The following is a 54,643-nucleotide window of genomic DNA, read 5'->3' on the forward strand; positions in this document are numbered from 1 at the left end:
CCCGGCCGGTGCGCGGTTGCGTGACGTCGATCCGGGTCCCGTCGAAGGCGACACCACCGTCCCTCGCCGGGGTCCCGACCTGGTCGGCGAGTCGGTCGACGTAGGCGTCGAGGGCGGCGTCGTCGACGTCCACGACCGCGTCGAGGTCGTCGCCCCCGGTGTAGTGGTCCCAGAGCCGGGAGGGGTGCCAGGAGCGGCCGCCGCCCGCGGCCGCCACGGACTCCTCGTAGTCGACGGAGAGTCCGACCTCGGCGGGATCGACCTGCAGCACCTCGCCGTCGACCTCGACCCGGACCGGGTCGGCGGTGCGCTCCGCCAGTCCGGCCTCGAGCGCGGCGACCGCCTCGGCCGGTGGCCGGCCGCCGATCTGCACGCCCTCGACCGTGGTGCCGCGCGGGACGTCGCGCCCGGCGGCGGCGTACGCCGCGGCGTAGCCACCGCTCAGCAGCAGGGCCAGCACCAACAGCATCAGCCAGACGACCTTGCCTCCGGCCGACTCGCGCGCGTCAGTGCTCATCGGCGGACATCCTAGGAGGGACGTCCGCGTCGACCGGGTGACGCCCTCGACCCGGGCGCGGCAGGGTGCCGAGCGCGAACCCGGCCACCACCAGCGTGAGCAGCAGCAGCAGGTAGCCCGGTGCGTCGGCGGCGAGCACGAAGTCGCCCTCGGGACGGGTGAGCGACAGGCGCGCCACCACACCGACGAACCCGACCGCGAAGGGGAGCCGGGTCGACCAGCCGGGGCCGACAGCGACCAGCGTGACGAGGACCGCCACGGCCGCGAGCGGAAGCCCCCACCAGTGGCCGTGCACCGCGACGGCGGCGACGCCCGACGCCGCCCCGGCGACGAGCAGCGCCACCGCCTGCAGCACCCGCATCACGAGCACCGGGTCACAGGCCGGCGAACAGGTCAGTCTCGACGCCGTCGGGACCGCGCCGGGCCTCGCCGCGCGCGATCCGGTAGCACTCCTCGGCCCAGAAGGCGTGTCCGCTCTCGGCGCCCTGGAAGAACGGGCCGTCCTGCTCGACCTGGGTGCGGTGCTCGGCCAGCGCGCTCATCTTCCGCTCCACGTGGGCGGCACCGTCGATGCGGGTGGAGATCAGCGCGTCGGGGGTGAAGAACGGCCCCAGGTCGCCGTCGGGGTCCATCTCCTGGAAGGTCTCGGTGTCGCCGGCCGCGCGGAGAGCGCGGATGCTCTCGCGCATCAGGTCCTCGGAGGTCGCGCACCAGTAGACCTTGGCGACCTCCCACGGCTCGCCGAGCTCGAGCTTGTAGGAGCCGACGCCGGCCAGGTCGGCGGCGTACGTCGCCACCCGGTGGGCCTGGACGTGGTCGGGGTGGCCGTAGCCGCCGAACTCGTCGTAGGTGACCAGCACCTGCGGCCGGACCTCGCGGATGACGGCGACGAGGTGGTCGGCGGCCTCGACGAGGTCGGCGTGCCAGAAGGCGTTCTCGGGCACGACCTCGGCGGCGATCGCGTGGCCGTCCTCGTGCCAGGCCATGCCGGAGTCGTGGAAGGTGCCGAACCCGCCCAGCCAGCGCTGGTCGGTGACCCCGAGGACCTGGAGTGCCGCCGCGAGCTCGGTGCGCCGGTGCTCGCCGAGGCCGCCGTCGTTGTCGTGGGCGAGGTGGTGGAGGTCGGGCACCAGCACCTCGCCCATCTCACCGGCCGTGCAGGTCACCAGCGTGACGCCGACGCCCTCCGCGACGTACTTCGCCATCGTGGCGCCGTTGTTGATGGTCTCGTCGTCAGGGTGGGCGTGGACCAGCAGCAGCCGCCGGTCGGGCGTGTCGGGCATGCGCCCAGCCTATTCAGGAGCGCCGACAGCGACCGACCGTGCTCAGGCCCTGCACCAGTGCAGGGGTTTCGAGGCTCAGGCCCGGGGGCCTTCGCACCTCAACCTCCGCCGCAGGAGGCGCCCGCTGCCCGGGGGCCTTCGCACCTCAACCTCCGCCGCAGGAGGCGCCCGCTGCCCGGCCCCCGTCGCACCTCAACCTCCGCCCCAGGAGGCGCCCGCTGCCCGGCCCCCGTCGCACCTCAACCTCCGCCCCAGGAGGCGCCCGCTGCCCGGGGGCCTCCCACCTCAACCTCCGCCGCAGGAGGCGCCCGCTGCCCCGGAGGTTGAGGTGCGAGGAGCGCCAGCGACGAGCCTCGAAACCCCCGGACCGTGGGCGGGACCTCAGCTGCTCTGGGGTGGGCGGTGGTGGCGACGCGGGGTGGCGGGGAGGTCCAGCGGAGGGGCGGGCGGTCTCGACCCGTCGTCGGTGTCGAGCCAGCCGTCGTACTCGTCGACCAGCAGCTCGAGGGCGATCGCGGGGGCGTCGGAGACGACGGCCCACGGGTGGTCCTCGTCGTCGTCCTCACCGGCGAACCGCTCCCGCTCCGCGCGCGCGGAGTGGCCGTCGCGCTGCAGCCGGGCCACGGCCGCGGCGGCGTGGTCCTCGTCGAAGAAGATCGCCCTCACGGTGCCATCATCCGGTGCCGCAGCTCGGGGAGGAACGGCCGGTCCGCGTCCAGCCAGTCCACGGCGTCGAGCTCGTCGGCAGCGAGCCAGCGCACCCGGTCGTGCTCGACCGGCTCCGGCTCGCCGTCGACCAGGGCGGCCAGCGCGACCGACAGCTCGTGGTGCTCCCCCACCGCCACGCTCCCGCGCAGCCACGGGCCGACCGTGACGCCGCACCCGAGCTCCTCCCGGAGCTCGCGCGCCAGCGCCTCCTCCGGGGTCTCCCCCGGTTCGACCTTGCCGCCGGGGAACTCCCAGCGCCCGGCGGCCGCCGCCGGTGCCGTACGACGTGCCGCCAGGACCCGGCCGTCCCTCAGGACCGCCGCCCCGACGACCGACCGGCGCGTGCTCACGCCGGCCATCCCACCACGACCCAGCCGTGACCTAACGTTCCGCCATGGCGATCCACCTCACCGCCGCCGACGACCGGGAGCCGCTGATCCGCGCCCTGCACGGAGCAGCCGGCGCTCCGGTCGGGGTGGCCGGGGTCGTGGCCGGCATGACCCGTCGGGCGCGGCTCGCGCGGCTGGGCCGGGCCCTCGGCCGCGCGGTGACAGAGGCGTTCGCCTGGGACGACGCCGACCGGCGGGACGGCCGCTGGTGGCCGCAGGGGATCTCGAGCAGCGCCGACGCCTCTCCCGAGGAGCAGGTGGCCGGTCGCCGGCTCCTCGTGACGACGTCGTACGCGCGTCGGGTCGCGGGGGCGACCCAGGGGTGCCGGGTCACCTTCGTCGACCTCGACACGCTCCGCTACGAGCACGTCCTGCTGGTCGAGCCGGGCGTCGACGCCGACGGCGCCCCGACGCTCGCACCGGTCCACCTGCACGCCGGGGGGGTCGTCTGGCACGGCCCCTGGCTGCACCTGGCGGCCACCGCCCGGGGCCTGGTCTCCTGCCGGACCGACGACATCCTGCCCGTCGCCGACCCCGACGTCGCCGACCGGCTGGGCGTCGCGGACGGGCGGGTGACCGCGTACGGCCACCGGTTCGTGCTACCCGTACGTCGCCTGCTCCGGGCCGGCGCCGACCGGGGCGAGGAGCGTTTCCGCTACTCCTTCCTGGCCCTCGACCGCAGCGAGGAGGTCCCGGCGCTGGTGTCCGGCGAGTACGCCCGCGGCACGCGCTCGCGCCGGCTGGTGCGCTACGAGATCGACCCGGGGACGGCGCTGCCCCGCGTGGACGCCGACGGCGTCGCGCGGCCGGTGTCGCTCGGGGAGGGCGTCGGACGGATGCAGGGTGTCGTGGTCCGGAAGGGGCAGCACCTGGTCAGCGTCTCGAACGGCCCGTGGCTCCCCGGCACGATCTGCTCCGGCCGCCCCGGCAGGATGCGGCGACACCTGCTGGCCGTCCCGATGGGTCCGGAGGACCTCACCTACTGGCCCTCGACCGACCGGGTGTGGTCGGTCACCGAGCACCCGCGTCGGCGCTGGCTGGTCTCGATGCCCCGCGGCTGGTTCGTCTGACCGTCGTCACGCCGGGCCGCCAATCCGCCGAATCGGGGAGATCCGGGCCCGGGAGTGGGCCACACTGGACCTTCCGGACCGCTCGAGGAGGCGCACGCATGACGTCCCTGTCTGCTGCTGCCCCGGCGGTCAACGGGCGCCTGCGCGGGGTGCTGTGGCCGGCGTTCGTCGTGGTGGCGTACGTCGCAGCGGTGGTCGTCCACGTGGTCCGCCCCTCGCTGCTCTGGGTGGCGGTCGCGTTCATCGGGACCCTCTCCGGTGCCGCCCTGTGCGCGTGGATCGCCTCGTTCCGCACACCCCCGCCCCGACGACTGCCCGCGATGCTGGTGGCGGCGGGGCTCACGACCAACGCGCTCGGCGAGGTCGTCTGGTACACCGTCGTCGTCAACAGCGCGAGCACCGACGTGTCCTTCGCCGACGTCGGGTGGCTGGTCTCGTACGTGCTGCTGGGTGCCGCGCTGTGGATCTCGCTGGTGCAGTCACGTGAGGGCGAGCGCTTCGACCTGGAGTCGATCGTGGACGCGCTCACCATCGTCGCCGTCAGCGTCCTGGCCCTGTGGAACTTCTCGGTCGCCCAGATCGCCGGCGACCCCTCGCTCACGCCGGTGGTGAAGCTGGTGTGGTCGACCTACCCCATCCTCGACGCGATCCTGATCGCGCTCGTCATCCGGATCCTCACCGACCGCCGGGCCCGCGCCTCGACCGACCCGTGGTTCGGCGTCGGAGTCGCCGCCTGGCTGGTCGCCGACATCGGCTTCCTCACCCTTCCGCTCACCGACTTCCACGAGAACTGGGAGAACGCGGGCTGGATGCTGGGGGCGATCCTGATGGCGCGCTTCCACCGCGGCGGCAGGCGTCCGGTCACCGAGCCGCGCCACGCGGGCGAGGAGCGCTGGATCGGCCGGCTGGCCATCGCGATCGGCCCGCTCGCCGTCGTCGTGCTGCTGCCCGCGATCGACCTGCTGTCGGGACGGCCGATCCGCCCGTGGGGACTCATCGTCGGCGGCGCGGTCCTGCTGGCCCTGGCCGTGGTCCGGACCGCGCTGCTGCTGTCGTCGGAGCAGCGGGCGGTCCGTGAGTCGGTCGCCGCCCGCGACGAGGCGCTGCGCGCCTCCCGTGCGAAGTCGGAGTTCCTCGCCACCATGAGCCACGAGATCCGGACGCCGATGAACGGCGTGCTGGGCCTCTCCGACCTGCTGCTCCGCACCGACCTCGACGACCGCCAGCGCACGTACGCCGAAGGGGTGCGCGGCGCCGGGGAGAGCCTGCTGGTCCTCATCAACGACATCCTCGACTTCTCCAAGGTGGAGGCCGGCCGGTTGGAGCTCGAGGTGGTCGACCTCGAGATCGTGTCCGTCGTCGAGGACGCGGCCCAGATCGTCGCCGGAGCCGCGCACGCCAAGGGCCTCGAGCTGCTGACGGTCTGCGACCCCGACCTGCCACGACGGGTCCGCGGCGACCCCGCCCGGCTCCGGCAGGTCCTGATCAACCTCGCGTCCAACGCCGTGAAGTTCACGCCGTCCGGGGAGGTGCTGATCCGGGCGTCCCTGGAGCCGGGGGCCGGTGAGGCCGTCCAGGTGCGGTTCGAGGTCTCCGACACCGGCATCGGGGTCGACCTCGACCCGGAACGGCTCTTCGACGCCTTCTCGCAGGCCGACTCCTCGACCACCCGGGTCTACGGCGGGACCGGACTGGGGCTGGCCATCTGCAAGCGCCTGGTCACCCTGATGGGCGGTGAGATCGGCGTCGACAGCGCCCCGTCGCAGGGCAGCTCGTTCTGGTTCACCGTCCCGTTCGAGGCGGCCCGGACGCAGCCGACGGTCCGGCAGCAGCCGGGCCCGCAGGACCTGCGGGTGCTGGTCGTCGACGACCACCCCACCGCCCGGCTGGTGCTCGCCGACCTGATCGGTCGGGCGGGAGCCGAGGTCGAGGCCGTCGAGGGGCCCACCCAGGCCCTCGCGGCCGTGGGGAAGGGCCTGCACGCGGGGACGCCGTACGACGCGGTCGTGCTGGACGCGTCCGTCCCGGGTGCCGCGGACCTCGTCGGCCAGCTGGCGGTCGCCGACGGCTCCCGCCCCGGGATGGTGCTGCTGCGCACCGGGAGCGACGACGCGGACGCGGCCCTGCTGCGGAGCGGCGACCTGACCGTGGACAAGCCGGTCCCGTCCGCAGCCCTCCTGGCCGCCCTTCCGCGGGCCGCCACCGTGGCCCGGGCGCGGCAGCCCGCCGTCACCCGGTCGCGGGTGCTGGTGGTCGACGGGCGTCCGGTGAGCCGGATGGTCACCGGCGGCATGGTCGAGCACCTCGGCTACCAGGCCTCGCCGGTGGCGGACGCGGCGGAGGCGTTGCGGGTGCTGGCCCGCGAGGAGGTCGCGGCGGTGCTGCTGGACTGTCCCTCGCCGGAGGCCGACGGCGCGACGGCCGACGCGATCCGCCGTCCCGAGGGCGAGGGTGGCCGGACACCGCTCCTGGCGATCGTCGCGAGCGACAGCCACGCCGACGAGGCGTGGTGCCGGTCGCACGGCGTGGACGCCGTGCTCACCCGGCCGGTGTCGCTGCAGGGCCTCGACCAGGCCCTCGCGACCTGGGCGGGTCGGTCCGACCAGCGGGATTGTTGATTCATCCGGTCGACTTTAGGCAGACTCGGACCGTGGGATCCCCGAGGGCGCACGCCGACGTCGTACCGCTCCCGGAGGCGACGCGCACCTGGTTCGCCATCTCGTGGCAGACCTTCGGCGGACCGGCCGGCCAGATCGCGGTGATGCAGCACCACCTCGTCGACCAGAAGCGCTGGATCGGGCAGCGCCGGTTCCTGCACGCGCTCAACTACTGCATGCTGCTCCCCGGACCGGAGGCGCAGCAGCTGGCGATCTACACCGGCTGGCTCCTCAACGGCCTGCGGGGCGGACTGATCGCCGGCACCCTGTTCGTGCTGCCCGGGATCCTCGCGCTGCTGGGGCTGACGGTCCTCTACCTGGCCGCAGGCACCACGGACGTCGTCAGTGGCCTCTTCGCCGGGCTTGCGCCCGCGGTCATCGCCATCGTGGTCCAGGCGGTGCAGCGCGTGGGACGCCGCGCGCTCGCGCACCCGCTGCTGGTGGCACTCGCGGTGGCGTCGTTCGTCGCGCTCACGGTGTTCGCGGTGCCCTTCCCGGTCGTGGTGCTCGCGGCCGGAGCGGCGGGGTGGTTGGCCGCCCGCTGGCTGCCGGCGCTGAGAGTCCTCGGCCGGGACGACGGGGACGACGGCCCGCCCCCGCTCGTCAGCGACGACGCGCTGCACCACGACCCGCCCACCCCGCGGCGTGCCGTCGTGATCGTCGCCGTGGGCCTCGTGGTGTGGTTCACGCCGGTCGCGCTCGCGGCGCTGCTGCTCGGCGCCGACAGCGTGTACGTCGACCAGGGGTTGTTCTTCTCCGGAGCCGCGCTGGTCACCTTCGGCGGCGCCTACGCCGTGCTGGCGTACGTCGCCCAGCAGGCGGTCGACGTCTACGGCTGGCTCGCGCCGGGCGAGATGGTGAACGGGCTCGCGCTCGCCGAGACCACGCCGGGCCCGCTGATCATGGTCGTGCAGTTCGTCGCCGGACTGGGTGCCTACCGCGACCCCGGCGCACTCGACCCGTGGGCAGGGATGCTGGTCGGCTCGCTGCTGGTCACCTGGGTGACGTTCGTGCCGTGCTTCCTCTTCATCTTCCTGGGCGCCCCCTACGTCGAGCGGCTGCGCCACCACCACCACCTCACGGCGGCGCTCACCGGGATCACCGCCGCCGTGGTCGGCGTGATCGCCAGCCTGGCCGTCTACTTCGCGGTCCACACGCTGTTCGACGCCACCCGGACCTTCACGTGGGGGCCGGTCGCGGTGGAGCTGCCGGTCCTCGGGTCCTGGGACCCGCTCGCCTTCGGGCTCACGACCCTCGCCCTCGGGCTCCTGCTCGGGCGTGGATGGAGCCCGCTGCGCACGCTCGGCGTGTGCGCCGCGCTCGGGCTCGTGGTCGCGCTGGTCGGTTGAGGTCACCGACTCCGCCACGACGTGACACGGCGTCCACGACGTTCGCACCCGCCCGTAGGGTCGCTGCGTGAGCGCACGACGGGTCGGCGGCGCCGCCGCGTGCCTCGCGGTCGTGCTGGTCTCGGTCAACCTGCGTCCCGGCGCCTCGTCGATCGGCCCGGTGCTGGCCGAGGTGCGCGACGGGCTCTCGGCCGGCAGCGGCGTGGTGGGCATCCTGACCGGGCTCCCCGGGCTGTGCTTCGCGGCGTTCGGCGCGCTGGCGGTCGGACTGGCCCGCCGGGTCGGCACCACGACGGGCATCACCCTCGGACTGGTCGCGGTGACCGTCGGGCTGCTGCTCCGCGCGGTCGCCGACTCCGCCGCCCTGTTCCTCCTGCTCAGCACCCTCGCCCTGGCCGGCATGGCGGTCGGCAACGTCCTGGTGCCGGCCTGGATCAAGCGCCACGGCGGCCGGAACGAGGTGGCCCTGGCGACGATCTACGGCTCGGGCCTCATCGTGGGCGGGTCACTGGGCTCGCTGCTGACCGCCCCGCTCGCCGGCGGGTTGGGTGGCTGGCGCGCCGCGCTCGGCGCCTGGGGCGTCGCCGCGGCCGTGGCGCTGCCGGTGTGGGCCTGGCTGACGTGGACGCTCGAGCGGTCCACCCGCCCGGCAGCCCCCGGGCACGCCGCCGGACGCCGGATCACCGGGTCGCCGACGGCCGTGGCGATGACCGTGCTGTTCGGCATCCAGGCGATGCACGCCTACGTCCAGTTCGGCTGGCTGCCCCAGATCTACCGCGACGCGGGGTTGTCCGCGACGTACGCCGGCGCGCTGCAGGCGCTGCTCAGCGGCATCACGATCATCGGCGGCCTGGTCATGCCGACGGTGATCGCCCGCTCCCGCACCCTGGCGCCACACATGCTCACGTTCGGTGCGCTCATCGTGGTCGGCTACCTCGGTCTCCTGCTCGCGCCGACGACCCTTCCCTGGCTGTGGGCAGTGCTGCTCGGGGTCGCCGGCTTCGCCTTCCCGACCGTGATCGCGCTGATCACGGCCCGGACCCGGCACCCCGCGGTGACCGCGCGGCTCTCGGGCTTCGTGCAGCCGGTGGGCTACCTGCTCGCCGGGCTCGGACCCGTCGCCGTCGGTGTCCTCCACGACGCCACCGGCGGCTGGGACCTCGTGCTGTTGCTGCTCGCCGGGACCGCGGTCCCCTTCGTGTGGGCCGGTCTGCACGTCGCCCGCCCCGTCCTCGTCGACGACGACCTCCAAGACCCGGCGGGCGCCGACCGCTGAGGAAACGCAGCCCGGAACTCACCCGTCTGGGGTGAGGGGCCATGGCCGTGCTGTGGCTAGCGTGCCGGCGTCGCGGACCGTCGACCCTCGGGGAGGTGGGGTGATGTCCCCACACCGGCACCTGCTGGCCGCCGCAGCAGCCCTGTGCCTCGTGATGACCCTGTCGCTGCCCGTCACCGCGGCGGCGGACGAGGCCGATCCGGCGTTCGGCCAGGACCAGACGGGCGTGCCGGAGCCGGAGGCGGGGTCGACGACCACCCCCTCCGATCCGGCCACGGAGCCCGAACCCCCGAACGAGGCGGCGCCACTCCCGGAGAGCGATCCGCCCGCCGAGGCGGAGCCGACGCCCAGCGAGCCCCCCGCACCGCCCACGGCGAGCGAGGAGCCCGTGACGACCGACGACCCCGAAGCCGCGGATGACGTGGCCGGCGCGACGCCGGAGGCCGCGGTCGAGGCAGCGGCTGCCGCCGCCCCTCAGGCGGCTCGGCGGGTCCGCGCCCCACAACCCAAGGTCACGATCTGCCACCGCACGAACTCGCGGACCAATCCCTACAACCAGATCGTGGTCAGCGAGGAGTCCGCGATCGAGGGTCACTCCTCCCACACCGGGCCGATCTTCTCCCCGGACGTCGACGACTGGGGCGACATCATCCCGCCGATCCGGCCCGGGCTGCCGCGCGGGCTGAACTGGCCCGAGGGCAGCTCCGTCCTGAACGACGGGTGCGAGGTGCAGCCGGACGTCGGGCCGCTCCCGGATGCCAGCATCAGCGACGTCACCTGCGACGCAGGGTCGGCGAGCGTCACCGTCACCGTCCGCGACGGACAGGCGGCGACCGCCCCGGCGAACTTCACGATCCTGGTGGACGGCACGCCGGTGCAGACGGTCGAAGCGGTCCCGCCCGGAGGCTCAGAGGAGGTGGTGCTGAGCGGCGACCTGGCCACGCTCGAGGACCAGACCTTCACGATCGAGGTGAGGTCGGGTGGCGAGGTGATCGCCACCCGCGTCGTCACCGTGGACTGTGAGCCACCCCCGCCGGCGGTGGAGATCGGGGCCCGGCTCGCGTGCGCGGGGACGACCGCCCAGGGCACCGTCGAGGTCACCAACAACGGCCAGGACCCGGTCGAGCTCACCGCACAGGTCGACGGGGTCCCGGTGGGCGCACCGCTGACGGTCGGTCCGGGTGCCACCGAGACCGGCACGATCGACCTTTCGCCCTACGAGGACCAGACCGTCGTCGTGACCCTCCTGGTCGACGGCGCGGTCGTGGCGGCGTACACGGTGACGCCCGACTGTGTCGCGCCTCAGGTCCTGCCGCGGGTCGCCGTGGACGGCGTGGTCTGCCCGCCCCCCTCGACCACGGTGACGCTGGCCAACGACGGCGACGCCGACTCGCGGATCGTGTTCTCGATCCTGATCGACGGCAAGGTGGTCCAGGTCAGCGCGCCGGTCTACGGCGGGGACAGCACGACCATCGTCGGCGACCTCTCGCGCTACGAGGACCAGACGGTGACCGTGGAGCTGCGCGCCAACGGCGAGGTGCTCGGCAGCCGCACCGTCAGCGTCGACTGCGTGTCTCCTGCCGAAGGCCGGCGACCGGCCGGTGCCGCCGCCGGGGACGAGGTCGCGGTCCCGACGGTGGTCGCCGCCGGGGCGGCTCCCCCATCGGCGACGAGCGCCGACGGCCCGCGGGCAACGCTGCCACTCTGCCTGCTCGCGTTCGGGGCGCTGTTGGTGCTCGTGGCCGGAGGACCCCGCCGCCGGGGCGCAGGGGGCTGAGACGCGGGGACCGGTCCGTCCCTAGGATGCGCAGATGAGCCAGCGGACCGACATCGGCGTGCGCGTGCTGATGCTGGTCGTGGCGACGGCGTTCCTCGTGGTCCGCCTCGTGCAGCAGGACTGGGTCTGGGCGGCGCTCTGGGCCGCCGGCGCCGCGCTCGTCGCTGCGGAGCTGGTCCGGCGGCTGAGGGAGCGCAGCGGCGAGGGTTCCCGGTGACCGAGAGCGCCGACGCTGTCGTCGTGGGCGCGGGCGTGATCGGCTCGTCCATCGCCCTCGAGCTGGCCCGGAGCGGCCGCCGGGTCGTCGTCCTCGACCGGTCGGGTGGCGCCGGGCACGGGTCGACCAGTGCGTCCAGCGGCATCGTCCGGTTCCACTACTCGACGTACGCCGGCGTGGCGATCGCCTGGGAGTCGCTGCACGGCTGGCTCGACTGGGCGGGCCACCTGGGGCACGCGGACCCGGCCGGGACGGCGGGCTTCCAGCGCACCGGGATGTTGGTGCTGGACCGGGCTCCCGGCGCCTCGGCCCGGATCACGGCCCTGCTCGACGAGGTCGGGGTGCCGTGGGAGTCCTGGGACGCTGCCGAGATCGCGGCCCGGGTGCCGGCCCTCGACCCCGGGGCGTACGGTCCACCCGCGCCGGTGGACAGTGCGGCGTTCTTCGCCGACGCGCACGGCTCGCTGACCGGCAGCTTCACCCCGGACGCGGGCTACGTCCCGGACCCGTCGCTCGCCACCCACAACCTCGCGGAGGCCGCCGTCCACCACGGCGCCAGCCTGCTGCTCCACCGGGACGTCCGGACCATGGCCCAGGACGGCTCCCGTCGCTGGCGGGTGACCACCTCCGACGGCCTCGACGTCGACGCCGACGTGGTCGTCAACGCGGCCGGCCCGTGGTCGTCCCGGGTCAACGCACTCGCGGGCGTGGGTTCGGACTTCACCGTCACCACCCGGCCGTTGCGGCAGGAGGTGCACGAGGTCCCCGCGCCCCGGGGCTTCGAGCCCCCCGACGGCGGACCGGGCATCACGATCGCCGACCCCGACCTCGGGATCTACGTCCGCTCGGCCCGGGCCGGCGCCGTCCTCGTCGGCGGCATGGAGCCGGAGTGCGACCCGCCCGAGTGGCTCGACGACCCCGATGCCGCTGACCCGCGGCCCACCGCGTCGCTGTTCGAGACCCAGGTCCTCCGGGCCGCCCGCCGCTTCCCCGACCTGGCGGTCCCTGGTCGGCCGATGGGCATCGCCGGTGTCTACGACGTCACCACGGACTGGTCCCCGGTCTACGACCGCACGGAGCGCCCGGGCTTCTACGTCGCGATGGGCACCAGTGGCAACCAGTTCAAGAACGCGCCGGTGGTCGGCGTCCTGATGCGCACCCTCGTCGACGCGGTCGAGTCCGGCCAGGACCACGACCGGGACCCCGTCCACCTCACGCTCCCGAGGACCGGCTCGGTCGTCGATCTCTCGGCGTGGTCGCGCCGGCGGCCCGTCCCGGACCAGCCGCCGACCAACGTCCTCGGGTGAGGGTCTACCGCCGTCCGGCGAGGAAGTAGGCGACCGGACCCACGGGCTGCACGAAGGCGGCCACGGCCCAGGCTGCCTTCGGGCCGCGCACGTCGACGGCGGGACGGCGGGCCAGGTCGACGAGCGCCGCCAGCGTCAGCACCGTCTCGACCGCGCCGGCGACGTAGACGGCACGCTTCTGGCCGCTGCTGAGATCGGACCACTGCCTGGTTGCCACGTCTCCCAGCCTAGTGAGCGCGCGGCCGCCGTGCATTCGCGTGTCCGGCCCGGCGCGGACCCGCTCCCGGCGTACGGTCGGTCGCGTGCCGTCCCGCACCCGCACCGCCCGGTACGCGCGCCGTCGCCAGCGCCGGATGGCCGGGGTCGCGCATGACCTGACCGCGGGTCAGTGGGCGGCCCTCGTGGAGTCCTGGGGCGGCTGTGCCTACTGCGGCTCCACCGCGCCGGGGCTGCAGAAGGACTGCCTGCTGCCGATCTCGCGGGGCGGGCGCTACACGCTGGCCAACGTGGTGCCGGCGTGCCGGTCGTGCAACGCCAGCAAGTGCAACACCGAGGTCACGACGTGGCTGCGCCGCAAGCGGCTGGACGAACGGGCCTTCCTGGTCCGGCAGGCCGAGGTCGCGCGCGCCCTCGCGTCGGCCTGAGCGCCTCGCGTGCCACCGTGTGGGATCCGAGTCGCCTGGTGCCCCGGATCCCACGCGAATGCCGTCAGGCGTCGGCCACGGAGGCCACCCGGCGATCGGCCACGGGGCGGACCGTCGGGGGTGGTGATCGAGCAGTCGTGTGGTCAGGCGAGGGCGGGGAGGCCCCGGGCCGCGGTCCACACCGCGACCACGACGAGGAGGGCGGTGAAGGCCGCCTGGAGCCGCCCGGCCTCGACCCGGCGCGCGACCCAGGTCCCGACGAGCGCGCCGGCGACGGCGAGCCCGGTCAGCAGGGCCACCAGGTGCCAGTCGGGCTGCTGCGTCGCGCCGAGCCGGACCAGGAGAGCGGCCAGTGAGGTGACGGCGATGGCAACCAGGGAGGTGCCGACCGCCGCCGCCATGGGGAGACCGAGCGCGATGACGAGCGCCGGCACGACCAGGAAGCCGCCGCCGACGCCGAGGAACCCCGTCAGCAGGCCGACCAGGGTCGCCGTGACCAGCACCTTCACCGCGCGCGGGCAGGCGCAGGCGAACGCCGGGGTGAACGTGATGATCGGGTCGTCGATGCCGACGTGGCTGCGGTGTCCGACAGCCGGCCCACTCGCCCCGGCCCGGAGCTGACGCCGGACCATCAGTCCCGCGACGACGAGCAGCAGCGCCGCGAAGGCGAGCAGCAGGACCGCGTCCGGGACCGCCCCCGCGGCGTGGGCTCCGAGGGCGGCGCCGCCCACGGCCAGCCCACCGAAGGCGACGCCTCCGCCGACCAGAACGGTGGAACCGACCCTCTGCGCGGCGACCGCGCCGACCAATGACGTCGCGGCGACCACGGCCAGGGACCCGGTCGTGGCCTGTCCTGCGGTCTGGCCCAGGGCCAGGAGCACGGGGACGGCGAGGATCGAGCCGCCCCCACCGAGCAGGCCGAGGCTCAGGCCGATCAGGAGTCCGGCGAGCGCGGCTCCGGCCAGCAGGCCGAGCGTCATCCCGCCTCGGGCCCGACCAGCGGCAGGCCGGCCCCGCCGGCGGCGGCGAAGTCGTCGTCGACGGCGACGACCCGGCGTCCGGACGCCGCGACGAACGAGGCGGCCACGGAGGCGCGGTACCCGCCGGCGCAGTGGACCCACACCTCGCCGGCCGGGACGTCCGACAGGCGGGCGGGGATCTCGTGGATGGGGATGTTGAGCGCGCCGTCGACGTGGGACTCGGCGTACTCGTCGGTGCGGCGGACGTCCAGCACGACCACGTCGCGGTGGTGGCGGACCTGGGCAAGGTCGACGAAGGAGGCCGTCGGGTACGACGCGACGTCGTGGCCCGTTCCGGCCACCCACTCCTCCGGCTTGCCGGTGGCCGCCGAGGCAGGACGGTCGATGCCGATCCGGACCAGCTCCCGCTGCGCCTGGGCGACCTGATCGGCGCTGTCGCCGAGCAGGGTGATCGGCGTGCCCCAGGTGACCAGCCAGCCCAGGTAGGTGGCGAAGGCGTCGTCGAGACCGAAGTTGAGGGAGCCCGGCACGTGGCCCGCGGCGAAGACGCTGCGGGAGCGCAGGTCGACGACCCACTCCCCCGCCTCGATCCGCCGGCGCAGCTCGGTCGGGTCGGCCTCGGCCGGAGGGGTCAGGTCCGGTGCCGAGGGGCCGTGGGCGTTGGCGGGCCCCATGTGGGCGTAGTAGGCGGGGTAGGCGGTGAGGCCGGCCAGGAGCTCGCGGACGTAGGTCTCCTCGTCCTGCGTGAGCACCGGGTTCTGGCGCTTCTCCCGGCCGATGGTGGAGCTGGTGGCCTCCGACTGGGTGGCCGAGCAGAACGACCCGAACCCGTGGGTGGGCAGCACGGCCGCCTCGTCCGGCAGGAACGCCGCGAGCCGGTGGGCCGAGGCGTGCTGGGCCCGGACCAGCTCGGCGGTGTGGACCGGGCCGAGCAGGTCGGGACGGCCGGTGGCGCCGAACAGGAGCGATCCACCCGAGAACACCGCCACCTGCTCGCCGGTGGCCGCGTCGGCCAGCGCGTAGGACAAGTGCGTGAACGTGTGGCCGGGCGTCGCGAGCGCGGTGACCCGCATCCGGCCCCCGACCTCGACGGTCTCGCCGTCGGCCACCGGGGTGCGCGCGAAGGAGACCTCGTCGGCACCGTTGACCAGGTACGCCGCGCCGGTGCGCTGCGCCAGCGCCCACCCGCCGGTGAGATAGTCGTTGTGGATGTGGGTCTCGAACACGTGCGTGAGTCGGACCCCGTACTCGGCGAGCAGGCAGAGCACGCGGTCGATGTCGCGCTGCGGGTCGACCACGAACGCGACCTCGCCGTCGTGGGCGAGGTAGCTGCGATCACCCAGGCTGGGGGTCTCGAGGGGGACGATCGTCAGGTCGGTCACGGGTTCCTCCGAGGTGTGTCGAGGCGGACGGGGTCAGGCGGTGGGACGGGAGCCGGTCACCAGGGGCCCGCCGGCGCGGTGCCAGCCGTCGGTGCCGCCGGCGACCGAGACGGCGTCGTACCCCGCGGTGCGCAGAACGTCGGCCGCGACCCGGCTGCGGTGCCCGGACGCGCACACGACGTAGACCCGGCCGGAGCCGTCGATCTCGCCCAGGCGGGCAGGCACCTGGCCCATCGGAACCAACAGCGCTCCCGGCACGTGGCCGCGGACGTACTCGCGGTGCTCCCGGACGTCGACCATGGTGGCGTCACCCGTCAGGGCGCGCGCCAGGTCGAAGACGGTGACCTCGGGGGTGGTGGTGCTCACTCGTCCGGTCCCTTCGCGAAATACGGGTGGGGGTATCAAGCCCTGAAGGGACACTAACACCCCCTGGGGTATCCAACCAAGCCGCGGCCACCCTGGTGATGGACGCGTCAGGCCAGGGAGAGGAAGAGCTTCTCCATCTTCTTGAGGTCCACCTCGTCCACGCCGTCCTCGGCCGTGAGGCACTGCTGCAGGCCGGACGCGACGATGGCGAACCCGGCCCGGTCGAGGGCCTTGGAGACCGCGGCCAGCTGGGTGACCACGTCCTCGCAGTCGCGCCCCTCCTCGATCAGGCGCAGCACGCCGGAGAGCTGGCCCTGGGCGCGCTTGATGCGGTTGATGACCGGCTTCATGCCGGTGGGGTCGAGCTCCATCGGGCCTCCCTCGTCGGCGGTGGCGGGTGCCACCGACGCCCATGATACCCCTCTGGGTATTCTGGGCGAGGCCGCGGGTCAGGTCAGGTGGCCGATCCTGGTGGCCCGGATGGGGGCCACCAGCAGCTCCATCACCGGTGCATAGACGCCCGAGGCGGCCGCCCGCTCCACCGCGGTGGCCTGCGCCTCGGACGTCTCCCACTCGGCGATCTCGACGAGGCCGTCGGGGTCGTCGAGCTGCTCGTAGACCGTGCTGCCCAGGAATCCCGGGAGGCCCGCCGCGTAGGACCCCGAGATGCCCTCGAGCACGCTCTTGAGCTCTGCTCGTACACCGGGCTTCGTCCGGAACTCGACGACGACCGTGATGCCCATGGATCCCCCTCGGGCCGAACGCTGCGGCACTCGATGCTACTGCTGGCCGCGCGAGTCGGCACTCAGCGGAGGATCCGGGCCCGCTCCGGGTCGAGGAACGGTCGCAGCGAGGCCGTGGCCGGCACCCGGGTGCCGGCGACGTCGACCTCGAACGAGCCCGCGGCCAGGTCGGCCGCGGTGAAGCCCGCGTCCCGTGAGACGGAGGCGATGCCGCACGCAGCGCCGAGCGTGTGCCCGAAGCCGCCGCTGCGGACGTGCCCGGCGGGCTCGCCGTCCCAGTAGACCGGCTCGTCGCCGACGAGGTCGTGGTCGGGCGAGTCGAGGAGCACGTTGACCAGCCGGCGCGCCGGCGGACCCGACTCCTTCTGCTTCAGCAGTGCCTCGCGGCCGACGAAACCGCCGGGCTTGTCCCAGGCCACCGCGAAGCCGAGGCCCGCCTCGAGCGGCGTGTCGGTCGAGTCGATGTCGTGCCCCATGTCGCGGAACGCCTTCTCCAGCCGCATGGTCTCCAGCGCCCCGAGACCGGTCGGACGGAAGCCGCCGTCGACGATCCCGTCGGCCGCGGCGCGCAGCTGCTCGTAGAGGGTCGCACCGAACTCGGTCGGCACCAGCAGGTCCCAGCCGAGCTCGCCGACGTACGTCATCCGGAGCGCCCAAAGCGGGGTGTAGCCGAGCTCCACGTGTTGCGCGGTCAGGTAGGGGAACGCGGCGTCCGACCAGTCGTCGGGGCTGAGTGACTGCAGCACCTCGCGTGAGCGCGGCCCCTGCACCGAGAGCAGCGCGTAGGCGCCGGTGACGTCGGTGACCGTGACCAGCTCGCCGTCGCGGGTCTGGCGACGCAGCCACGCCGGCACGCGGCGGTGGATGTTGTCGCCGCTGACCACGACGTAGCAGTCCTCGGCCTGCCGGGTCACCGTGACGTCGGCGATGATCCCGCCGCGCTCGTCGAGCCACTGGGTGTAGACGACCCGGCCGACCGCGGTGTCGACGTCGTTCGCGCAGACCCGGTTGAGGAGCGCCGCCGCGTGCGGGCCCTGCACCTGGTGGTGCGACATCAGCGACAAGTCGAAGGCGGCGAGGTGCTCGCGGGCGCGGAGGTGCTCCTCCCGGGTGCGCTCGAAGGCCTCGCCGCGCGCGAAGCCCCACTCGACGGTCGGGACGGCTCCGGGCCCCGCGAAGAACTCGGGGAACTCCCACCCGCTGGTGGCGACGAGGTGGGCGCCGTCGGCGACGTGCTGGGGGTGGTACGGCGAGCGCCGGACGTTGCGGCCGCGGGTGTTCTGGGCGTTGGGCCAGGACAGGTCGTTGAGCAGGAAGCCGAGTCGTTCGACCGTGCGCTGCTGGCGGAACAGCCGGGTCGCCTGGAACACGTGCGCTCGGTCGACGCCGACCTCGGTGAGGTCGAGCGGCGGATGCCCCTCGATCAACCACTGCGCCATCACGTGGCCCAGGCCGCCGCCGGACAGGATGCCGACCGAGTTGAGGCCGCAGGCGAGGTAGAGGTGGTCGACCTCCGGTGACTCGCCGAGCATCGGCGAGAGGTCGTCGGTGAAGCTCTCCGGGCCGCAGAACAGGGTGCGGATGCCGGCGTCCTCGAGGGCAGGGAACCGTCGCATCGCGACCTCGAGGAACGGGGCGAGCCGGTCCCAGTCCGGCGGCAGCACCGCGAAGGCACTGTCGCGCGGAGTGCCGTCGAGAGCCCAGGCCTTCGCCACCGGCTCGAACATGCCGACCAGCAGGCCGCCGCCCTCCTCGCGGTAGTAGCCGTAGGCCTCGCCGTCCTCGATGACCGGCACCGACTCCGGGGTGACGCCCTCGATCGGCTCGGTGAGCAAGTAGTAGTGCTCCGCGGCCTGCAGCGGCACGGTCACGCCCGCCTTCGCCGCCAGCTCCCGGCCCCAGAGACCCGCGGCCAGCACGACCTTCTCGCACGCGACGTCCCCCCGTGCGGTGCGGACGCCGACGACCCGCCGTCCGTCGAGCACGAAGCCGGTCACCTCGGTCTCCTCGAAGATCCGTACGCCGCGCTGCCGGGCGCCGCGGGCCAGAGACATGGTCACGTCGACCGGGTTGGCGCGGCCCTCGTCGGGGGTCCAGAACCCGTGGACGACGTCGTCGGTGCGCATCAGGGGCACCAGGTCCGCGACCTCGTTCGCCGACAGGACCTCCTTGGCCATCCCCACCGAGCGCATGTACGCCGTCTCCCGGCGCAGGCTCTCGTCGGCGCGTGCCGTGGTCGCGAGCTGGAGGTAGCCGCACTGGCGGAACCCGGTGGACAGCCCGGTCTCCTCCTCGAGCCGCGCATAGAGGTCCGCCGAGTAGCGCGCCATCCAGAGCGCGTCCTCGCTGGTGCCGCCCGACACCACCTCGCCCGCCGCGTGCCAGGTCGTCCCCGACGTGAGCTGCTTGCGCTCCAGCAGCACCACGTCGGTCGCCCCGAGGAGGGCCAGGTGGTAGGCGATCGACGTCCCGACCACCCCGCCCCCGACCACGACGTACTGCGCTCGGTCCGGCAGGTCCCCGGAGGAGTGTGAAGCCTCACCGACCCGAGCCGTGGCGGCGTTGATGGCGGCGGCGTCCAGTGACATGACAGCAGGGTGCCACTGGTTGAATGTCTGTTCAATCAGTCGCGCGGTAGAAGAACCCGCTGCCGCGCTCGCAACATGGCGTCATCCGCGTGGGATCCGAGTCACCTGGTGACCCAGATGCCACACGAAGGCAGGGAGACCGGCGCGACGAGAATCCACCTATTCATAGCCGGACCGGCCGGCGTCGCCCTGCTACTGGGGCACCGGCGGAATGTTCTCCCCCCGGTGACGGTCGACGAGCACCAGGGCGGAGTGAATTACGCGCCGACGTTCCACTTCCCCGCTTAACTGGCCGGGTGGAGAGGGCAACGGCAAGGGGCCCGGGGTCCGGAGGTGCACTTCCGAGCTGCCACATCGAGCCCATCACTCTGAAATTCTTGCGGACTGTGTGCGGACTGGGAGGAGCTACACCCCGTCTGACCTGCGCAAACGCGCCGATTCACACGTTGAAGCGGAACTCCACGACGTCGCCGTCCTGCATGACGTAGTCCTTGCCCTCCATGCGGACCTTGCCGGCCTCCTTGGCCTTCAGCATCGAGCCGGCGTCCATCAGGTCGTCGTAGGAGACGATCTCGGCCTTGATGAAGCCCTTCTCGAAGTCGGTGTGGATGACACCGGCGGCCTGCGGGGCGGTGGCACCCTTGCGGACCGTCCACGCGCGGGCCTCCTTCGGACCCGCGGTGAGGTAGGTCTGCAGGCCGAGGGTGTCGAAGCCGACCCGGGCGAGCTGCTCGAGGCCCGGCTCGGGGATCCCCATCTCCGCCAGCATCTCGCGCGCCTCGTCCTCGTCGTCGAGCTCGACCAGCTCGGCCTCGAACTTGGCGTCCAGGAAGATCGCCTCCGCCGGGGCCACGAGCTCGCGCATCCGCTGCTTCAGGTCCTCGTCGCCGAGCTCGTCGGAGTCGCAGTTGAACACGTAGAGGTACGGCTTCGCGGTCAGCAGCGACAGCTCGCGCAGCAGCGACCGGTCGAGGTCGGTGGCGATGATCGGCGTCCCGGCCTCCAGGGCGGCCTGCGCCTCCTTCGCCGCGGCGACGACGGGGCCGAGCTCCTTCTTGCCCTTGGCCTCCTTCTCCAGCCGCGGGATCGCCTTCTCGACCGTCTGCAGGTCGGCGAGGATCATCTCGGTCTGGATCGTCGAGATGTCGCTGGCCGGGTCGACCGCGCCGTCGACGTGCGTCACGTCCTCGTCGCGGAACACCCGCGTCACCTGGCAGATCGCCGCCGACTCCCGGATGTGGGAGAGGAACTTGTTGCCCAGCCCCTCCCCCTCGCTCGCCCCACGGACGATGCCCGCGATGTCGACGAACTCCACCGTGGCCGGGACGACCCGGGCGCTGTCGAACAGCTCGCCGAGGCGCGGCAACCGGTCGTCCGGGACGCCGACCACGCCGACGTTCGGCTCGATCGTCGCGAACGGGTAGTTGGCGGCGAGCACGTCGTTCTTGGTGAGCGCGTTGAACAGGGTGGACTTGCCGGCGTTGGGCAGTCCGACGATGCCGATGGTGAGAGCCACGGGCGAGCAGTCTAGGTCTCCGGCGAGCCGTCCCCGAATCGCGCGCTAGCCTCGCCGCGTGCGCCTGGCCACGTGGAACGTCAACTCCCTCCGCTCCCGGATCGACCGGGTGGAGGCCTTCCTCCAGCGGCACGACGTCGACGTGCTCGCCGTCCAGGAGACCAAGGCCCGCGAGGAGCAGCTCCCGCTGATGGGGCTGCACGCCCTCGGCTACGAGGTCGCGGTCGCCGGGACCAACCAGTGGAACGGCGTGGGGCTGGTGAGCCGGGTCGGCCTCGAGGACGTCCGGGTCGGCTTCGACGCGATGCCCGGGTGGGGCGAGCCGGAGGCACCGGAGGCGCGGGCGCTCGGCGCCACCTGTGGCGGGGTCCGCGTGTGGTCGCTCTACGTCCCGAACGGCCGCAAGCCCGACGACCCCCACTACCACTACAAGCTGGACTGGATGGCGCGGCTGCGCGACGCGGCCGCACCCTGGCTCGACACCCCGACCGCCCTGGTCGGCGACTGGAACGTGTGCCCGACCGACGAGGACGTGTTCGACCCCGCGCAGTTCGCGAAGTCGACCCACGTCACCCCCGCCGAGCGGGCGGCCTTCCAGGGGTTCCTCGACGACGGGTACGCCGACGTGGTGCGGCCCTACACGCCGGGGCCGGGGGTCTACACCTACTGGGACTACTACCGGCAGCGGTTCGAGCGGAACCGCGGGCTGCGCATCGACTTCGTGCTCGCCTCCCCCGAGGTCGCCGGGCGGGTCACCGGCGCCTTCATCGACCGTGACGAGCGCGCGGGCACCGGGGCGTCCGACCACGCACCCGTCGTCGTGGACCTCGCCGAGGCATGAGCCGGTCCGACGAGGGCACCGCCCCCCGCCCTACGCTGACCGGCGTGCCCGACCGCAAGCCCAGCCCCGCCAGCCGGTTCCGCGGTCTCGACCCGTGGGGCCCGCTGCTGGCCGCCGTCGCGAGCGTCGTCTTCCTGCTGCACGGCTTCGGGGGCGTCCTGACCCGCGACCTGGCGCTCTACGCGTACGGCGGCCAGCAGTTCGCGGAGGGGGTGCCACCGTTCGTCGCCGTGCTCAACCGGGCCGGCCCGCTCGCACACATGGTTCCGGGCGTGGGGACGTGGGTCGGGCGACTGCTCGGCGCCGACTCCGGCTACGACGACCTGATCGCCATGCGGATCCTGATGATGGTGCTGTCGGTGATCGCCGTCTGGGTCGTCTACCTGATGGCCCGCGACGCGTTCGGCTCCCGGGTCGCGGGCGTCGCCGCGGCCACCAGCCTGCTCGCCTTCCAGGGCTTCGTCACCTACGCCACCGGCGGACCGCGGGAGAAGACGACGGTGATGCTGCTGATGGCGCTGGCGCTGTGGGCCGTCGTCCACCGCCGGTGGGGCTGGGCCGGGGTCGCGACCGCGCTGGCGACCCTCACCTGGCAACCCGTGTTCTTCGGCGCCCTCGGCGCCGTGGTCGCCGGAGCGCTGCTCGTGCGTGGCGGGAGGGGCACCCTGGTCGCCCTCACCCGCTACGCGGTCGGCGGCATCGTCACGACCCTGGCCTTCGTCGTCTACTACGTCCTCGTCGACGCGCTGAAGGAGTTCTGGGACGCCTTCTACCTGATCAACGCGACCTACACCCGACAGACGGGGCTGCTGCGCTACCTGGCCGACGAACCTGCCGAGATCTTCGAGGGCTTCGGGTGGTCGCTGTGGCTGATCCTGTGCGGCCTGGGCGCCATGGTGGTGCTCGGGGCCGTGCGGCTGCGGCGCCTCGACCGGGACGACCCGTACGCGGTGGCGGTGGTCGCCCTCGGCGGCGGCACGCTGGTGAGCCTGCTGTGGTCGTTCAACGTCTTCAACGGCTGGGCGGACGCCGTGTTCGCCCTGCCGCTGGCGGCGGCGGGGCTCGGCGGGCTGGTGCACGCGGTGGCGTCCCGCGTCCCCGCCCGGGGGGGCGTCGCGGTCGCCACGGCGTACGCCGTGCTGGTGACGGTCGCCGGCGGGGTCAACGCCTGGACGACCCGCGACGACCGGCTCGAGCCGATGGCCGAGGTCAACGAGCAGGTGCTGGAGGTGGTCGGACCGGACGCCACGGTGATGTCGATCGGCTCGCCGCAGCCCCTCGTGTTCGGGCGGCTGGAGAACCCGATCTACCACCAGATGTTCATCGGCGGCCTCTACGAGTACGTCGACGACACCTGGCCCGGCGGCCTCGACGGGCTGGCCGCCGACATCGAGGAGGACCGCCCGACCATCATCACCATGGACCACCCCACCTGGTACCACTTCGTGCGGCCGGTCCTCGACGAGCACTACGAGGACCTCGGCACCACCTACCTCGAGACCTGGTACGTGGACAGCTCGATCGACGAGGAGCAGCTCGCCGAGCTGCGCGAGATCGTCGGACGGGAGCTGCCCGACTGATGATGCGCTGGTCTCGGGTCGACGCGTGGGGTCCGCTGGCCGCCCTGGTCGGGGTTGGCGTCTTCCTGCTGCAGGGCTTCGAGGGCTCGCTGACCCGCGACGTGTCGGTCTACGCGTACGCCGGCCAGCAGGTGGCCGACGGGGTGCCGCCGTACGTCCAGATCCTCAACCGGGCCGGCCCGCTGGCCCACCTCGTCCCCGGCGCCGGGGCGGCGCTCGGCGAGCTCGTCGGCGCCGACGAGCTGCTGGCCATGCGCGTGACGATGATGGTCCTCTCGGCGCTGGCGCTGTGGGCGGCGTACGTGCTCGGCCGTGACCTGTACGGCTCCCGGCTCGCCGGGGTGATGACCTCGGCCGCGCTGCTGTCGTTCCAGGGGTTCGTCACCTACGCCACGGGCGGGCCCCGCGAGAAGACCACGATGGTGCTGTTCATGCTGCTCGCGCTGTGGGCGGTCTCGCGACGGCACTGGCCCGCCGCGGGGGTGGCGACCGCGCTGGCGACCCTCTCCTGGCAGGGGTCGTTCGTGCCGCTCACGGTGGTCGTCGCGGTGGCGGTGGTGGCGCTCCCGGGTGGGTGGCGTCCCCGGGTCACGGCCCTGCTCCGGTTCGCCGTGGCGGGACTGGCGGTGGCGCTGGTGACCGTCGTCTACTTCCTCGCCGTCGGCGCGTTCGCCGAGTTCTACGAGGGCTTCTACGCCGTCAACGCCGGGTACACGACGCAGCGCGGCCTGCTCACGCTGCTGCAGACCCCCCGACGGCTGGTCACCGGCTTCGGCTGGTCGCTGACCCTGCTCGTCGTCGGCGTGCTGGCCTCTCTCGCGGTGTCGGCGGCCCGGTTCCGCCGCCTCGACCGGGACTCCCCCGGTGCCGTCGCGGTGGCCGCCCTCGGGCCCGGCACGGTGAGCTGCCTGCTGTGGTCGCTGATGGCCTTCGAGGGCTGGCCCGACGCCTTCCTGTTCCTCCCCTTCGCCGCCTGCGGGCTCGCCGGGCTGGGCCACCTCCTGGTCGCGTCCTGGCGCCCGGCCCGGGCGCCGCGGGTCGCGGGCCTCGTGGTGGGCGCGTTGGTCGTGGCCACGGCGACGACCGCGCTGCTCAGCCGCTCCCACGACCTGGTGGAGCAGCGCCGCCACAACGACGCCGTGCTCGCCGTGCTCGACGACCCCGAGGTGCTGGCGATCAGCAACCCCGCTCCGCTGGTGTTCGCCGAGGCGCGCAACCCGATCCGCTACCAGCTGTTCTCCGGTGGCCAGGCCGACTACCTGAGGGCGACGTACCCGCGCGGCATGCGCGGCCTGGCCCGGGCGGTCAAGCGGGCCCACCCGACCGTGATCACCGTCTACGGCCAGCCGTGGGCCTGGATCCAGCCGGTCCTGCAGCGCGACTACCTCCTCCTCGGCGGCGGGCCGAAGCCGTACGCCTGGTACGTCTCCGTGAGCCAGACGACCAGCGAGGAGCGGGCCGAGATGCAGCGGCTCCTGCGGGACACCCTGCCCGACGCCGGGGCGTCCGGCGTGCGACGATCCGTGGCATGACCGACCTGCTCGACCGGGCGAGCTTCCGCTACTCGATCGTGATCCCCGTCTACAACAGCGCCGAGATCGTCGGCGAGACGGTCGACCGGGTGGTGCGGACGTTCACCGAGGCAGGGCTGGAGTTCCAGCTCGTGCTGGTCAACGACGGCAGCTCCGACCGGAGCTGGGAGGTCATCTCGCAGCGCGCCGGCACGACACCCGGCGTCGTCGCCCTGGACCTGATGAAGAACTACGGCCAGCACCACGCCAACCTCGCCGGCCTGCGCGAGGCGGACGGCGACTGGGTCATCACCATGGACGACGACCTGCAGAACCCGCCCGACCAGGCGCTGCTGCTGATCGACAAGGCGATGGAGGGCCACGAGGTGGTCTTCGGCCGGTTCGAGCAGAAGCAGGCATCAGGTCACCGGCGGATCGGGAGCAAGCTGATCGGCCTGATCAACCGACGGGTGTTCGGACAGCCGCAGGACCTCGTCGTGTCCAACTTCCGGATCCTGCGCCGCGACGTGGTCGACCGGATCCTGGCGTCGCGGACGACGTACCCCTACATCACCGGCCAGGCGCTGATGTTCTCCGGCCAGCGCGCCAACGTGACGGTCCGCCACGACCCGCGTCCGGCCGGCCGCAGCACCTACAGCCTGGTCAAGATCCTGCGACTGGTGTTCACGATCCTGTTCAGCTACAGCTCGTGGCCGTTGCGGGCGGCGGCCCTGCTCGGGTTCGCGATCTCGGGGCTGAGCTTCGTGCTGGGCGGCTTCCTGGTCGTGCGCGGGCTGGTGACCGAGTCGGTCGTCGAGGGCTGGACGTCGATCATGGTGCTGCTGTCGATGTTCGCCGGCTTCATCATCGCGCTGCTGTCGATGATCGGTGAGTACGTCGTGCGGACGCTCAACACGGTCAGCACGGCCGAGTCCTTCCACGTCGTACGCCGGGTGGGAAACTGATGCCCCGCCACTTCCTCGTGGTCGGGGCCCAGCGCAGCGGCACGACCTGGCTCCACGACCAGCTGGCCGGCCATCCCCGGATCGCGATGGCCCGGCCGGCGACGCCGGAGCCGAAGGTGTTCCTGTCCCCCGGCCCGGTCGACGCCGACGCCTACCGGGCACGCTTCTTCGGCCACGCGCGCGAGGGCGACCTGCTCGGCGAGAAGAGCACCAGCTATTTGGAGAGCGAGTCCGCCCCCGACCGGGTCGCCGAGACCCTCGGCGAGCCGCAGATCGTGGTGCAGCTGCGCGACCCGGTGGCCCGCGCCGTGTCGAACTGGAGCTTCAGCCGGGACCACGGTGTCGAGACCCGCTCGCTGTCCGAGGCGCTGCGGGCCAACCTCGAGGGTCCGGCCCCGTGGGACCCCGCTTCCTCGTCGGTCTCGCCCTTCGCCTACCTCGAGCGGGGCCGGTACGCCGACGACCTCGCCCGGTGGTGCGACCGGTTCCCGGTCCACGTGCAGTTCCTCGAGGAGATGCTGGCCGAGCCCGACCGGATCGGGACGCTGTTCGGGTGGCTGGGCGTCGACGACGGCGTACGCCCCGGTGGCGACGAGGCGCCCGTCAACGCCAGCTCGACGGTCGGGGACGAGCTCGACGACGACCTGCTCTCCCAGCTGCGCGACTACTTCGCCGACTCCGACGCGGCCCTCGCCCGGATGCTGGACCGCGCCCTCCCCTGGACCGACAGGCTGACCCCATGACCCCACCGCTCGACATCCCGTTCAACCGGCCGGAGGTGACCGGCCGCGAGCTGGACCACATGGCCGAGGCGCTGGCGAGCGGCCACACCTCGTCGGGCGGCCCCTTCTCGAAGCGCGCCGGTGCCTTCCTGCAGCAGGCGACCGGCGCCGAGGAGGTGCTGCTGACCACCTCGTGCACCGACGCGCTCGAGCTGAGCTGCCTGCTGCTCGACCTCGGCCCCGGCGACACCGTGGTGGTGCCGTCGTTCACGTTCACCAGCAGCGCGCTGGCGTTCGCCCGGCAGGGTGCGCGGATCCTGTTCTGCGACATCGAGCCCGAGACGCTCGGGCTCGACCCCCGGCACCTCGCCGAGCTGCTCGACGACTCGGTCAGGGCCGTGGTGGTCGTCCACTACGCCGGCATCGCCTGCGACCTCGACGGCATCCGGAAGGTGCTGGCCCACCGGCCCGACGTCGCACTGGTCGAGGACGCCGCGCACGGGCTGCTCGGCCGCTGGCGGGGCGAGCCGCTCGGTGGCCTGGGCCGGATGAGCACGCTGAGCTTCCACGAGACCAAGAACTTCGTCTGCGGCGAGGGCGGCGCGATCCTGCTCAACGACGCCGCCGACGTCGACCGCGCCCGGGTGCTCTACGACAAGGGCACCGACCGGCAGGCCTTCTTCCTGGGCCAGGTCGACAAGTACTCCTGGCGCGACACCGGCTCCTCCTTCGGGCTCTCCGACGTGCTCGCGGCCTACCTGGTGGCGCAGCTCGAGCAGGCCGAGTCGATCCAGTCCCGTCGACGCCGGGTCTTCGAGGGCTACCTCGAGGCCCTGCAGGGTCCCGCCGAGCAGCTGGGGCTGCGGCTGCCGGTGCTGCCGGAGGACTGCGACCCCGCCTGGCACCTCTTCCACGTGCTGCTCCCCGACGCGGAGATGCGGGCGCCGGTGATGGCGACGATGCGCGAGCAGGGGATCGGGACGACGTTCCACTACGTGCCGCTCCACAGCTCGGAGGGCGGACGTCGCTTCGCGGCGCGGACGACCGAGTGCCCGGTCTCCACCGACGTCAGCTCGCGGCTGGTCCGGCTGCCGTTCTTCAACACCCTCACCGAGGCCGAGGTGGCCCGGGTCGTCGGGTCCCTGGTCGGTGCGGTGGAGTCGGTGTCGTGACCGTCCCGGAGCAGCGCGAGGGGTCGGCGTCGATCGAAAGCCCCGACTACTGGTGGTACACGGCCCGGTCCGCGCTGCTGGAGGCGGCGCTGGCCGACCACGTCGGCAGCCCCTCCCGCGTCCTCGACGTCGGCAGCGCCGACGGTCCGAGCGTCACCTGGATGCGGGGGGACCACCACCACGTCTCGGTCGATCTCGACCCACGTGGGCTCCGCCCCGGCCAGGGGGTGCGGGCGTCGGCCCTCACGCTGCCCTTCCGCGACGCCAGCTTCGACGTGGTGGCGGCGTTCGACGTGGTCGAGCACTGCGACCCCGAGGCGCAGGCGCTGGCCGAGCTGCGACGGGTGCTGCGGCCGGGCGGCCGACTGCTGCTCTCGGTGCCCGCCTACGAGTGGGCCTGGACCGACCACGACGTCCGCGCCGGCCACCACCGGCGCTACACCCGCCCGCGGCTGCTGGCCGCGGTCCGCGCCGCCGGGTTCGACGTCCACCGCTGCAGCTACGGCTTCGCCGGGGTGTTCCCGGCGTTCGCCGCCGAGCGGCTGCTGCGGCGGGTCAGGCCGTCGGCGCCGACCGACGAGGGGCTCCCCCAGCCGTCACCTCTCGTGGAGCGGGCACTGCTCGGCGCCTCCCGTGTCGAGGCCCGCTGGCTGCGGCGACGTGACCTGCCGTTCGGGTCATCGATCTTCCTGGCCGGGCAGAAGCCGGTCTGAGCGCGTGTCGAGGACCAGGAAGCCGACCCAGGCCGCCGCCTCGACCGCCAGGAACGCCCAGCAGGTGCGGTCGAGCGCGTCGCCGCCGCGGAGCAGGTAGCCCGCCACCCCGGCCGGGGCTGCCAGCAGCCACACCACCGCGGCCGCGTGCGGGCGGCCCCGCGCGAGCGCTCCGACGAGGAGCACCAGGTTGGCGAGCGCGAAGACCGACCCCACCGCGACCACGGCGGTGTCGGACGCGGCCAGCCGGACCCCCTCGCCGAAGACCAGCTCCATGACCGGCGGTCCCAGCCACGCGCCCCCCAGCCCCGCCAGCAGGACGAGCGCGGCCGTCAGCGCGACGACGGTGCGGCGGACGCGGACGAGCGCCGCCCGACGACCCGACACCACCAGCCGGGTCAGCCGCCCCGTGAGCGCGGAGACCAGGCCGATGGCGAGCGTGTACGGCGCGCGGAACAGCGCGAGCCCCGCGAACAGCGCGGTCACCTCGGCCGGCGCACCGCCGACGGCGGCGAGGAGGACCGGGCCGCCCGTCAGCGCCGCCTGGGCCAGCAGCTGGCCGGCCGACGCGCCCGTGACGAAGCCCAGGGCAGCCGTCCCGGCGGTCCGACCCGTGCGGCGCGGGACCAGGGCCGAGGGCCAGAGGGCCGCGGCGGCGTACCCGGCGACCAGCACGGCGCCGTACGCCTCGGGTGCGTCGACACCGGCGACGGCGAGGCCCCCGGCGAGGACGCAGCGCAGCCCGTTCTCGGCGACCAGGCCGATGCCGACCGCCGTGAACCGGTGTCGCGCGCTCAGCGTCCCGCGGACCACGCCGATGACTGCCGAGCCGAGCCCGACGGCGACCACGAGCAGGGGGAAGGCCCAGCCCTCGACGCCGAACAGCCGTTCCCGGGCCAGCCACGCCACGAGGCCGGCGAGGAGGGAGGCCCCGGCGACGGCGACCAGCACCCGTGGCAGCTGGTGCCGGACGCCGGCTTCGCCCTGGTCGATCGCTGCCTGCCGCGCGATCCAGTGCTGCAGGGGGAAGGTCAGCGCGGCCCCGGCGAAGCTCCACCAGGCCCAGAGGACCGCCACCGGCGCGGACACCTCGGCGCCGAGGGCACGGGTGACGGCGGCGAAGAAGACGTAGGCCAGCACGCCGCTGCCCAGCGACCCGGCCGCCAGGACCGTCGCGTCACGCCCGCCTCGCGCGGCCTCCGGCTCGTCCATCGTGGGCCGATTGTGCCGGACCGCCGTCGCCGGACCGCAACGCCGGGGCCGGTCGGCAGGCCCTTGTCGGTGGTGTCGGGCATGCTCACCGGCATGGAGACCTCGCTGGTGATGGTGATGCTGGTGGTGCTCGCCGTGGGCCTGGCCCTCGGGGCGGCGCTGGGCTGGCTGGCCGCCCGCTCGCGCCCGGGCGCCGTGGCCGGGATGGTCGACCAGTCCGAGGTGATGCAGGGCCTCGACCGGCTGAGCGACCAGGTGCTCGACCTCGACCGGCAGCGGGCGTCCTGGCAGGGCGAGTTCCACCACCACGTGTCCGAGCTGCGCCGCGAGACCCGCTCGCTCTCGACGGCGTTGCGACGCCCCCAGGTGCGGGGTCGCTGGGGCGAGCTCCACCTGCGCCGGGCGGTCGAGCTCGCGGGGCTGGTCGACCGGTGTGACTTCACCGAGCAGGTGTCGGTCGACGACGGCGCACGCCGCCCCGACCTGGTCGTCCACCTGGTCGGCGGCCGGAGCGTGGTCGTCGACGCCAAGGTGCCGCTCGACGCCTACCTCGACGCGACGTCCACCGACGACCCGGCCGTGCGCGCCGACGCGATGGCGCGTCACGTCCGGCAGCTGCGCCACCACGTCGACCAGCTGGGGTCGAAGGGCTACTGGCGCTCGTTCGCCGAGACCCCGGAGTTCGTGGTGCTGTTCGTGCCGGCCGAGTCGTTCCTCGCCGCGGCGCTCGAGGCCGACGCCGGCCTGATCGACTTCGCGGCGGGCCGGCAGGTCGTGCTGGCGTCGCCCACCACCCTGATCGCGTTGCTCCGCACCGTCGCCCACGGCTGGCGCCACGAGGCCCTGGCCGACCGGGCCGGCGAGATCCAGCGGCTGGGCCGCGACCTCCACGAGCGGCTCGGCACCCTCGGCGGCCACCTCGACCGGGTCGGCCGCTCCCTCAACACGGCCGTGACCTCCTACAACCAGGCGGTCGGGAGCCTGGAGTCCCGGGTGCTGGTGACCGCACGGCGGTTCACCGACCTCGAGGTGACCGACGACGAGCTGGCCACGCCCCGCCAGGTGGAGGCCGGAGCGCGGTCCGTCGCCGGAGTGGAGCTGCGGGCGGTCGACCGGCGCGCCGCCTCCGGCGAGGCATGACGGGCTCCTACGCTGCTGGCGTGTCCCAGCACACGGTCCCGGGCCGGCGCACCCTCTGGGAGGAGGGTCGTGAGCCCGGACGACAGGTCGTCGTCCTGGGGGTGGCGACCGCCCTGAGCGCGCTCGCGCTCGACCTCTGGCTCGGGGGCGACGTGGGCTTCTTCTTCGACCTGAGCTTCGTCGCCCTGTGCCTCGCCCTCGCCCTGGCGGTGCGACCCTCGGACTTCTTCACCGTGGGGGTGCTGCCGCCCCTGCTCATGGTCGGGGTGATGGCGCTGCTCGAGGTGGCGCGCCCCGGCGTCCTCGGCCACCCGAGCGACGGGCTGGTGCAGTCGGTGGTGACCGGACTGGCCGACCACAGCGGCGCCCTGGTCAGCGGCTACCTGCTGACGCTGGTCACGCTCGCGGTGCGGCAGCGCTTCGTCCGGGCCTCCGCCCGTCGATCCGCCGCCACGCCTCAGGCCGCGAACCGCGCCGGGTCGCCGGCGCCCACCCGGACCACCTCCGGGTAGCCCTCCGACCAGTCGACCACCGTGGTCGGCTGCGGGATCACCTCTCCGGACTCGACGACGATGTCGACCTCGTGGTCGAGCTCCTCCTTGATGTCCCAGCCGTGGACGCGAGGCTCGTCCTCGCCGGGCAGGATCAGGGTGCTGGTCAGCAGTGGCTCGCCGAGCTCCTCCAGCAGCGCGCACACCACGACGTGCTCGGGGATCCGCACCCCCACCGTCCGCTTCCGGGGGTGCATCAGCCGGCGCGGCACCTCCGGGGTGGCCGGGAGCACGAAGGTGTACGGCCCCGGCGTGGCCGCCTTGATCGCCCGGAAGGCGGCGTTGTCGACGTGCACGAAGTGGCCGAGCTGGGAGAAGTCCTTGCACATCAGCGTGAAGTGGTGCCGCTCGTCGAGCTGCCGGATCCGGAGGATCCGGTCGCGGCCGTCGCGGTTCCCGAGCTGGCAGCCGAGCGCGTAGCCGGAGTCGGTCGGGTAGGCGATCAGGGCGTCGTCGCGCAGGGCGTCGACGACCTGCCCCACCAGGCGCGGCTGCGGGTTCTCCGGGTGCAGGTCGACGTAGCGGGCCACGGGACGGGCCTCAGGCCTGACCCGGGGTCGCCGAGGCCTGCTGGCGGGCCTTGAGGTCCCGGCGCAGCTCCTTGGGCAGGGCGAAGATCAGCGACTCCTCGGCGGAGTGGACCGCCTGCGCGTCGGGGTAGCCCCGCTCGGAGAGGAACTCCAGCACTCCCTGCACCAGCTCCTCCGGGACGCTGGCGCCGGAGGTCACGCTCACCCGGTCGACGCCGTCCAGCCACGACTCGTCGATCTCGCCGGCGTCGTCGACCCGGTGGGCCGCGGTCGCCCCGGCCTCGAGCGCGACCTCGACCAGCCGGACGGAGTTGGAGGAGTTGCCGGAGCCGACGACGATCACCAGGTCGGCGTCCTGGGCGATCTCCTTGATCGCGAGCTGCCGGTTCTGGGTGGCGTAGCAGATGTCGTCGCTGGGCGGGTCGAGCAGTGCCGGGAAGCGCTCCCGGATGGCGGCGACGGTCTCCAGGGTCTCGTCGACGCTCAGCGTGGTCTGGGAGAGCCAGGCGACCTTCTCGGGGTCCCGGACCACGAGGTCGGCGACGTCCGCCGGGCTCTGCACCAGCTGGATGTGGTCGGGCGCCTCGCCGGCCGTCCCCTCGACCTCCTCGTGACCTTCGTGGCCGATGAGCAGGATGTCGTAGTCCTCGCCCGCGAACCGCTTGGCCTCGTGGTGGACCTTGGTGACCAGCGGGCACGTGGCGTCGATGGTCTTGAGGTCGCGTGCCGCGGCCTGCCGGTGGACCTCCGGGGAGACACCGTGGGCGGAGAACACGACGGTGGCGCCGGTCGGGACCTCGTGGAGCTCCTCGACGAACACGGCGCCCCGCGACTCGAGGTCGGAGACGACGTGCTTGTTGTGGACGATCTGCTTGCGGACGTAGACCGGGGCGCCGTACAGGTCCAGGGCCTGCTCCACGGTGACGACCGCGCGGTCGACGCCGGCGCAGTAGCCGCGCGGTGCGGCGAGCCGGACGGCGCGATCGGCCTCGTCGGGGCTCAGGACGGGCGGAGTGCCCAGGTCGGTCGTCATGGGCCCGAGTCTACGGAGCCGACGCTGCCACGCCGAAGTCGTCGGACATGTCCTGGCGCACGTCTAGGGTGATCGCCGTGCCCTCGCTGCGAGAGACCACCCCCGACGCGCCCGCGCCGGTGCGCGCGGTGTCCAACGCGCTCTCACAGTGGATCGGTCAGCTCGGGGCGGTGTGGGTCGAGGGCCAGGTGACGCAGTTCACCCGACGGCCCGGGCTCGGCACGGTGTTCGTCACCCTGCGCGACCCGGTCGCCGAGGTGTCGCTGCAGGTCACCTGTGCCCGCACGCTGTTCGACTCCCTCAACCCGCCGCTGGTCGAGGGCGCCGGCGTCGTCGTCCACGCCCGGCCCTCGTTCTACGCGGGCAACGGCAGCCTCTCGCTGGCGGCGTCCGACGTCCGGATGGTCGGCCTGGGGGAGCTGCTGGCGCGGCTCGAGCGCCGCCGGCAGCTGCTCGCCGCAGAGGGCCTGTTCGACCCGGCCCGCAAGCGGCGGCTGCCGTTCCTGCCCGGGTGCGTCGGCCTGGTCACCGCCCCGGGGTCGGCGGCCGAGCGCGACGTCCTCGACAACGCACGACGGCGGTGGCCGGCCGTGCGGTTCGAGACGGCGTACGCCGCGATGCAGGGGCAGCGGTCCGCGCTCGAGGTCGCCGAGGCCGTGGAGCGGCTCGACCGGAACTCCGGAGTCGAGGTGATCGTGGTCGCGCGGGGCGGGGGCTCGGTCGAGGACCTGCTGCCGTTCTCCGACGAGGGGCTGCTCCGGGCCGTGCACGCGGTCCGCACGCCCGTCGTGTCCGCGATCGGCCACGAGCCCGACACCCCGCTGCTCGACCTGGTCGCCGACGTCCGCGCATCCACGCCGACCGACGCCGCCAAGCTGGTCGTCCCCGACGTCGCCGAGGAGCTGCGCGCCGTCGTCACGGCGCGTGACCGGCTGCGCGGGGCGGTCACCGGGCTGGTGGCCCGCGAGCAGGCGGCCCTCGATGCCCTCCGGTCCCGGCCGGCCCTCGCCGACCCCCGGGGCCTGGTCGACGAGCGACGGGCGGAGGTCGACGACCTCCGCGAGCGGGCCCGCCGTTCGCTGCGCCACGGTCTCGAGCGGGCCGCCGACAACCTCGACCACCAGCGGGCCCGGGTCCGCTCGCTCTCACCCCTGGAGACGCTGCGTCGCGGCTACGCCGTCCTCCAGGACGACGCGGGCCACGTCCTGACGTCGGTGGCCGGCGTCGAGCCCGGGCAGGACGTCAGCGTGCGCGTGGTCGACGGGCGGGTGCTCGCCACCACCACCGGAACCCGACCCGAGGAGGCGTCGTGAGCGACCAGGAGCCGACCGAGAGGCCGGGAGACGGCGCCGAGCCGGACTCCGTCCCCTACGAGCAGGCACGCGAGGAGCTGGTCGAGGTGGTCCGCCGCCTGGAGGCCGGAGGCACCACCCTGGAGGAGTCGTTGGCCCTGTGGGAGCGGGGCGAACATCTCGCCAGGGTCTGCCAGCAGTGGCTCGAGGGCGCTCGCAAGCGGCTCGATGACGCGATGGCCCGCGACGACGACTAGGACACCGGGTCGGTGGTCAGTCGTTCGGCCAGTCCGAGCAGGTCGTCGTCGGACGCCGAGCCGTACACCAGCAGCGTCTGGTCCCCCACCTCGGTGGCGTACGCCAGGTCGCCCTCGGCGTCCTCGAACGCCTCCCAGCGTCCGCCGAGGTCGCCCGGGACCTCGACCGCGGGGAGCGACGTCGTCTCGGCGTCGACGTAGGTCTCCAGCAGGTCCGACAGGGGCTCGTCGGACTGCCGTACGCCGGCGAAGCCGTCGCGGGGCAGGAAGCCGAGTCCCCAGTCCACGGGTGCGGTGGCGTCGATGCTCGTCGCGCGCCAGCCGGACGGCAGGGTCGGCGGGTAGGCCACGTCCCAGTCCTCGGACTGGGCTGCCTCCACTGCGGCGAGGTAGTCGACCCGCTCCGGCTCGACCTCGAGCTCGTCGCGGGTGAGCGCCCGGAACCCGACGAAGGCACCGATCGCCAGCAGCAGCACCAGCAGCGCACCGACCATCCCGGCGGGCGACCGCTGGTACCGGCCGGGCTGCTCGCTCACCCGTCCAGTCTCACAGGTGACGTAGATTCCGCGCGTGCCGCCCCTCGCCGACGGCGTCGCGTTCGCGGCGCTGGTCGCCCTCCTGGTGACCGCCGTCCGGCACCCGTCCGGACGCGTGGAGCTCGCGGTCGGCGCAGTGTCGGTGACCGCGGTCGCCGCGTGCGGTCTGCTCGACGCCGAGCTGGTGGCCGAGACCCTGCGCCACCTCGGACCGGTGGTGCTCTTCCTCGCGAGCATCCTGGTCGTCGCCGACCTCTGCGCGGCCGCGGGGCTGTTCACATGGGCCGCGGACCGGATCGTGCGTCTCGGTCGCGGGCGGGCGGTCCCGGTGTTCACGGGGACCCTCCTGGTGGCCGCGGCGATCACCGCCACCCTCAGCCTGGACGCCACCGTGGTGCTGCTGACCCCGGTGGTCACGACGGCGGCGCTCGCCCTGCGCATCCCCCACCGACCGGGCGCCAGTGCGTGCCTGCGGATGGCGAACTCCGCCTCGCTGCTGCTGCCGGTGTCCAACCTCACCAACCTGCTGGCGATGCCCCACCTGTCGCTGGGCTTCGCCGGCTTCGCGGCGGTGATGGCACCGGTGTGGGCCGTCGTCCTGGTGGTCGAGTACGCCGGGCTCCGCTGGCTGCACCGCCGCGACCTCGCCGACCCGGGCCAGCACCGTCGCTCGACGTCCCCCGTCCCGATGCCCGTGGTGCCCGTCGTGGTGGTCGGGGCGATGCTCGCGGGGTTCGCGGTCACCTCTCCCCTGGGCGTCGAGCCCGGCGTGGTGTCGAGCGTCGCCGCAGTCGCGCTCCTCGCCTGGGCGTGGCGGCGGGGCCTGGCCGGACCCCGCCGCGCCCTCGCGGCCGCCCACCCGTCCTTCGCGGGGTTCGTGCTCTCCCTCGGGCTGGTGGTCGCCACGCTCGGGGACGGGCCGCTCGGCGCCGACCTGCGCTCCCTGCTGCCGGACGGCACCGGCTTCGCGTCGTTGCTGCTGCTCGCCGTGCTCGCGACCGGTCTCGCGGCGCTGGTCACCAACCTCTCGGCGACGCTGCTGCTGGTGCCGATGGCGGCGCCCCTCGGCACCGCTGCGGTGCTGGCGGCCCTGATCGGGCTCACGGTCGGGTCGGGCCTGACCTGGACGGGGTCCCTGGCCAACCTGCTGTGGCGACGCTCCCTGGTCCGGCAGGGGCTGCCACCGTCGACCCGGGAGTTCCACCGGGTCTCGCTGCTGCTGACCCCTGTCTCCCTGGTCGCCGCCGTTGCGACCCTGTCCCTGGTCGTGTGACTTCCGCACCTGCTGCCCGATAGTTGAACCTGGTCCGCACCTGCGGAACACTCTTCGCGTGACCACGTACCGGATCGCGGAAGCCGCCGAGCTGCTCGGCGTCAGCGACGACACCATGCGCCGCTGGATCGACGCCGGTCGGATCGCGGCCGACACCGATCGGTCGGGCGGGGGCCGGACCGTCGTCGCGGGGGACGACCTGGCCCGCCTCGCCGAGGAGCTGGCCGACCACCCCGACCGCGACCGGAACCGCGCGAGCGCGGTCAGCGCCCGGAACCGGCTCACCGGCATCGTCACCAAGGTCGTCAAGGACACCGTGATGGCCCAGGTCGACCTGATCTGCGGCCCCTACCGGATGGTGTCGCTGATGAGCGCCGAGGCTGCCGACGAGCTCGGGCTCGAGCCCGGCGTCCGGGCCATCGTCTCGGTGAAGTCCACCAACGTCGTCGTCGAGAGGCCCTGATGCGCACGCTCACCAGGTCGCTGGCCACGCTGCTGCTCCTCCTCCCGCTCGCCGGGTGCGGCGGCGGTGACGACGAGGGCGACTCGGGCGACGCGGGCGGCGCGGGCGGCGGCGAGCTCACGGTGCTCGCCGCAGCGTCCCTCACCGACGTCTACGAGGGCCTCGCCGAGCAGTTCGAGGAGGAGAACGACGCCACCGTGACCTTCTCCTTCGGGTCCAGCACCGACCTCGCGGAGCAGGCCGCCGACGGCGCGCCGGGTGACCTGCTGGCGACCGCCGACGAGACCTCGATGCAGGTCGCCGAGGACGCCGAGGTGACCGGCGAGGTCACCACGTTCGCCACGAACGTGATGGTGATCGTGACCCCACCCGACAACCCGGCCGGGATCGAGTCGCTCAACGACCTGCAGGGAGCGACCTGGGTGCGGTGCGCCGACGAGGTCCCGTGCGGGCGGGTGGCGCTCGGCGTGCTGGAGGGCGACGGCGTCACGGCCGAGCCCGCGAGTCTCGAGGAGGACGTGCGGGCGACCCTCGACAAGGTGATCTCGGGCGAGGCCGACGCCGGCCTGGTCTACGCGAGTGACGCGGTGGCTGCGGGCGACGACGTGGCGACGGTGGAGATCCCCGGAGCCGAGGAGCAGCTGACCTCGTACTACATCACCACACTGGCCCAGAGCGAGGACCCCGACCTGGCCCAGGCGTGGGTCGACCTCGTGACCTCCGAGGCCGGCCGGCAGGCCCTCACCGACGCCGGCTTCTCCCTGCCGTGACCGTCGGGCACGCCCTTCCGCCCCCGACGCGGGCGGGCCGCGCGGCGGACCCCCTCGGTCGACCGCCGGCCCTGCTGCTGGTCCCGGCGGCCGCCGCCACGCTGCTGCTCATCGTGCCGCTCGTGGCGATGGTCGCGGCCACCCCGTGGCAGCAGCTCCCGTCCCAGCTGGCGTCGGAGTCGCTCCAGGACGCGCTGTGGTTGTCGCTGCTCACCTCGACCGCCGCGATGCTCGTGTGCCTCGTGCTGGGGCTGCCGCTCGCCTGGCTGCTGGCGAGGGTCGACTTCCGCGGCCGCGGACTGGTCCGGGCCCTGGTGACCGTGCCGCTGGTCCTCCCACCCGTCGTCGCCGGCGTGGCCCTGCGCACGGCGTTCGGCCGCTCCGGCGTGATCGGCGAGCCGCTGCTCGAGCTGACGGGGTTCGCGTTCCCGTTCACGACGTGGGGCGTGGTCCTCGCCCACACCTTCGTCTCGATGCCGTTCGTGGTGATCGCCATCGAGGGCGCGCTGCGCTCGGCGGACCCCGAGTACGACGCCGCCGCCGCCACCCTGGGGGCGTCGCGGTGGACGACGTTCCGTCGGGTGACGGTGCCGCTCGCCCTGCCCGGCATCGTCGCGGGGATGGTCCTGGGCTGGGCCCGCTCGCTCGGCGAGTTCGGTGCGACGATCACCTTCAACGGCAACTACCCCGGCACCACCCAGACCATGCCCACCCTGATCTACGTGACCCGCCAGTCCGACCAGGACGCCGCACTCACCCTCAGCCTGGTGATGCTGCTGGTCTCGATCCTCGTGCTGCTCGCGCTGCGCGACCGCTGGCTGGGGACGCCCCCGTGACGGCGCCGGGCGGCCTCGACGTCGACCTCTCGGTCGCGGACCGGGTGCGGGCCGCGTTCGGGGTGGACGCGGGTTCGGTCTGCGCGGTGATCGGCCCGAACGGCGCGGGCAAGACCTCTCTGGTCCGGGCGATCGCGGGCCTCGCCCCGGCCGCGGGCCACGCCCGGCTGGGTGGCGTCGACCTCCTGGGGCTTCCCGCCCGCGACCGCGGGATCGGCATGGTCTTCCAGGGCCAGCGGCTGTTCCCGCACCTGTCGGCCCGCGCCAACGTCGCCTTCGGCCCCCGCTCGCGCGGAACGGCGCGGGCCGAGGCCGACGCCGCTGCGCAGCAGTGGCTCGACCGGTTCGGCATCGGGGACCTCGCCGGGCGCAAGCCCCCACGGCTCTCGGGAGGGCAGGCGCAACGGGTGGCGATCGCACGGGCGCTCGCGACCGACCCCGCGCTGCTGCTGCTCGACGAGCCGCTCACCGGCCTCGACGTGAAGGTCGCGACCGCGCTGCGGATCGAGCTGGGCCGCCACCTCGCGTCGTACGGCGGAGTCACCCTGCTGGTCACCCACGACGCCATCGACGCCCTCACCATCGCCGACCGCGTGCTGGTGCTCGACGCGGGCCAGGTGGCCCAGGTCGGCACCCCGGCCGAGGTCGCCCAGCGTCCCGCGACCGAGCACGTCGCCCGGCTGGTGGGCCTCAACGTCGTCCGCCGCGGCACCGAGCTGATGGCCTTCACCCCCGACGCGGTCGCCGTCGGGCTGCGCGAGCCGGACGGGTCCCCGCGGCTGCGCTGGCGGGGCCGGGTGGCCGACGCCGCGCCCCACGGCGACGCGGTGCGGCTGCTGGTGCACGCCGACCCCGACCTGATCGCGGACGTGACGCCCGCGGCGGCCGCCGACCTCGGGCTGGCGCCCGGCACCGACGTCTGGCTGTGGGTGAAGGCCACGGCCGTCCGTACCTACCCGGCCGACACCTCCGGGGTCGGTACAGTCAGCGCATGACGCAGCCCGACACCCCGCCCGAGACGTCGGGCGAGCCTCCCGTGACCCCCGGCAAGGTCGACCGCAACCTCGCGATGGAGCTGGTCCGGGTCACCGAGGCGGCGGCGATGGCCGCAGGCCGTTGGGTCGGGCGGGGCGACAAGAACGGCGCCGACGAGGTGGCCGTCAACGCCATGCGGGTGATGATCTCCACGGTCAGCATGGACGGCACCGTCGTCATCGGCGAGGGCGAGAAGGACCAGGCGCCCATGCTCTACAACGGCGAGAAGGTCGGCGACGGCACCGGCACCGAGTGCGACGTCGCGGTCGACCCGATCGACGGCACCACCCTCACGGCCAAGGGGATGAGCAACGCCATCTCGGTGCTCGCCGTGGCGCCGCGCGGCGCGATGTACGACCCGTCGGCGGTCTTCTACATGAAGAAGCTGGTCACCGGCCCCGAGGCGGCCGACGTCGTCGACATCCGGCTGCCCGTCGCCGAGAACATCCACCAGGTGGCGAAGGCCAAGGGGTCCAACCCCGAGGACGTCACCGTCGTGCTGCTCGACCGGCCACGCCACGAGAAGCTGGTCGACGAGATCCGCAAGACCGGGGCCCGGATCAAGTTCATCACCGACGGCGACGTCGCCGGTGCGATCATGGCCGCGCGGCCCAACACCGGCATCGACCTGCTGCTCGGCGTCGGCGGCACCCCGGAGGGGATCATCGCGGCGTGCGCCATGAAGTGCACCGGCGGCGTGATCCAGGGCCAGCTCTGGCCCACCGACGACGACGAGCGCCAGAAGGCGCTCGACGCGGGGCACGACCTCGACACCGACCACGTGCTCACGACCGACGACCTGGTCCAGAGCGACGAGGCCTTCTTCGTCGCCTCGGGCATCACCGACGGAGAGCTGATGCACGGCGTGCGCTACCGCGCCGGCGGGTGCACCACCAGCTCGCTGGTGATGCGGGCGCGCAGCGGCACCATCCGCTCCATCGTCTCCGAGCACCAGCTGAAGAAGCTACGCACTTTCGCCTCGATCGACTTCGACCACTGATCCGAGCCCTGGCCGCGAGCGTGCGAGCGGACAAGCATTGCGAGGAGATTGAGGGTCGCAGGCATCAGGCCGAGCCGGCGAGGCGTGAGCGAGACGTCTCGAAATCACGGACCCGGTGGCGGGCCAGCGCCGCGGCCACCTGCTCGATGACCCGCGGGTCGATCGCCATGCCCACGTGGGAGGCACGGACCTCGACCGGCTCGGCGAGCGGGTCGACGCACGCCCGCCAGTCGACGATGCCGTCGCGCCTGGAGTAGACCGCCGTGAACCCGACGCCGTCGGGCACCGGGAGCCGGCTCTCCTCGAAGCTCTCGCGTGCGCAGTCGCCCGCCACGCACTCCGCGGCCATCAGTCCCCGCACTCCCGCCCGGCTCAGCCGGACCAGCACGTCGACGCTGCAGGTGAGCGACACGTGGTGGGCGGCCGGGGCCAGCATCGGGCTGCCCAGGGTGACGATGCCGGAGACCAGGTCGGGACGCCGTACGGCGAGCCCGCGCGCCAGCATGCCGCCCAGGCTGTGCCCGACCACCTGGACGCGCGACCCGCGGCGCTGCGCGATCGCCTCCAGCCGCGCCTCGAGCTCCGCGGCCGCGGTCCGGGTGCAGCCGACGTTGGCGCGGATCAGCGAGCGGTAGGTGCGGTGGCCGCGGCGGCGCAGCGACCGGGCCAGGAGCGAGAGGCTGGCGTCGCCGGCCAGGAAGCCGGGCACCAGCACGACCGGCTCGCCGCGCTGCGGCGACCCGGCCCGGTCGGGGAGGTCCCGCCGACGCCGCCGCTCGCCGGCGAGCCACACCAGGTGCCGCCCGGTCTCGCTGACGACGCTCCCCTCCCGGAGCACGGCCGCCACCCCCGGACGGTCGAAGCCGTCCGGGTGCAGGAAGCCGCCGAGCGTGCGAGCCATCTGTCGAGGGTAGGGGCCGGGCGGCGAGGTCGGAGGCATTTCACAGACCCCGGGTCACTTCCGTACGGGCGGTACGGTCAGGACATGGCCCCGCACACCGACCATGAGCACGACGTGGTGGCCTCCGAGGAGCTCTTCGCCCCGGTCGGCCGCGGTGTCGAGCTGTGCTACCAGACCTACGGCGACCCCGACGACGAGCCGGTGCTGCTCGTGATGGGCCTCGGCGGTCCCATGACGTGGTGGGACCCCGAGCTGTGCCGGATGATCGCCGCACGGGGGCGCTACGTCATCCGCTTCGACAACCGGGACACCGGCCGCTCGACCAAGCTGACCGGCCACCGGGCCACCCGTGGTGCCCTGGTCCGGGCCTTCGCCGGGCAGTCGGTCACGCCGCCGTACACCTTGACGGACATGGCCGACGACGCGTGCGGCCTGCTCGACCACCTGGGGCTGGAGTCCGCCCACGTCGTGGGGGTGTCGATGGGCGGGATGATCGCCCAGGTGATGGCGATCGCCCACCCCGACCGGGTCCGCAGCCTCACCAGCATCATGTCCACGACCGGGAAGCGGTCGGTGGGCTGGCAGCACCCGCGGCTGCTGCCGATGCTGGTCGCCCCTCGGGGCCGGGGCCGCGAGGCGTACGCCGCCACCTCGGCCAAGATGTCGGTGCTCATCGGGTCGCCGGCCTTCCCGGTGCCGCGCGAGGAGGCGCTCACGCGGGCGCGCGAGACCTTCGACCGTGGCTTCTCGGCGAGCGGGGTGCTGCGCCAGATGCTGGCGATCGTCGCCGAGCCCAACCGGGCGCCGCGACTGCGCGGGCTGCGGATCCCGGCCACCGTGGTCCACGGCACCTCCGACCGGATGGTGCACGTGTCCGGCGGCCGGGCGACGGCCCGCGCCATCCCCGGCGCCGACCTGCTGCTGGTCGACGGCATGGGGCACGACCTGCCGCGCGAGCTCTACCCGACCTTCACCGACGCCGTCGAGCGCTCGATCACCCGCACCCACGACCACCGTTGAGTTGGGCTCGCCTCGGCGTTGAGTTGGGCCTGGCTCGGGCAGAGGCCCGAGCCAGGCCCAACTCGAGCCCGAGCGAAGCCCAACTCGACGGTCAGTCGGACAGCCGTTCGCCGGTCTCGGTGTCGAAGACGTGGACGTCCTGCGGGTCGGTCGTGACGTAGAGCGTCTCGCCCTTCTGCGGGTGGTTGCGGCCGCTGACCCTGATGATCACGTTGCCCGGCGTCCCCTCGACGTCGCAGGTGCCGTAGACGTAGCTGTCGGCCCCGAGCTCCTCGACCACGGTGACCCGGACCGGGAGGCCGCCCTCACCGTCGGAGACCACGCGCCACGCCTCGGGTCGTACGCCGACCGTGATCTGCTCGTGCTGGGCACCGATCTGCTGCGAGGCCGCTGGGTCGACCGGCACCAGGTAGTCGCCGATCTGGGCCTGGCCGTCCTTGGCCCGGCCGCTGATCAGGTTCATCTGCGGACTGCCGATGAAGCCGGCGACGAACAGGTTCTGCGGCTTGTCGTAGAGCCGCAGCGGCGTGTCGACCTGCTGCAGCAGGCCGTCCTTCATGACGGCGACCCGGTCGCCCATCGTCATCGCCTCGACCTGGTCGTGGGTGACGTAGACCGTGGTCACGCCCAGGTCGGACTGGAGCTTCGCGATGTCGGTGCGGGTCTGGACCCGCATCTTGGCGTCCAGGTTGGACAGCGGCTCGTCCATGCAGAACACCTGCGGGTTGCGCACGATCGCGCGGCCCATCGCGACCCGCTGCCGCTGGCCACCGGAGAGCGCCTTGGGCTTGCGCTCGAGGTAGTCCTCGAGGCCCAGGAGCCGCGCGGCCTCGGCGACCCGCTCCTTGCGCTGCGCCTCGGGCACCTTGGCCATCTTGAGCGCGAACGCCATGTTGTCGGCCACGGACATGTGCGGGTAGAGCGCGTAGTTCTGGAACACCATCGCGATGTCGCGGTCCTTGGGCGGCATGTGGGTGATGTCCCGGTCGCCGATCAGGATCCTGCCCTCGTTCACCTCCTCCAGCCCGGCGAGCATCCGAAGCGTGGTGGACTTCCCGCAGCCCGAGGGTCCGACGAGCACCATGAACTCGCCGTCGTTGATCTCGAGGTCGATGCCGGGCACTGCGGGGGCATCCGTCCCGGGATACCAGCGCTGGGCCTTCTCGAAGGTCACTGTTGCCATGTGTGGTTCTTCCCTTCACCGGCAGGTACGTGCCGGACGATCCGTCGTGAAGTGACGGCGGTCACGTTAGCGGTACCGAGCCCGCCGAACGCCGGGTGCCTGACTCGCGGACGGGGAAGGTTGCCAAGACCTTCCCCACGTGAGTTGACTGTGACCCACCACACACGACGAGAGGAGCGAGCGGATGCGGCGGCCCTCGGTTCGGAAGACGCGCGCAAGCACGGCTCGGAGACGCGTCGGGGCGGCGGGACTGGGCGTGACCTGCATGCTCGGGCTCGTGGCCTGCTCGGGTGACGACGGCGGTCCACCGGAGCTCACCTGGTACATCAACCCCGACGCCGGCGGCCAGGCCGCCGTCGCGGAAGCCTGCTCGACCGACGACTACACGATCACGACCCAGGTGCTGCCCCAGGACGCCAACCAGCAGCGGATCCAGCTGGCCCGGCGCCTCGCGGCCGGGGACCCCGAGATCGACATCATGAGCATCGACCCGCCCTTCACGGCGGAGTTCGCGGACGCCGGCTACCTCGCCGAGATCCCGCAGGACATGCAGGACGCGTTCCGCGAGCAGGCGTTCGAGAGTGCGGCCGAGGCCGCCACCTGGAACGACCAGATCGTGGTGGCGCCGTTCTGGTCGAACACCCAGGTCCTCTGGTACCGCAAGTCGTTCGTCGAGAAGGCCGGTGTCGACATGAGCCAGCCGGTCACCTGGGAGCAGATCATCCAGGCGGCCGACCAGAACGGCGGCACGGTCGCCGTGCAGGCCAACAAGTACGAGGGCTACACGGTGTGGATCAACGCGCTGATCGCCGGCGCAGGGGGTGAGATCGCCTCGAACACGGAGGCGGGTGCGGACGCGCAGATCGACATTGCCTCCGGGCCCGGCCAGGACGCCGCCGTCGTGATCGAGGAGCTGTCCTCCTCTGCAGCCGCACCCCCCGACCTGTCGGTCTCCAACGAGGGCACGGCGGCAGCCACGTTCGCCAGTGACGCCGGGGCGTTCATGGTCAACTGGACCTTCATCCTCAACGGGGCCGGCTACGACGAGGAGCTCGTCGACGACCTCGGCTGGGCCCGCTACCCGCAGACGGTCGAGGGCGAGGAGTCGCGACCGCCGTACGGCGGCATCGGCATCGGGGTGAACGAGTTCTCCGACAACAAGGACCTCGCCGTGAGTGCGCTCCCGTGCCTGACCAGCCCGGAGAACCAGGCACTCAACGCCGAGCTCACCGGCAACATGCCGTCCAGCGAGGCCGGCTACGACCAGCCGAAGGTGCAGGAGCTGTTCCCGGCCGACCTGCTCGCACTCTTCCAGGAGAGCCTCGAGGACGCGGCGCCGCGCACCCTGACGCCGTACTGGAGCGACATCTCCGGAGGCATCCAGAGCACGTGGCACCCCCCGTCCGGCGTCGATGACCAGACACCGGAGCAGTCGAAGCAGTTCATCGAGGACGTGCTCCAGGGAAGGAGACTGCTGTGACCGCGACGCAAGCACCCCCGAAGGACTCGACCACGCGGCGGGCCAAGGCGATCGACAGCGACCGCGCCAAGGCCGAGAACCGGCTGGGCCTTCGGCTGGTCGCCCCCGCAGTGATCCTGATGCTGCTGATCACCGCCTACCCCATGCTCCAGGCGCTCTACCTGTCGCTGTTCCGCTACCGGCTCACGGTGCCGGACGACCGCGAGTTCATCTGGTTCTCCAACTACGGCACCGTGCTCACCGACCCGCTGTTCTGGCAGGACACGTGGAACACCGTGCTGATCATGGTGGTGACGGTGGCCGTCGAGCTGGTGATCGGCTTCGCGTTCGCCATGGTGATGCACCGGATCGTCTTCGCGCGCGGTGCGATCCGCACCTCGATCCTGATCCCGTACGGCATCATCACCGTCGTCTCGGCGTTCGCCTGGCAGTTCGCGTTCAGCCTCAACAACGGCTTCGTCAACGGCTGGCTGCCGTTCGTCGAGGAGAACTTCAACTGGTTCGGCGACCACTGGCCGGCGATGTTCGCGATCATGATCTCCGAGATCTGGAAGACCACGCCCTTCATGGCGCTGCTCCTGCTCGCGGGCCTCTCCCAGGTCTCCGAGGACATGCTCGAGGCCGCACAGGTCGACGGGGCCACCTGGTGGCAGCGCCTGTGGAAGGTGATCCTCCCCAACATGAAGGCCGCGATCATGGTCGCGGTGCTGTTCCGGGCCCTGGACGCGTACCGGATCTTCGACAACATCTTCGTGATGACCAGGGGAGCCCAGGAGACCGAGTCGGTGTCGTTCCTCACTTACCGCCAGAGCATCGAGCAGGTGCAGCTCGGACTGGGTTCGGCCCTCTCCGTACTGCTCTTCCTGAGCGTGCTGCTGCTGGCCTGGCTGATCGTGAAACTGTTCGGCGTCGACCTGGCGGCCGCGAGGGGTGAGGGCTGATGAACAACAAGACGAACGTCGGCACCTGGATCGGCTTCGTGCTGATCCTGGTCTGGTGCCTGCTGCCGGTCGTGTGGATCATCTCGCTGTCCTTCAAGTCCCCAGAGGAGACGGCGGCAGGAAGTCCCACGTTCCTGCCGAGCGACGCGACCCTGCAGAACTACCGGGACATCCTCGGCATCGGCTCGGTCACGCCGGGCCAGGAGGGGGTCAGTGCCGACTTCCTCGACGCGCTGCGCAACTCGTTCGGCATCTCGCTCATCGCCACCTTCCTGGCCGTGGTGTTCGCGACCCTCGCCGCGTACGCCATCGCGCGCCTGGAGTTCCGGGGGAAGCGCGTGGTCCTGACCATGGCCCTCGCGATCGCGATGTTCCCGGTGGTGTCGCTGGTCGGCCCGCTGTTCGACATGTGGCGGACCATCGGTCTGTTCAACACCTGGCCGGGCCTGATCATCCCGTACATGACGTTCACGCTGCCGCTGGCGATCTGGACCCTGTCGGCGTTCTTCCGCGAGATCCCGTGGGAGATGGAGCAGGCGGCCCAGGTCGACGGAGCGACGTCGTGGCAGGCGTTCCGGAAGGTGATCGTGCCGTTGGCGGCGCCCGGGGTGTTCACCGCGGCGATCCTGACGTTCTTCTTCGCCTGGAACGAGTTCGTGCTCGCGATCTCGCTGACGTCGACCACCAGCTCGCGCACCGTACCGGCCCAGCTGTCCTACTTCGTCGGGCCCGACCCGTTCAACCCGCCCTACGGGCTGCTCGCCACCGCCTCGGTGGTGGTGACCATCCCGATCATCATCATCGTCCTGCTGTTCCAGCGCAGAATCGTCGCCGGCCTGACGTCCGGCGCAGTGAAGGGGTAACTCATGGCTGCCATCGACATGAAGAACATCGTCAAGCAGTACGGCGACGGGTTCCCCGCCGTCAACGACGTCAGCATCGACGTGCAGGACGGCGAGTTCATGATCCTCGTCGGTCCCTCCGGCTGCGGGAAGTCCACGTTGCTCCGCATGGTCGTCGGGCTCGAGGACATCACCTCCGGCGACATGATGATCGGTGACAAGAAGGTCAACGACCTCGCGCCACGCGACCGCAACCTGGCGATGGTGTTCCAGAACTACGCGCTCTACCCGCACCTGACCGTCTACGAGAACATCGCGTTCCCGCTGCGGCTGGCGGGGGCACCCGACAGCGAGGTCGACGAGAAGGTGCGCAAGGCCTCGGCGACCCTGGAGCTCGACGAGCACCTCGAGCGCAAGCCCGGCAACCTGTCGGGCGGGCAGCGGCAGCGGGTCGCGATGGGCCGGGCCATCGTCCGGGACGCCGACGCGTTCCTCTTCGACGAGCCGCTGTCGAACCTCGACGCCAAGCTGCGCGGCCAGATGCGGACCGAGATCTCCCGGCTCCAGAAGCGGCTCGGCATCACCACCATCTACGTCACCCACGACCAGACCGAGGCGATGACCCTCGGTGACCGGGTAGCAGTGCTGAAGCGGGGCGTGCTGCAGCAGCTCGCGACGCCACGGGAGCTCTACGAGCAGCCGGGCAACCTGTTCGTCGCCGGCTTCATCGGCTCGCCGCCGATGAACTTCCTGCCGGCGACGGTCGAGGGGACCTCGGTGAAGCTGCCCTTCGGCACGGTGGACATCCCGGCCGCGAAGGCCGAGAAGGCGGCCGGCAAGGGACTCCTGATCGCCGGGATCCGGCCCGAGCACTTCGAGGACGCCTCCGTGGTCAGCTCCGGCCGCGAGGGCCACACCTTCCGCGCCAAGGTCGACGTCGTGGAGTGGCTCGGCAACGAGGCCTACGCCTACATCCCGTTCGAGGCGCCGCCTGAGGTCCAGGCCCAGCTCACCCAGCTCGAGAAGGACCTCGACGGGGAGGCGATGCGCACCCAGCTCGTCGTCAGCCTCGACGGGTCCAGCCGGATCGACGAGGGCGACGAGGCGGAGATCTGGGTCAACACCGACAAGATCCACCTGTTCGACCCCGCCAGCGGCGAGAACCTCACCCTCGACGCCGGCCGCGCCGGCACGCTGCCGGCCGCCAACGCCATGCAGGCGGCCGAGGAGGTCGGCCGCGAGCAGGACCAGGCCAGCAGCAGCGAGGGGACGACGCCGTAGTCCGTCACCTCTGATGACAGCGTGGCCCGGGGACCCGTCCCCGGGCCACGGTCGACCCTCCCGGGCGGACCCCCCACCCCTCGGGACGGTCCTCGCGCTCACATTCGCACGTCGCGCCGGTACGGCACCCGGTCCCGGGAGGCCGACCCGGACGGCCGATACGGGACAGGGGTCCACGCCGCTGCTGCGGTCCGCGTCAGGGGCGGACTGGTCGCCACGTGTGATTCCGCTTGCGGACTTGTGTCGTCCTGGCTGTGTCACGCCCCGAGGACTGAGCCCTCTCCACTCCAGGCGCCTGAACTCGATCGACCTTGCCTGAGTCCACGACGAGGGGCGGCGCCGGCGCTTCTTCGGTGGTCAGTGGCGGGTGGGTCGGTAGGTGAGTTCCTGGGTGTGGCTGTCGAGGGTCAGGGTCTCGAGCAGCTCGAGGTCGTAGTCTTCGCCGCCCGCGAAGATGGGGTCGACTCCCGAGGTGCCGGTGATGGCGGGGAAGATCGTCACCTGGAGGCGGTCGACCAGGCCGGCGGCCATCAGCGCCCGATTGAGCGACAGGCTGCCGTGCGAGCGCAGCGGCACGTCGGACCCTTCCTTGAGCCGGGCGACGATGTCGGCGGGGTCGCCGCCCTTCACGGTCGCGTCGGGCCAGTCCAGCGGCTCGTGCAGCGTGTTCGACACGACGGTGGCGGGGATGTCGCGCATGCGGGTGACCCACGGGTCGAGCGACTCGATCTGGTCGCCGGCGGCGAGCATCTGGGCGTGTGCCCGGTAGGTGGTCGCCCCGAAGACCATCCGCAGGTCCTGGTCGTACAACGCGAGGCGATGCTCGAGGAGCTCGGGGCCTTGCTTGCCCCAGTAGCCGCCCCAGTCGCCGGTGTTGGCGCCGTAGCCGTCGAGGCTGGAGAAGACGTCCCAGGTGTAGGTGGCGGTCACGATGGTCTCCCTGGAACGGTCACTTGGTGGGGTCGGATGCGTACTGGGGGCGTCCACCTGGCCGGTAGGTCTGCAGGATGATGCCCTTCGGGAAGGCCCGTGTCTCGACTAGGTCGAGCGCCAGATCCGGTCCGCTGTCGGGGAAGAGTCGGTCACCCTGCCCGACGATCACTGGCGCGACGAGAAGGGTGAGCTCGTCGACGAGGCCGTTGGCGAGCAGCCAGTGGCTCAGCTTGCCGCTGCCGTGCACTTGCAGCTCGTCTCCTGGCTGGGTTTTGAGTTCGCGGACCGCGCTGGTGAGGTCGCCGGAGATGACGGTCGTGTGCGCCCACGTCGGGTCGGTGAGGGTGGAGGACGCCACGTACTTCGGTCGGGTGTTGAGGGCGGTCGAGATCGGGTTGTCGCCCCGGTCGGATCCCCAGGTGCCGGTGCCCCAGGACCAGGCGAACATGTCGTAGGTGCGGCGGCCGAACAGGAACGCGTCGGCTCGCTGGTAGTAGTCGCCGAGGTAGGTCAGTGACTCGTCTTCGAAGAGGGGCCTGGCCCAACCGCCGCGTTCCATGCCCGGGTCGAAGTCGGGGTGGCGTCCACCGTTGGACTGGTAGACGCCGTCGACGGAGACCTGGATGTTGACTTTCAGTTCCATGCTGGTGGCTCCCTTCTCTACGCGGCGGTCTTTCGCTCACTCGGTGGCGGCTGCGGAAGAATCGTCGTGGCGGGGGCGGAGGACCCCGCCACCCTCATCGGAGCCGTTGTCAGGGGCCCGGAATCGGGCCGGATACCGAGCCGGGGAGGGACACGAAGGCGGCGGCAACGATTCGCGTCATGAGTGCACTTTTCCGCCTCGTCGATCGTTGCTGCAATGCATTCGATGCATTTCGAATCCCCCTCGTGGCAGTGTGGGCCGCGGAGGAGCATGTCGGCGGCGGTGTCGAAGCGGCCGCCGTCGCCTGCTCGCGACGAAGGGAATTCGCCGATGGCCATCCGCATCGAGACCGATGCTGGGGCTTTGGCTCGGTCGCGCTTCGCAACCTCACCGGCTTTCGACATCGTCGCGACGCTCCGCGGCCGGCAGAGTTCGGGGTTGCGGCACGCCCGGCACTGGTACGGCCGTGCGCACGCGCGGCTCGACGCGGCGACGATGGAGCTGTTGCACGCCCTGGTGCCCGCTGATCACCCGTACGTCCCGGACTTCCTCACCCCCCAACCAGGTCAACCGCGTGAGACCCGCGACGGGGTGGTTGCTGCCGTCGCCGCAACGCCGGTCGACGAGGTGGCGAGCCAGTTGGACCATCTGTTCGACGGCCGCCCCGTGCACCAAGGCTTCGCCGACGCCATGGGCGGCGAGGCGACGTACCGTCGGTGGCGGCGACGGCCACCTCCCCACGTGCAGGAACTGCTCGATGCCGGCGAGGGGGTAGTGGCCGTCGAGGCTGCTGCGGCGATGGGCAGGTTCTTCGACGCGGCGCTCGCCGAGGACTGGCCCGCGATCGCCGCGGTCCTCGAGACCGACATCGCGTACCGGTCGGAGGTCACAACCAGCCAGGGGATCGCCGCCATGCTCGACACGTTCGGTTCAGATCTGCGGTGGGACGGTGAACGCGTCTCGTACCCCTCGCGCTTCGAGGTCACCGTCGACTGGGCCGGCGACGGGCTCGTGTTCGTCCCCTGCGCCGCGCACGTCGAGCCGATCCTGTTCCGAATCGACCGGCCTCACAGCCCGCTGGTGATGTACGCCGCCCGTGGCACTGCCGCCCTGTGGAACCCCACACCACTCCACGCCCACGGAGCACAACTCCGCGAGCTCCTCGGCGCTACGCGGCTCAACATCCTGAGACACGTCGGGATCCCCCACACGACTGCGGCCCTCGCCGCGGAGGACGGCCACGCCCCGGCCACGATTTCCTACCACCTCGGAGTGCTCCGGCGAGCGGGCCTCGTCACCAGTCAGCGCAGCGGACACGGCGTCCTCTACAGGCGCACCGCCCTCGGCGACGCCCTGCTCGACGGAGAGCTGCCCGGGTCAACCACCGCTCCCGGCCCGCCAAGACAGAACCCCTGACAGGAGACAGCCACGTTTGCCCGAGAAGCAGCAACGCGGCCCGGTCACCATCCTGCATCGGGTCGCTCCGCGAGCCGATCCGCCACCGGCGGGCAACGGAGGTCTGTCCGTCCGCGCGGTCGTCAGGCCGCGCTCGCCATTCTGACCCCGAAGGCCCGCACGGCCTGACGGGGCCGAGGACTCCCACCGATCCGGCATCCGACCCAGCCATCCGATGACGTTCGGCCCTGGAGAGGAGCCGGTGGTCGGGCTCAGCATTGATCTAGGGCACACGGCGCTCCCGAGGTCCGCGGTCTGTGGACCGGGGCGCCATCGAGGCGTGATCCCTGAGGGTTCGGAGGGCAGCGATGTCCTGCACGCATGGCGCAGTTCGCGCCAGGCTTCGAGACCGGTTCGCGGGCGCACCGCCGGAGACCCTGCGGCACGGGCTGCTCGCTGCCGGCGCGGCATCCTTCCGTCCTCTACGTCGTCGCCACCGACTTCGTGGCGGCCTTCCAGTGGAACGGATATCGCCGGAGCGAGCAGATGGTGAGCGAGCTGTTCGCGGTCGGCTCGCCTGGCCACGAGGTGCTCGTCTCCTTCAGCTGGCTCTACATCGCGCTCACCACGGCCTTCGGCATCGGAGTGTGGTCTTCCGCGCGCGGACGTCGGCCGGTGCTCTGGATCGTCGTGCTCGCCACTGCGCTGTGGCGCGAACCGCACGCACGCAGTGACCGATCGGCTCGCTGATCGTGCCCAGCCGGCCTGCACCCCAGCGCAGCGCACCCCCCACTCGCGAACCACCCTTCCGAAGAAGGGGCTCTCACTCGGTGAGCCCCGCGTCTGCGTCGTACTGATGCAGTCCGATCAGGACGCCGACGGGGTCCACCACATAGCAGCCGCGTCCCACTCCGGCGATCTCGAACGGCTCGACGACGACCTGGCCACCGGCCGCGGCCACGGAGGCGGCTGCTTCCCCCAGGTCTGGTACCCGGATCACGACGATCGACCGAGGCTGCCCGTCCAGCGAGGTGAGGAGTCCGGTGTCGACGCCGGTCGTGCCTCCATCGGCGACCAGGTAGTCGCTGGTGGCGAATGGCTCGGGTTCCCAGCCGAAGACCGTGGCCATGAACGCACGGGTCGCCCCGAGGTCGGGGCTGTGGATCTCGGTGTAGGTGACAGGTCGGTTCATGGCACAGCTCCTCTGGTCTTCTCGACGTGGCCGGGGAGGGGTGAGGTCCGCCAGGTGTCCACGAGGCCGGACAACCACGACTCCAGGACGATGAGCGTGGCGGGGTCCAGCTCGTAGGGACTCTGGCGGCTGCCGCTCGTACGGCGCACGACCCCGGCGTCCCGCAGCACCCGCAGGTGCTGCGAGGTCGCAGGGCGGCTGAACTGCGACAGCGCCGCCAGCTGACCGGCCGAGGCTCGTCCGTGTGCCAGACGCTGCACGATCCCACGTCGCGTGGGATCTGCCAGCGCAGCCAGCGTCTGGTCGATCGTCATGTCGGTGGCTCCTTCGAACTGGTAAGTCTGATCTTACCAGTGGGGGGTGGCGTGACCGTCACTCGGTGCGTCCCGTCACGTCCCAGCGCGCTGCCGGGTGTCACAGCCACGGACCGGCCGGTGTCTCCATGCGGTGACGACACCGGACAGGTCGACACGGCCACGTGACACAGGAGGACAGATGGAGCACACCACCCGCATTCCCCCCGCGGAGATCACCGGTTTCAAGGGCGCGTTGATCAAGCGGATGATCCAGAGGAAGCTGGGCCAGGTGCCCACGGCGGTGGGCGTCTACTGGCACAACCCCCGTGTCCTGTTCGCCAGCTCGGGGCTCGGCGGCAAGGTGCAGAAGTGGGATGCCTGCGACGAGGGCCTGAAGTCGCTGGCGCACATGGCGGTCGCGTCGTTGGTCGGCTGCACGTGGTGCCTGGACTTCAACTACTTCGAGGCACGCAACAAGGGGCTGGACCTGGAGAAGGCGCGCGAGGTCCCGCGCTGGCGTGAGTCGTCAGCCTTCACGCCGCTGGAGCGGGACGTCCTGGAGTACGCCGAGGCGGCGAGCCAGACGCCGCCGACGGTGACCGACGACCTGGTGGACCGCCTGCACGCCGCGCTGGGGCCAGCCGCACTCATCGAGCTCACCTCGGTCATCGCGTTCGCGAACATGACCACCCGTGGCAACGTCGCCCTCGGCATCGAGTCCGACGGCTTCGCTGCCGCGTGCGGGCTCAAGCCCCTGGCCGGGCGGCCCGGGGTAGCGTCCGCGTCGTGAGCGAGGACCCCTTCGGCGTCCACCGCAGCCTGCTGTTCACCGTCGCCTACGAGATGCTCGGCTCGGTCGCCGACGCCGAGGACGTGGTGCAGGAGACCTGGCTGCGGTGGGCCGCCCTGGCCGACACCGACCGCAGCGAGGTCCGGGACCCACGGGCCTACCTGGTGCGGATCGTGACCAGGCTCTGCCTCAACCGGTTCCGCACACTTGCGCGACAGCGCGAGGACTACGTCGGCGAGTGGCTGCCCGAGCCCCTGCTCACCAGCCCGGACGTCGCGGAGGACGTCGAGCTCGCGGAGAGCGTGTCGATCGCGATGCTGGCGGTGCTCGAGACGCTGCTGCCGATCGAGCGCGCGGTCTTCGTGCTGCGAGAGGTCTTCGACGTGCCCTACGGCGAGATCGCCGAGGCGCTGGACAAGTCGCCGGCGGCGGTGCGACAGATCGCGACCCGAGCCCGCAAGCACGTGGCGGCACGGCGGCCCCGGATGTCGGTCAGCCGTGCCGAGCAGGAGCGGGTGGTCGAGCGGTTCCTCGCCGCGCTGACCACCGGCGACGTCCCCGGGCTGCTCGAGGTGCTCGCCCCCGACGTGCTCGTCGTCGGCGACGGCGGCGGCCTGGCCCCGACGATCCCGAAGCCGGTCCGCGGGGCGGCGAAGCTGGCCCCGGTGATGGCCCGCTTCGCCGACATGGCGCCGGGCGCCCGGGCCTTCGTCGTCGACCTCAACGGCGGCATCGCGGCCCGCATCGACCCGGGGGGCGACAACGACACCGCCGTTTCGTTCGTCATCGAGGACGGCCGGATCACGCAGATGTACGCCATCCGCAACCCCCGCAAGCTCGCGCGGCTGGACGAGGTGGCCGAGCTCCGGCGATGAGGTCGGGTGCCTGGCTGAGGGCGGGGATGATCCGGGTGCTGCCGACGGATGACTGCCCGCACCTGCTGCCCGGGGTCGAGCTGGACTCCCCCACTTCGTGTCCTCGATGCCGTCTCGGCTCACGCTTGCTGCGGGGCGCGAGCTGCTCCACGGCCGGGTCCGGTCGCCACGGTCGCCGACGGTGCGGTGCGGGGCCAGGTCCAGGCGAACCGCAGGATGAGGGCGAGAAGGATCACTTCCAGGACGACGCCCAGGCCGTAGAAGTACGTCCAGGACTCGCCCACCACGTTGAACGCCGCGTAGGGGATCTGTACCGAAGCCACGACGAGGTTCGTGATGCGGTTCGCCCGGGCGGGCAGCGTCGTCGACAGCACGACCATGAAGATCGGGATCGCCATGAGCGCGAGGAAGGTGGTCAACAGCGTCTGGCTGACGTCGAACTCCCAGACCTTGCCGGCGAGGATGCCGTCGACGACGCCGGGCTTGAAGAAGGCGATGATGTCCACGTAGGCGTACAGGAACATGACGCCTGTCCACGCCGCGGCGAGCTTGGCCTCCACCGGGATGGGCCGGTCTTGGAGTGTGGCGGTGGGTCGACGTGTGGTCATCCTGGGCTCCGTTGTCGTGGTGAGGATCGCTAGGTCCACGATCGCTGGGCCCGGCGGCGCGC

General features: G+C 72.6%; 59 protein-coding genes (1 of these 59 cut by a window edge). 35 read left to right on the top strand and 24 right to left on the bottom strand.

Translation table 11 applies throughout. The features are described from left to right. The 5 genes from ACQ1X7_RS06165 to ACQ1X7_RS06185 form a co-directional block, all read right to left on the bottom strand. Positions 1-517, bottom strand: partial view of a VanW family protein gene (locus tag ACQ1X7_RS06165; RefSeq protein WP_432477290.1) — the start only. Its footprint begins 1,211 nt before the window's first position; only the first 517 of its 1,728 coding nucleotides appear in the window; it begins with the start codon at positions 515-517; its stop codon lies beyond the left edge, outside the window. Beyond that, complete coding sequence (locus ACQ1X7_RS06170; protein ID WP_432477291.1) at positions 507-878, bottom strand: hypothetical protein; 372 nt, start codon at positions 876-878, stop codon at positions 507-509. Before ACQ1X7_RS06170 ends, ACQ1X7_RS06165 begins: the two co-directional genes overlap by 11 nt. 13 nt (positions 879-891) lie before the next feature. Beyond that, a complete protein-coding gene (mshB, locus tag ACQ1X7_RS06175; protein ID WP_432477292.1) occupies positions 892-1,800 on the bottom strand; it encodes an N-acetyl-1-D-myo-inositol-2-amino-2-deoxy-alpha-D-glucopyranoside deacetylase in 909 nt (302 codons plus the stop codon). Between the two features lie 381 nt (positions 1,801-2,181). Continuing rightward, complete coding sequence (locus ACQ1X7_RS06180) at positions 2,182-2,466, bottom strand: hypothetical protein (RefSeq protein ID WP_432477293.1); 285 nt, start codon at positions 2,464-2,466, stop codon at positions 2,182-2,184. Further along, positions 2,463-2,867: a (deoxy)nucleoside triphosphate pyrophosphohydrolase gene (locus ACQ1X7_RS06185; protein WP_432477294.1), complete on the bottom strand. Its 405-nt coding sequence runs from the start codon at positions 2,865-2,867 to the stop codon at positions 2,463-2,465. The genes ACQ1X7_RS06180 and ACQ1X7_RS06185 overlap by 4 nt, the downstream gene beginning before the upstream one ends. A gap of 35 nt (positions 2,868-2,902) precedes the next feature. Here ACQ1X7_RS06185 and ACQ1X7_RS06190 point away from each other — a divergent pair, with 35 nt between their 5' ends. The 7 genes from ACQ1X7_RS06190 (at position 2,903) to ACQ1X7_RS06220 (ending at position 12,550) form a co-directional block, all read left to right on the top strand. Further along, positions 2,903-3,967, top strand: coding sequence for a hypothetical protein (locus tag ACQ1X7_RS06190; protein WP_432477295.1), 1,065 nt, complete (start codon positions 2,903-2,905; stop codon positions 3,965-3,967). A 98-nt stretch (positions 3,968-4,065) separates the two neighbouring features. Beyond that, complete coding sequence (locus tag ACQ1X7_RS06195; protein ID WP_432477296.1) at positions 4,066-6,585, top strand: ATP-binding protein; 2,520 nt, start codon at positions 4,066-4,068, stop codon at positions 6,583-6,585. Positions 6,586-6,617: 32 nt separating this feature from the next. After that, entirely contained in the window at positions 6,618-7,973 is a 1,356-nt protein-coding gene (gene chrA, locus ACQ1X7_RS06200; RefSeq protein WP_432477297.1) for a chromate efflux transporter, read from the top strand. 67 nt (positions 7,974-8,040) lie between these two features. Further along, on the top strand, positions 8,041-9,249 hold the full coding sequence (locus ACQ1X7_RS06205) for an MFS transporter (RefSeq protein ID WP_432477298.1): 1,209 nt from the start codon (positions 8,041-8,043) through the stop codon (positions 9,247-9,249). A 103-nt stretch (positions 9,250-9,352) separates the two neighbouring features. Next, the gene (locus tag ACQ1X7_RS06210; protein ID WP_432477299.1) at positions 9,353-11,026 is read left to right on the top strand and encodes a hypothetical protein; all 1,674 of its coding nucleotides are present in this window, start codon (positions 9,353-9,355) and stop codon (positions 11,024-11,026) included. Positions 11,027-11,060: 34 nt separating this feature from the next. Continuing rightward, on the top strand, positions 11,061-11,243 hold the full coding sequence (locus ACQ1X7_RS06215; protein ID WP_432477300.1) for a hypothetical protein: 183 nt from the start codon (positions 11,061-11,063) through the stop codon (positions 11,241-11,243). After that, entirely contained in the window at positions 11,240-12,550 is a 1,311-nt protein-coding gene (locus ACQ1X7_RS06220; RefSeq protein WP_432477301.1) for an NAD(P)/FAD-dependent oxidoreductase, read from the top strand. The genes ACQ1X7_RS06215 and ACQ1X7_RS06220 overlap by 4 nt, the downstream gene beginning before the upstream one ends. Before the next feature lie 4 nt (positions 12,551-12,554). Here the strand turns inward: ACQ1X7_RS06220 and ACQ1X7_RS06225 are convergent, their stop codons facing one another. Further along, positions 12,555-12,767 (bottom strand): PLD nuclease N-terminal domain-containing protein, encoded by a 213-nt coding sequence (locus tag ACQ1X7_RS06225; RefSeq protein WP_432477302.1) that lies wholly within the window; start codon positions 12,765-12,767, stop codon positions 12,555-12,557. An 85-nt stretch (positions 12,768-12,852) separates the two neighbouring features. On the opposite strand from ACQ1X7_RS06225, the gene ACQ1X7_RS06230 reads away from it, so the two are divergent. Continuing rightward, complete coding sequence (locus ACQ1X7_RS06230; RefSeq protein WP_432477303.1) at positions 12,853-13,194, top strand: HNH endonuclease; 342 nt, start codon at positions 12,853-12,855, stop codon at positions 13,192-13,194. A gap of 143 nt (positions 13,195-13,337) precedes the next feature. Here ACQ1X7_RS06230 and ACQ1X7_RS06235 read toward each other — a convergent pair whose 3' ends face one another. The 6 genes from ACQ1X7_RS06235 to ACQ1X7_RS06260 form a co-directional block, all read right to left on the bottom strand. Next, positions 13,338-14,174: a TSUP family transporter gene (locus ACQ1X7_RS06235; protein ID WP_432477304.1), complete on the bottom strand. Its 837-nt coding sequence runs from the start codon at positions 14,172-14,174 to the stop codon at positions 13,338-13,340. Further along, positions 14,171-15,556 (bottom strand): MBL fold metallo-hydrolase, encoded by a 1,386-nt coding sequence (locus ACQ1X7_RS06240; protein WP_432477305.1) that lies wholly within the window; start codon positions 15,554-15,556, stop codon positions 14,171-14,173. The genes ACQ1X7_RS06235 and ACQ1X7_RS06240 overlap by 4 nt, the downstream gene beginning before the upstream one ends. Before the next feature lie 33 nt (positions 15,557-15,589). Next, complete coding sequence (locus tag ACQ1X7_RS06245) at positions 15,590-15,922, bottom strand: rhodanese-like domain-containing protein (protein ID WP_432477306.1); 333 nt, start codon at positions 15,920-15,922, stop codon at positions 15,590-15,592. A 107-nt stretch (positions 15,923-16,029) separates the two neighbouring features. Then, the gene (locus ACQ1X7_RS06250) at positions 16,030-16,293 is read right to left on the bottom strand and encodes a metal-sensitive transcriptional regulator (RefSeq protein ID WP_432477747.1); all 264 of its coding nucleotides are present in this window, start codon (positions 16,291-16,293) and stop codon (positions 16,030-16,032) included. Positions 16,294-16,371: 78 nt separating this feature from the next. Beyond that, positions 16,372-16,665 (bottom strand): putative quinol monooxygenase, encoded by a 294-nt coding sequence (locus tag ACQ1X7_RS06255; RefSeq protein ID WP_432477307.1) that lies wholly within the window; start codon positions 16,663-16,665, stop codon positions 16,372-16,374. A gap of 62 nt (positions 16,666-16,727) precedes the next feature. Beyond that, positions 16,728-19,253, bottom strand: coding sequence for an FAD-dependent oxidoreductase (locus tag ACQ1X7_RS06260; protein WP_432477308.1), 2,526 nt, complete (start codon positions 19,251-19,253; stop codon positions 16,728-16,730). A gap of 117 nt (positions 19,254-19,370) precedes the next feature. On the opposite strand from ACQ1X7_RS06260, the gene ACQ1X7_RS06265 reads away from it, so the two are divergent. Further along, positions 19,371-19,541: an SAVED domain-containing protein gene (locus ACQ1X7_RS06265; RefSeq protein ID WP_432477748.1), complete on the top strand. Its 171-nt coding sequence runs from the start codon at positions 19,371-19,373 to the stop codon at positions 19,539-19,541. 151 nt (positions 19,542-19,692) lie between these two features. Here ACQ1X7_RS06265 and ychF read toward each other — a convergent pair whose 3' ends face one another. Then, complete coding sequence (gene ychF, locus ACQ1X7_RS06270) at positions 19,693-20,769, bottom strand: redox-regulated ATPase YchF (protein ID WP_432477309.1); 1,077 nt, start codon at positions 20,767-20,769, stop codon at positions 19,693-19,695. Positions 20,770-20,827: 58 nt separating this feature from the next. Here ychF and ACQ1X7_RS06275 point away from each other — a divergent pair, with 58 nt between their 5' ends. From ACQ1X7_RS06275 to ACQ1X7_RS06305, 7 genes are read left to right on the top strand one after another with little or no spacing between them, the layout of a single operon-like run. Beyond that, on the top strand, positions 20,828-21,610 hold the full coding sequence (locus ACQ1X7_RS06275) for an exodeoxyribonuclease III (RefSeq protein WP_432477310.1): 783 nt from the start codon (positions 20,828-20,830) through the stop codon (positions 21,608-21,610). A gap of 44 nt (positions 21,611-21,654) precedes the next feature. Beyond that, positions 21,655-23,190, top strand: a complete 1,536-nt coding sequence (locus tag ACQ1X7_RS06280) for a glycosyltransferase family 39 protein (RefSeq protein ID WP_432477311.1) — start codon at positions 21,655-21,657, stop codon at positions 23,188-23,190. Beyond that, positions 23,190-24,722: a hypothetical protein gene (locus ACQ1X7_RS06285; protein ID WP_432477312.1), complete on the top strand. Its 1,533-nt coding sequence runs from the start codon at positions 23,190-23,192 to the stop codon at positions 24,720-24,722. The genes ACQ1X7_RS06280 and ACQ1X7_RS06285 overlap by 1 nt, the downstream gene beginning before the upstream one ends. Continuing rightward, complete coding sequence (locus ACQ1X7_RS06290; RefSeq protein ID WP_432477313.1) at positions 24,719-25,666, top strand: glycosyltransferase family 2 protein; 948 nt, start codon at positions 24,719-24,721, stop codon at positions 25,664-25,666. Before ACQ1X7_RS06285 ends, ACQ1X7_RS06290 begins: the two co-directional genes overlap by 4 nt. After that, a complete protein-coding gene (locus ACQ1X7_RS06295) occupies positions 25,666-26,409 on the top strand; it encodes a sulfotransferase family protein (protein ID WP_432477314.1) in 744 nt (247 codons plus the stop codon). The genes ACQ1X7_RS06290 and ACQ1X7_RS06295 overlap by 1 nt, the downstream gene beginning before the upstream one ends. After that, the gene (gene rffA, locus ACQ1X7_RS06300) at positions 26,406-27,560 is read left to right on the top strand and encodes a dTDP-4-amino-4,6-dideoxygalactose transaminase (protein WP_432477315.1); all 1,155 of its coding nucleotides are present in this window, start codon (positions 26,406-26,408) and stop codon (positions 27,558-27,560) included. Before ACQ1X7_RS06295 ends, rffA begins: the two co-directional genes overlap by 4 nt. Beyond that, positions 27,557-28,273: a class I SAM-dependent methyltransferase gene (locus ACQ1X7_RS06305; protein ID WP_432477316.1), complete on the top strand. Its 717-nt coding sequence runs from the start codon at positions 27,557-27,559 to the stop codon at positions 28,271-28,273. The genes rffA and ACQ1X7_RS06305 overlap by 4 nt, the downstream gene beginning before the upstream one ends. Here ACQ1X7_RS06305 and ACQ1X7_RS06310 read toward each other — a convergent pair. Continuing rightward, positions 28,238-29,485, bottom strand: a complete 1,248-nt coding sequence (locus tag ACQ1X7_RS06310; RefSeq protein WP_432477317.1) for a lipopolysaccharide biosynthesis protein — start codon at positions 29,483-29,485, stop codon at positions 28,238-28,240. The genes ACQ1X7_RS06305 and ACQ1X7_RS06310 overlap by 36 nt on opposite strands. A gap of 93 nt (positions 29,486-29,578) precedes the next feature. On the opposite strand from ACQ1X7_RS06310, the gene ACQ1X7_RS06315 reads away from it, so the two are divergent. Then, positions 29,579-30,625: a DNA recombination protein RmuC gene (locus ACQ1X7_RS06315; protein ID WP_432477318.1), complete on the top strand. Its 1,047-nt coding sequence runs from the start codon at positions 29,579-29,581 to the stop codon at positions 30,623-30,625. A 20-nt stretch (positions 30,626-30,645) separates the two neighbouring features. Beyond that, positions 30,646-31,137: a DUF6542 domain-containing protein gene (locus ACQ1X7_RS06320; protein WP_432477319.1), complete on the top strand. Its 492-nt coding sequence runs from the start codon at positions 30,646-30,648 to the stop codon at positions 31,135-31,137. Here ACQ1X7_RS06320 and ACQ1X7_RS06325 read toward each other — a convergent pair. After that, on the bottom strand, positions 31,083-31,706 hold the full coding sequence (locus tag ACQ1X7_RS06325; RefSeq protein WP_432477320.1) for an L-threonylcarbamoyladenylate synthase: 624 nt from the start codon (positions 31,704-31,706) through the stop codon (positions 31,083-31,085). The two genes, ACQ1X7_RS06320 and ACQ1X7_RS06325, sit on opposite strands and share 55 nt — an antisense overlap. 10 nt (positions 31,707-31,716) lie before the next feature. Beyond that, on the bottom strand, positions 31,717-32,739 hold the full coding sequence (locus ACQ1X7_RS06330; RefSeq protein ID WP_432477321.1) for a 4-hydroxy-3-methylbut-2-enyl diphosphate reductase: 1,023 nt from the start codon (positions 32,737-32,739) through the stop codon (positions 31,717-31,719). A gap of 77 nt (positions 32,740-32,816) precedes the next feature. On the opposite strand from ACQ1X7_RS06330, the gene xseA reads away from it, so the two are divergent. Beyond that, on the top strand, positions 32,817-34,052 hold the full coding sequence (xseA, locus tag ACQ1X7_RS06335; RefSeq protein WP_432477322.1) for an exodeoxyribonuclease VII large subunit: 1,236 nt from the start codon (positions 32,817-32,819) through the stop codon (positions 34,050-34,052). Then, positions 34,049-34,288, top strand: a complete 240-nt coding sequence (locus ACQ1X7_RS06340; RefSeq protein ID WP_432477323.1) for an exodeoxyribonuclease VII small subunit — start codon at positions 34,049-34,051, stop codon at positions 34,286-34,288. Before xseA ends, ACQ1X7_RS06340 begins: the two co-directional genes overlap by 4 nt. Here the strand turns inward: ACQ1X7_RS06340 and ACQ1X7_RS06345 are convergent. Beyond that, positions 34,285-34,824, bottom strand: a complete 540-nt coding sequence (locus ACQ1X7_RS06345) for a DUF4245 family protein (protein WP_432477324.1) — start codon at positions 34,822-34,824, stop codon at positions 34,285-34,287. The two genes, ACQ1X7_RS06340 and ACQ1X7_RS06345, sit on opposite strands and share 4 nt — an antisense overlap. A gap of 34 nt (positions 34,825-34,858) precedes the next feature. Here ACQ1X7_RS06345 and ACQ1X7_RS06350 point away from each other — a divergent pair, with 34 nt between their 5' ends. Genes ACQ1X7_RS06350 through glpX form a run of 6 tightly spaced genes read left to right on the top strand, consistent with a single transcriptional unit; the run spans position 34,859 to position 40,201 of the window. Further along, positions 34,859-36,097, top strand: a complete 1,239-nt coding sequence (locus ACQ1X7_RS06350; protein ID WP_432477325.1) for an SLC13 family permease — start codon at positions 34,859-34,861, stop codon at positions 36,095-36,097. 58 nt (positions 36,098-36,155) lie between these two features. Then, positions 36,156-36,560, top strand: a complete 405-nt coding sequence (locus tag ACQ1X7_RS06355; RefSeq protein WP_432477326.1) for a TOBE domain-containing protein — start codon at positions 36,156-36,158, stop codon at positions 36,558-36,560. Next, positions 36,560-37,330, top strand: coding sequence for a molybdate ABC transporter substrate-binding protein (modA, locus tag ACQ1X7_RS06360; RefSeq protein ID WP_432477327.1), 771 nt, complete (start codon positions 36,560-36,562; stop codon positions 37,328-37,330). The genes ACQ1X7_RS06355 and modA overlap by 1 nt, the downstream gene beginning before the upstream one ends. After that, positions 37,327-38,166: an ABC transporter permease gene (locus tag ACQ1X7_RS06365; RefSeq protein ID WP_432477328.1), complete on the top strand. Its 840-nt coding sequence runs from the start codon at positions 37,327-37,329 to the stop codon at positions 38,164-38,166. The genes modA and ACQ1X7_RS06365 overlap by 4 nt, the downstream gene beginning before the upstream one ends. Next, entirely contained in the window at positions 38,163-39,161 is a 999-nt protein-coding gene (locus ACQ1X7_RS06370) for an ABC transporter ATP-binding protein (protein ID WP_432477329.1), read from the top strand. Before ACQ1X7_RS06365 ends, ACQ1X7_RS06370 begins: the two co-directional genes overlap by 4 nt. After that, the gene (gene glpX / locus ACQ1X7_RS06375; RefSeq protein WP_432477330.1) at positions 39,158-40,201 is read left to right on the top strand and encodes a class II fructose-bisphosphatase; all 1,044 of its coding nucleotides are present in this window, start codon (positions 39,158-39,160) and stop codon (positions 40,199-40,201) included. Before ACQ1X7_RS06370 ends, glpX begins: the two co-directional genes overlap by 4 nt. 64 nt (positions 40,202-40,265) lie before the next feature. Here glpX and ACQ1X7_RS06380 read toward each other — a convergent pair whose 3' ends face one another. Then, entirely contained in the window at positions 40,266-41,102 is an 837-nt protein-coding gene (locus tag ACQ1X7_RS06380) for a lipase family alpha/beta hydrolase (protein ID WP_432477331.1), read from the bottom strand. Between the two features lie 84 nt (positions 41,103-41,186). Between ACQ1X7_RS06380 and ACQ1X7_RS06385 the strand changes: the two genes are divergently transcribed. Continuing rightward, complete coding sequence (locus ACQ1X7_RS06385; RefSeq protein ID WP_432477332.1) at positions 41,187-42,122, top strand: alpha/beta fold hydrolase; 936 nt, start codon at positions 41,187-41,189, stop codon at positions 42,120-42,122. A gap of 91 nt (positions 42,123-42,213) precedes the next feature. Here ACQ1X7_RS06385 and ACQ1X7_RS06390 read toward each other — a convergent pair whose 3' ends face one another. Beyond that, positions 42,214-43,305, bottom strand: a complete 1,092-nt coding sequence (locus ACQ1X7_RS06390; RefSeq protein WP_432477333.1) for an ABC transporter ATP-binding protein — start codon at positions 43,303-43,305, stop codon at positions 42,214-42,216. A 265-nt stretch (positions 43,306-43,570) separates the two neighbouring features. Between ACQ1X7_RS06390 and ACQ1X7_RS06395 the strand changes: the two genes are divergently transcribed. Genes ACQ1X7_RS06395 through ACQ1X7_RS06410 form a run of 4 tightly spaced genes read left to right on the top strand, consistent with a single transcriptional unit; the run spans position 43,571 to position 47,849 of the window. Continuing rightward, complete coding sequence (locus ACQ1X7_RS06395; RefSeq protein WP_432477749.1) at positions 43,571-44,785, top strand: extracellular solute-binding protein; 1,215 nt, start codon at positions 43,571-43,573, stop codon at positions 44,783-44,785. Next, on the top strand, positions 44,782-45,726 hold the full coding sequence (locus ACQ1X7_RS06400) for a carbohydrate ABC transporter permease (protein WP_432477334.1): 945 nt from the start codon (positions 44,782-44,784) through the stop codon (positions 45,724-45,726). The genes ACQ1X7_RS06395 and ACQ1X7_RS06400 overlap by 4 nt, the downstream gene beginning before the upstream one ends. After that, positions 45,726-46,589 (top strand): carbohydrate ABC transporter permease, encoded by an 864-nt coding sequence (locus ACQ1X7_RS06405; protein WP_432477335.1) that lies wholly within the window; start codon positions 45,726-45,728, stop codon positions 46,587-46,589. Before ACQ1X7_RS06400 ends, ACQ1X7_RS06405 begins: the two co-directional genes overlap by 1 nt. A gap of 3 nt (positions 46,590-46,592) precedes the next feature. Continuing rightward, positions 46,593-47,849: an ABC transporter ATP-binding protein gene (locus tag ACQ1X7_RS06410; RefSeq protein WP_432477336.1), complete on the top strand. Its 1,257-nt coding sequence runs from the start codon at positions 46,593-46,595 to the stop codon at positions 47,847-47,849. 357 nt (positions 47,850-48,206) lie between these two features. On the opposite strand, the gene ACQ1X7_RS06415 is transcribed toward ACQ1X7_RS06410, so the two are convergent. Both ACQ1X7_RS06415 and ACQ1X7_RS06420 read right to left on the bottom strand, forming a co-directional pair. Continuing rightward, positions 48,207-48,779 (bottom strand): dihydrofolate reductase family protein, encoded by a 573-nt coding sequence (locus ACQ1X7_RS06415; RefSeq protein ID WP_432477337.1) that lies wholly within the window; start codon positions 48,777-48,779, stop codon positions 48,207-48,209. Positions 48,780-48,798: 19 nt separating this feature from the next. Beyond that, entirely contained in the window at positions 48,799-49,425 is a 627-nt protein-coding gene (locus tag ACQ1X7_RS06420) for a dihydrofolate reductase family protein (RefSeq protein ID WP_432477338.1), read from the bottom strand. 330 nt (positions 49,426-49,755) lie between these two features. On the opposite strand from ACQ1X7_RS06420, the gene ACQ1X7_RS06425 reads away from it, so the two are divergent. Then, complete coding sequence (locus ACQ1X7_RS06425) at positions 49,756-50,841, top strand: ArsR/SmtB family transcription factor (RefSeq protein WP_432477339.1); 1,086 nt, start codon at positions 49,756-49,758, stop codon at positions 50,839-50,841. Between the two features lie 360 nt (positions 50,842-51,201). Further along, on the top strand, positions 51,202-51,570 hold the full coding sequence (locus ACQ1X7_RS06430; protein ID WP_432477340.1) for a DUF998 domain-containing protein: 369 nt from the start codon (positions 51,202-51,204) through the stop codon (positions 51,568-51,570). Between the two features lie 73 nt (positions 51,571-51,643). On the opposite strand, the gene ACQ1X7_RS06435 is transcribed toward ACQ1X7_RS06430, so the two are convergent. Together ACQ1X7_RS06435 and ACQ1X7_RS06440 are read right to left on the bottom strand one after the other, a co-directional pair. Then, on the bottom strand, positions 51,644-52,012 hold the full coding sequence (locus tag ACQ1X7_RS06435; RefSeq protein ID WP_432477341.1) for a VOC family protein: 369 nt from the start codon (positions 52,010-52,012) through the stop codon (positions 51,644-51,646). Next, positions 52,009-52,326, bottom strand: coding sequence for an ArsR/SmtB family transcription factor (locus tag ACQ1X7_RS06440; protein WP_432477342.1), 318 nt, complete (start codon positions 52,324-52,326; stop codon positions 52,009-52,011). Before ACQ1X7_RS06440 ends, ACQ1X7_RS06435 begins: the two co-directional genes overlap by 4 nt. A 181-nt stretch (positions 52,327-52,507) precedes the next feature. On the opposite strand from ACQ1X7_RS06440, the gene ACQ1X7_RS06445 reads away from it, so the two are divergent. After that, on the top strand, positions 52,508-53,098 hold the full coding sequence (locus ACQ1X7_RS06445) for a carboxymuconolactone decarboxylase family protein (RefSeq protein ID WP_432477343.1): 591 nt from the start codon (positions 52,508-52,510) through the stop codon (positions 53,096-53,098). Further along, a complete protein-coding gene (locus ACQ1X7_RS06450; RefSeq protein WP_432477344.1) occupies positions 53,095-53,973 on the top strand; it encodes an RNA polymerase sigma-70 factor in 879 nt (292 codons plus the stop codon). Before ACQ1X7_RS06445 ends, ACQ1X7_RS06450 begins: the two co-directional genes overlap by 4 nt. A gap of 119 nt (positions 53,974-54,092) precedes the next feature. On the opposite strand, the gene ACQ1X7_RS06455 is transcribed toward ACQ1X7_RS06450, so the two are convergent. Next, complete coding sequence (locus ACQ1X7_RS06455; RefSeq protein WP_432477345.1) at positions 54,093-54,581, bottom strand: DUF6326 family protein; 489 nt, start codon at positions 54,579-54,581, stop codon at positions 54,093-54,095. Positions 54,582-54,643 lie beyond the last annotated feature (62 nt).

The organism is Nocardioides sp. GXQ0305, from assembly GCF_050880345.1.
Lineage (GTDB): Bacteria > Actinomycetota > Actinomycetes > Propionibacteriales > Nocardioidaceae > Nocardioides.

Coding starts and splice junctions, on each gene's coding strand:
- ACQ1X7_RS06405 (WP_432477335.1), top strand. CDS start 45,726: ATGAACAACAAGACGAACGTCGGCACCTGGATCGGCTTCGTGCTGATC.
- ACQ1X7_RS06410 (WP_432477336.1), top strand. CDS start 46,593: ATGGCTGCCATCGACATGAAGAACATCGTCAAGCAGTACGGCGACGGG.
- ACQ1X7_RS06435 (WP_432477341.1), bottom strand. CDS start 52,012: ATGAACCGACCTGTCACCTACACCGAGATCCACAGCCCCGACCTCGGG.
- ACQ1X7_RS06455 (WP_432477345.1), bottom strand. CDS start 54,581: ATGACCACACGTCGACCCACCGCCACACTCCAAGACCGGCCCATCCCG.
- modA (WP_432477327.1), top strand. CDS start 36,560: ATGCGCACGCTCACCAGGTCGCTGGCCACGCTGCTGCTCCTCCTCCCG.
- ACQ1X7_RS06315 (WP_432477318.1), top strand. CDS start 29,579: ATGGAGACCTCGCTGGTGATGGTGATGCTGGTGGTGCTCGCCGTGGGC.
- ACQ1X7_RS06210 (WP_432477299.1), top strand. CDS start 9,353: ATGTCCCCACACCGGCACCTGCTGGCCGCCGCAGCAGCCCTGTGCCTC.
- ACQ1X7_RS06190 (WP_432477295.1), top strand. CDS start 2,903: ATGGCGATCCACCTCACCGCCGCCGACGACCGGGAGCCGCTGATCCGC.
- ACQ1X7_RS06290 (WP_432477313.1), top strand. CDS start 24,719: ATGACCGACCTGCTCGACCGGGCGAGCTTCCGCTACTCGATCGTGATC.
- ACQ1X7_RS06380 (WP_432477331.1), bottom strand. CDS start 41,102: ATGGCTCGCACGCTCGGCGGCTTCCTGCACCCGGACGGCTTCGACCGT.
- ACQ1X7_RS06420 (WP_432477338.1), bottom strand. CDS start 49,425: ATGGAACTGAAAGTCAACATCCAGGTCTCCGTCGACGGCGTCTACCAG.
- ACQ1X7_RS06390 (WP_432477333.1), bottom strand. CDS start 43,305: ATGGCAACAGTGACCTTCGAGAAGGCCCAGCGCTGGTATCCCGGGACG.
- ACQ1X7_RS06330 (WP_432477321.1), bottom strand. CDS start 32,739: ATGACGACCGACCTGGGCACTCCGCCCGTCCTGAGCCCCGACGAGGCC.
- ACQ1X7_RS06295 (WP_432477314.1), top strand. CDS start 25,666: ATGCCCCGCCACTTCCTCGTGGTCGGGGCCCAGCGCAGCGGCACGACC.
- rffA (WP_432477315.1), top strand. CDS start 26,406: ATGACCCCACCGCTCGACATCCCGTTCAACCGGCCGGAGGTGACCGGC.
- ACQ1X7_RS06265 (WP_432477748.1), top strand. CDS start 19,371: ATGCCACACGAAGGCAGGGAGACCGGCGCGACGAGAATCCACCTATTC.
- ACQ1X7_RS06430 (WP_432477340.1), top strand. CDS start 51,202: ATGGCGCAGTTCGCGCCAGGCTTCGAGACCGGTTCGCGGGCGCACCGC.
- ACQ1X7_RS06235 (WP_432477304.1), bottom strand. CDS start 14,174: ATGACGCTCGGCCTGCTGGCCGGAGCCGCGCTCGCCGGACTCCTGATC.
- mshB (WP_432477292.1), bottom strand. CDS start 1,800: ATGCCCGACACGCCCGACCGGCGGCTGCTGCTGGTCCACGCCCACCCT.
- glpX (WP_432477330.1), top strand. CDS start 39,158: ATGACGCAGCCCGACACCCCGCCCGAGACGTCGGGCGAGCCTCCCGTG.
- ACQ1X7_RS06260 (WP_432477308.1), bottom strand. CDS start 19,253: ATGTCACTGGACGCCGCCGCCATCAACGCCGCCACGGCTCGGGTCGGT.
- ACQ1X7_RS06395 (WP_432477749.1), top strand. CDS start 43,571: ATGCTCGGGCTCGTGGCCTGCTCGGGTGACGACGGCGGTCCACCGGAG.
- ACQ1X7_RS06185 (WP_432477294.1), bottom strand. CDS start 2,867: ATGGCCGGCGTGAGCACGCGCCGGTCGGTCGTCGGGGCGGCGGTCCTG.
- ACQ1X7_RS06250 (WP_432477747.1), bottom strand. CDS start 16,293: ATGGAGCTCGACCCCACCGGCATGAAGCCGGTCATCAACCGCATCAAG.
- ACQ1X7_RS06310 (WP_432477317.1), bottom strand. CDS start 29,485: ATGGACGAGCCGGAGGCCGCGCGAGGCGGGCGTGACGCGACGGTCCTG.
- ACQ1X7_RS06445 (WP_432477343.1), top strand. CDS start 52,508: ATGGAGCACACCACCCGCATTCCCCCCGCGGAGATCACCGGTTTCAAG.
- ACQ1X7_RS06255 (WP_432477307.1), bottom strand. CDS start 16,665: ATGGGCATCACGGTCGTCGTCGAGTTCCGGACGAAGCCCGGTGTACGA.
- ACQ1X7_RS06425 (WP_432477339.1), top strand. CDS start 49,756: ATGGCCATCCGCATCGAGACCGATGCTGGGGCTTTGGCTCGGTCGCGC.
- ACQ1X7_RS06385 (WP_432477332.1), top strand. CDS start 41,187: ATGGCCCCGCACACCGACCATGAGCACGACGTGGTGGCCTCCGAGGAG.
- ACQ1X7_RS06195 (WP_432477296.1), top strand. CDS start 4,066: ATGACGTCCCTGTCTGCTGCTGCCCCGGCGGTCAACGGGCGCCTGCGC.
- ACQ1X7_RS06215 (WP_432477300.1), top strand. CDS start 11,061: ATGAGCCAGCGGACCGACATCGGCGTGCGCGTGCTGATGCTGGTCGTG.
- ACQ1X7_RS06440 (WP_432477342.1), bottom strand. CDS start 52,326: ATGACGATCGACCAGACGCTGGCTGCGCTGGCAGATCCCACGCGACGT.
- ACQ1X7_RS06285 (WP_432477312.1), top strand. CDS start 23,190: ATGATGCGCTGGTCTCGGGTCGACGCGTGGGGTCCGCTGGCCGCCCTG.
- ACQ1X7_RS06170 (WP_432477291.1), bottom strand. CDS start 878: ATGCGGGTGCTGCAGGCGGTGGCGCTGCTCGTCGCCGGGGCGGCGTCG.